Below are 44831 nucleotides of genomic sequence, written 5' to 3' on the forward strand. Positions count from 1 at the left end.
GGTAATCGCCGCCCGGTCGCGCCCAAGCTGCCCGAGGCGGCCTGGATCAACCAGCCATCACCGGAGGCCCTCATACAGACCGCGTAACGAGACGTGTCTCAGACTGCTTGACATCTTCCGGCGGCGGTGCGCCGCGCCACCTGGTCGGATTCGAGCAGCGCGTGGTAGAGCAGTCGGCGGTGCTCGCGGGCGGCGCGGGTCTCGAGGCGGCCCGTCGCGAGGTCGGCCAGGACCTCGTCGATCCCGACGACGACGTCGCGGGCGTACGCGCGCAGCAGGGTGACGTTGTGCCCCCGCCCCGAGACGGCGAGGACGACGAGCGCGACGGTCACCGCGAGCACGGTGTCGAGGCCGCGCTCGACGACGAGCGAGCCCGGGTCGGAGCGGGCGGCGGCGTGCGACCCGATCGTCAGCGCGAGGGGCGTGATGGCGACGACCGCGAAGCCGTAGTTGCGGACGATGAGCAGCTCGACCACGAACTGGAGCCCGGCGACCACGAGGACGAGCGCCCACCCCTGCGGGTCGAGCGCCGTGAGCGCCGCGAAGAGCAGGAGACCGACCGCCGTCCCGGCGAGCCGCTGCAGGGCGCGCACGATCTGGGATTCCCGGGTGCCGCCCTGGTGCAGGACGAGGGTGGCGAACGCGGCGGCCCAGTAGACGTGCGATCCGCCGAGGGCCAGCGCGATCGCGCCCGCCACCAGCGAGGCGAGGGCCACCCGCGCGGCGACGAGCAGGATCTCGGACGGCCAGCGCGCGGCGCGGCGCAGCAGGGCGGCGGCGCCGGGGCGTCCGAGCGAGGTGTCGCGGATCTGCTCGACGTCGATCCGCCGCGCGCGCTCGCCCCGGTCGGCCCCGCTCCCCGGGGCGCCCGCCCCGGGCGCCGAAGTGCCGGTGGGCTCACCGGGCAGCCCCGGCGCGTCGATCTCCGCCGGTGCCTCGACCCCCGCCGGCTCCCGGCGCTCGGGGCCCTCGTCGCCCGCGGGCCCCCACGGCGCCGGGTCGATGCCGAGGATGCCGCCCGTGATCCGCGCCGTGGCCGCGACGTACCGGTCCTGCACCGACCACAGGCGGGTCGTCCACTCCGGCTGCGAACCGGCGTCGGTGACGACGGTCCACGCGTGGTGCAGCGCGGTGGACGTCGCATGCCGGACCGCCTCGAGCGCCCCGCGCCGGTCCTCCGCCTCGAACCGGCCCATCGCGGACTCCGCGGCCTCGACGGCGAGCCGCTGGGGCCGGGACGGGTCGCGGACGAGGTCGCTCAGCCCGACGGCGAACGCGACGGCGGCCCCGACGATCGTCGCCGCGACCACGTGGGCGACCGGTGGGCCGTGCAACGCGGCGAGGCCGCCGACCCCGTTGACGAGCACGAAGAAGAACGCCCCGGGCGGACCGACCCGCAGCGTGAGGCAGGCGAAGGAGGCGAGGGTGGCCGTCGCCGCGAGCGCGAGCACCCCGAGGACCGGCATGGGGGCGGCGAGGGCGCCGAGACCGGCCGCGGCGACGAGCCCCGTGGCCACCCCCAGCATCAGCCGTCGCCGGTAGCGAGCGGCCGTCGTCGGACCGTAGAGGACGGTGAAGGCGCCGAGACTCGCGAGCATGCCCAGCCGCAGGTCGCCCACGACCTGGGCGGTGCCGAGCACGACGAGCATCGTCGCCGCGGCCTTGAGGGCCACCGGCCAGCGCGGCGGCGACGGGTTGAGCACGAACGCGGCCCGCGCGTGGCGACGCCACGGGCTCAGGGGATTCGAGGGCACCGTCCCGATTGTCCCCGACGCGCCCGGGTCCTCCCGGCGCCGGCCGGCCCGTGGGTCGAGACGGCGGTGGGCGGCCGAGGGATCCGCGTCAGCGGCGCTCGCCGTGGTGCTCGGGGCCGGTGTCGCCGGGGACGGCGTCCTGCGCGTCGTCCTCGCTGATCGTCACCCCGGACAGGAGGTCGCCCGAGTCGGTGCCGGTCACGCGGCCGCCGATGACGCCGTCGGCCCCCTCGCCCGCGGTCGGCGCGTCGGACATGACGGCCCCGCCCTCGGCGGAACGGGTGCCGGTCTGGCTGGCCGTGTCCTCCGCGGTCTGCGATTCGGGGTTGTCGCGGGGGTCGACCTCGGGGGTCTGGTCGTCGGTGCTCACGGGGAGTCCTTCCGTCGGGGTGGTGGGGCGATCGTCAGCCTGTCACGCCCGCGACGGCGCCCGCGCGGGCGGGCGGGCGACGACCGAGCCGGGGGAGGACGGCCGCCGGTCAGCCGGTCGGGGCGAGGCGCAGGAGACGGCCCGACGAGCCGTCCTCGAGCAGCCAGATCGCGCCGTCGGGCCCCTGCTCGACCTCGCGGATGCGTTCGCCGAGGTCCCACCGGTCGGCCGCCGTCGCGGTGGTCCCGTCGAGGTCGAGGCGGATGAGGGCCTGCCCGGACAGGGCGCCCACGAACGCGTCGCCGCGCCAGGCCGGGAAGGCGGCGCCGGAGTAGATCATCAGGCTGCTCGGCGAGATCGACGGGTTCCACGAGGCCTTGGGGGCGACGAACCCGTCGCCCGCGGCGTGGTCGGGGATGTCGCGCCCGTCGTAGTGGCTGCCGTTCGAGGCGCGCGGCCAGCCGTAGTTGCCGCCCCGTTCGACGAGGTTGACCTCGTCGCCGCCCTGCGGGCCCATCTCCGAGGACCACAGGCGGCCGTCGCCGTCGAAGGCCAGCCCGAGGGGGTTGCGATGGCCGAGGCTCCACACCCGCGCCGCGGCCCCGCCCCGGCTCGCGAACGGGTTGTCGGCGGGAGGCTGCCCCGACAGGTCGAGCCGCAGGATCTTGCCGAGGTCGGTGCCGAGGTCCTGCGCGGGCTCCATCTTCTGCCGCTCACCGGAACTGATGAACAGGTGGCGCCCGTCCGGGGCGATCGCCATCCGGTGCGAGTAGTGCGCGTTCCCGCTGCTGGGGTCCTGCCGCCAGAGGGGCGTGAGGCCCTCGAGCCGGGGCTGCCCGTCCGCCGGCAGCGTGGCCCGGGCGACGACGGCCCGGGTGCCGCCGTCGGCCTCCTCGGCCCAGCTCAGGTAGATCCGCCGATCGGTGGCGAACGTCGGGCCGACGATGACGTCGCCGAGCCCGCCCTGCCCCGCGTCGGCGACCCCGGGCACCCCGGCGACCTCCTGCGTGGCCCCCGAAGCCGGGTCGACGAGCAGGAGGGTCCCGCCCTTGAGCGTGACGAGGGCGCGGCCGTCCGGGAGGAACGCCATGGCCCAGGGCGCGTCCAGCGTCGCCACCTCGGCCACCGTGAAGGGGGCGCCGTCGGGGCCCGGTGTCCCGGCCGGGAACGCGGCGCCGGCCGACTCCGGGGCCTTCGAGGCAGTGGAGCCCGTGGAACCCGTGGCGCCCGTGGCAGCCGACCGGGGCGAATCCGACTGCGGCCCCGTCGAGCCCGGTGACGTACACCCCGTGCTGAACACGATCGCGGCGAGCGTGGCGGACGCGAGGACCAGCTTCCGGGGCGCCATGGAGCGACCTTACGCGGCGAGGCGGCGCCAGGGTCCGGCGGCGAGCCCCGAGGGCGGGTGCGCCGCGCGGGGGTGCCCTAGGGTCGGGGCATGACCGAACTCGTCCTCGTGGCCGAATCGGGCGACGGCACTGTCTCCGCCCTGAACCTGCAGACCGACGGCACGGCGCACCTGAACCGGCTCGCGACCTCGCCCGTCGGCGACGGGTGCGGGACGTTCGCGGTCGACGCCCGCCGCGACCTCGTGTACGCGGCGGCCAAGGGGGAGCCGGCCCAGCTCGTCACGCTGCGGCTCGACCGCGCGTCCGGCGAGCTCACCGAGACCTCGCGCCGGGCCGTCGACGACTCCCTCACCTACCTCGAGCTCACCCACGACGGGAGCGTCCTCCTCGGCGCCTCCTTCGGCGGGGGTTTCGCCGCGTCGTGGCAGGTCGGCGACGACGGGACGGTCGGGGAGCCCCGCAGCCGGGTCGAGTTCGCCAACGCCCACTGCGTCGTCGCGGCCGGGCCGTACGCGTACGTCGTCTCGCTCGGCGAGGACCTCGTGGCCCAGTTCTCGGTCGCGCCCGGCGGCGCCCTCACCCCGCTCGACCCGCCCACCGTCGCCTGCCCGGAGGGGAGCGGGCCGCGCCACCTCGTCCTCGCGGGGAGCAACGCCTACCTCGTCACGGAGTACTCGGCGGAGGCGATCCGCTTCGACGTCGCGGACGACGGCACGCTCACCGCGGCGGAGTCGGTACGCATCGACGATCCGGCCGCGAACCTGGCCCACAGCCGCATGGGGGCCGACCCGCTCGAGGAGCACCTGCGCTGGGGCGCCGACCTGCACGTCGCCCGGGGGTTCCTGCTGTGCTCGGAGCGGACCGCGTCGACGATCGCCTCGGTCGCGCTCGACGCCGACGGCCGTCTCGGGCAGGTCGTATCCATCTCCGGGACCGAGACCCAGCCGCGCGGGTTCGTCGTCACCCCCGACGAGCGGTTGGCGATCGCCGCCGGCGAGCGCTCCACCCACCTTCGCCTGCACCGCGTCGAGGACGACGGCCGCCTCGTGCCCGTCGAGCGGGTGGCGATCGGCGCAAAGGCGAACTGGGTCCGCGTCGTCTGAGAAGGTGAGGCGCAGGCCGTCGATCCGCGGGCGAGCCGGTTCCGCAGTCTCCTCGGTCGAGGGCCGTCCGGGCCGGACCCGGCGCGGGGGGTGAGCGGCTTCCCGCATCGGCCGGTCCCGCCGACCTAGGCTGACCCCCGCGGCCCGATCCGAGCCGCTCGGAGCAGCGGGAGGGTGGCCATGGCCCAGGGCACACCCTCCCGGCGCGAGGTGCTCGTCCCGTCCGCCGCGCTGCTGTGGGGGCTGCAGGCCGCCCTCCTCAACCCGGTCATCGGGATCCTCCTCGTCTCGCTGTACGACGCGTCGCCCGGCGACGTCGGCTGGGTGCTCTCCGTGTACAACGTGGCGGGATTCGTCGCGTCTCTCGTGCTGCCCGTCCGGGCGGACCGCACCGGCGAGTACCTGCGCCCCATGCTCGCGTGCTCGGTCCTGACGATCCTGTGCGCGGCCGTCATGGGGGTCACGACGTCGCTGCCGGTGGCCCTCGTCGCCCTCGTCGCGTTCGGCGGCCCGGCCGGGGTGGGGGCGGCGCTGCTCTTCGCGCACCTCAAGCACCGCGGCGCCGGCCTGGCCGACATCGTCGGCACGCGGGCGGTGCTGGCCTTCGCCTGGGTCGCCGGGCCGCCGATCGCGACCTTCGTCATGGGCCTGTTCGGCGACCGCTCCGTCCTCGCGCTCATCGCCGCCGTCGGCGCGGGCGCCGCGGTCACGACCGTCGCCATGCGGCTCTCCGACGTCCGTCGCGGGATGTCGGGGACGGCGGCCCCCGCCGTCGACGACCGCCGCGAGCGCGCCCCGCGGCTGCCCCTCGCCGCGGCCGCCGTCGCCGTCGTGCTGCTCCAGGCGGCGAACTACGGCGCGGTCGTCGTGACGACGCTCTTCGTCACCCGCTCGCTGGGACTCGACGTCATGTGGGCGGGGGTCGCACTCGGGGTCTGCGCGGCCCTCGAGGTGCCCGCCCTCGTCTTCGCCGGGTGGCTCGGCGCGCGGTTCGCCGCGCCGCTGCTCATGGTCGCGGGCGCCCTCGCCGGCGTCGCCTACAACGGCCTCGTCGTGCTCGCGGCGGCGCCGGCCGCCCTCCTGGGCCTGCAGGTCCTCAACGCGTTCTTCATCGCGATCGTCTCGGGCATCGGCCTCGCGTGGTTCCAGGCGGTCATCCCGGGCCCGGGGCTCGCGTCGGGGTTGTTCATGAACACCCGGAAGATCGGCGCGATCCTGTCGGGGCCGGTCGTCGGTCTCGCCGGGGTGAGCTCGCTCGGGTACGGCGCGGTGTTCCTCGGCTTCGCCGGGCTGTGCGCCCTCGCGCTGGTCTTCCTCCTCGGGGCGTCCCGCCACCCGGCGATGCGCACGATCGGCTGAGCGGCCGCGCGTCGCAGGCGGTGCCGCCGGCCCCGGCGTCGTCCCGTTCCGTCGCCCCTGTTCACGACGTTCGCGGCCACGGCCGCGTCGAGGATCGACGGGTCACGAGGGGGTCACACCCCGGTCACGGTCCGGCCGCGAGGCCCGGAACCGTCCCCCGTGTTCGATAGGTTGCGGTGACGCCCATCGCTGCGCCGGTCGTTCCCTCCCGTGCCAGGAGCCCCCATGTCCCGCACCGCCCCGCAGAGCGAGCCCGCTGCCGACCGGCCCGTCGACCCCGAGGTCGCCGTCGACCCCGACTACGCGTTCTCCCCCGTGCCCCGAACGGCCCGCCGCGGGTTCTGGTCGGTCGGGTTCGTCCTGCTCGGGTTCACCTTCTTCTCGGCGAGCATGAGCGTCGGCGCCAAGCTCGGCACGGGACTCGACCTCTCGGGGTTCCTCACCGCGGTCCTCCTCGGCGGGCTCTTCCTCGCCGTGTACACCGGCGCGCTCGCCTACGTGGGCGCGCGCACGGGCCTCGGCATGGACCTCATCGCCCGGCGCGCGTTCGGCACGACGGGCAGCTACCTGCCGTCCGCGCTCATCTCGCTCACGCAGATGGGGTGGTTCGGGGTGGGCGTCGCGATGTTCGCCATCCCCACCTCCGAGATCATCGGGACGAGCCCGTGGATCGTCGTGCTCCTCGGGGGCGCGGCCATGACCGCGTCGGCGTACTTCGGCATCAAGGCCATCGAGATCGTCAGCTTCGTGTCGGTGCCGCTCATCGCCCTGCTCGGCACGTGGTCGATGGTCACCGCGACGAACGACGCGGGCGGGCTCGCGCAGGTGTTCGGCGCCTCCGGGGGGATGCCGCTGCTCACGGGCATCGCCCTCGTCATCGGCTCGTTCATCTCGGGCGGCACGGCCACTCCGAACTTCACCCGGTTCGCCTCCACGCCGGGCAGCGCCGTCGTCACGACGGTCGTCGCGTTCCTCCTCGGGAACGCCCTCATGTTCGGCTTCGGCGCGGTCGGCGGGGCGTTCACCGGCAAGGACGACATCTTCTACGTGATGATCGCGCAGGGTCTGGCCCTGCCGGCGATCATCGTGCTCGGGGCCAACATCTGGACGACGAACAACAACGCCCTCTACTCCTCGGGCCTCGGGTTCGCGAACATCACGAACGCGCCCCGGCGCCCGCTCGTCCTCGTCGCCGGGTTCGTCGGGACCCTCCTCGCCATGTGGCTGTACGACAACTTCGTGGGCTGGCTCACCTTCCTCTCGGCCGCCCTGCCGCCCGTCGGCGCGATCTTCATCGCCGACTTCGTCCGCCACCGCGAGCACTACCTGGCCGCGGACGGCGTCGCGCGTCCCCTGCACGGGGTCCACGTCGGCGCCGTCGTCGGCGTGGTCGCCGGGGGCCTCGTCGGCATCCTCGTGCCCGCCGGCGTCCCCTCGATCAACGCGATGGTCGTCGCGCTCGTGTGCTGGTTCGTCGGCGATCTCGTGCAGGGTGGGCGACCGGCCGGCGCGACGACCCGGGCGGGTGTCTGATGCTGCTGCGCGACGTCCGCCTGCCCGAGGGGACCGGCCCGGTCGACCTGCGCATGGTCGACGGCGTGTTCGCCGAGATCGGACCGGGCCTGGCGCCGGCCGGGTCCGAGAAGGTCGTGCAGGGGCACGGCCGGCTCGTGCTGCCGCCGTTCGTCGAGTCCCACATCCACCTCGACTCGGTGCTCACGGCGGGCCAACCCGAGCCCAATCACTCCGGCACGCTCTTCGAGGGCATCGAGCGGTGGGCGCAGCGCAAGACGACGCTGACCCGCGAGGACGTCAAGGAGCGCGTCAACCGGGTCGTGCGCCAGCAGGCGGGGTTCGGGGTGCAGTTCGTGCGCACCCACGTCGACGTCACCGACCCGCAGCTCACCGCCCTGCACGCGCTGCTCGAGCTGCGCGAGGAGCTCGCGGAGTGGGTGACGATCCAGATCGTCGCGTTCCCGCAGGAGGGCATCTGCTCCTTCCCGGACGGTCGCGCGCTGATGACGCGGGCGGCCGACCTCGGCGTCGACGTGCTCGGCGCCATCCCGCACTTCGAGTTCACCCGCGAGTACGCGGTCGAGTCGCTGAACTTCGTGTGCGAGCTGGCCGCGGAGCGCGGGCTCCTCGTCGACGTCCACTGCGACGAGATCGACGACGAGGCGTCCCGCGGGCTCGAGACGCTCGCGACCCGCGCCTACGAGCTGGGCCTCGGTGACCGCGTCACGGCGTCGCACACGACGGCGATGCACAGCTACAACAACGCCTACTTCACCCGACTGTTGCGGCTGCTCTCGCTCAGCGGCATCAACTTCGTCTCGAACCCCGTCGTCAACACGCACCTGCAGGGCCGGATCGACAGCTACCCCAAGCGGCGGGGCGTCACCCGCGTCAAGGAGCTCACCGAGGCCGGCCTCAACGTGTCGTTCGGGCAGGACGACATCTGCGACCCGTGGAACCCGCTCGGCACCGGCAACCTGCGCGACGTCGTCTTCACCGGCCTCTACGTCACCCAGATGATGGGCCACGACCAGATCGTCGACTCCTACCGCTTCGTCACGACGAACGCCGCCCGCACCCTGCACCTCGGCGACGGGTACGGCATCGAGGTCGGTCGGCCCGCCCACCTCGTGGTGCTCGACGCGCAGAGTTGGTACGACGCCCTCAACTGGAACGCGCCCGTGCTGGCCTCCTACCGGGCCGGACGGGTCATCGCCCGGACCGAGCCCGTCCGGCGCGAGGTGCTCTTCTGAGCCGGCCGGCGCCGCGGGCGCCCTGATTCAACCGGGCCGCCACTCCGGCGGCGGGTCCTCGCCGACCCGCCCGTCGAGGGCCTCACGGAGGAGGTCGGCGTGGCCGGTGTGGCGGCCGTACTCCTCGACGAGGTCGCAGACGTGGCGGCGGACACTCGGCCGGACGCCCTCGAACTCCAGGTGGCCGGGGGCGTCGAGCCGGCCCTCCTCGACGATCGCGGCGAGGCGGGCCCGGGAGCGGGCGACGGCGGCGTCGTAGAACGCGTAGACGTCGGCCGCCGGGCCGTCGGGACCCTCGAACTGCCACGAGCGCACGTCGTGCCCCGCGGGCGCCGCTTCGAACGACTCGGGCCGCCGGCCGGCGATGCGCCAGGCGAACACGTCGTCCTCGCAGACGGCGAGGTGGCGCAGGAGGACGCCGAGGGTCAGCGCCGAGGAGGGCAGGGCGAACCGCAACCCCGCGTCGTCGAGCCCGTCGGCCTTCCAGCGGAAGGTCCAGCGCAGCCGGTCGAGCATGCCCACCAGGTGCTCGGCCTCGGTGCCCGCGAGCGGCGGCTCCCAGGGAGGCGGTGGGGTCGGTGCGGGTGGCGCGTCGGGGCTCACGGGGTCTCCTCGGATCGGCGATGCCGGGACGCTACGCACCAATGAGGACGGACCCTGTCCGCTGGTCACGAGGTCGCGGCGCCGCCCGCGGCGGGGGCGTCGCGGCCCCGCCGGCGCATGAGCACGACGATCACGACGGCCTGCACGAGCAGGAGCGCGGCCCCGCCGACGATCTCGCCCCACCCCATGACGAAGCCCGCCTGCAGGGTGCCGATCGTCGAGGCGACCGGGTAGAACAGCGGCCAGAGGATCGCGAGGTTGCGGGTCAGCGCGAAGATCGCCGCGATCACCAGGCCGAAGACGCCGAAGCTCAGGGCCTGCGCCGGCGGCACCGACCCGAGGTGCTGCAGGGCGAAGCCGGCGCCGGCGAGAACCACGGCGGCGACGATCCCGAACGCCTTCTCCCAGCGCAGGTAGAGCCAGCCGAAGACGAAGAACGGTTCCCACAGGACGACCGCGTTGGCGAGGAACTGGGTGAGCACGTCGACCCCCGACCCGCCGGCCAGACCCAGCGCCCTCGCAGACTCGCCCCGCCGAGCACGAGCGCGGCGACGAGGGAGACCACGAGCCGACGCCGCGTGAGGCCGAGGTCGGCCCACCGGGCGCCGCTGCGGGAGATGGCCCAGGCCGGTAACGCCGTCCCGAACACGAGGATCCCGGCGTAGAGCACCCACGAGATCCCCCGGCCGGCCCCGAGGAAATAACACCCCCAGAGGCCGACCAGGGTGAGCGCGGCGATCGCCGTGTCCGCGCCGGGCCGCCCGCCGAACCACCGACGGACGTGCGCAGGAAGGCCCGACCGATCGGTCGGGAGTCGTCGTCGGGCCGTCGGAGGAATCGGATCGGGTCCCATGCGCCCGAGAGTAGGGTGGGCCCGCCGCGGCCCCGGGGCCGTTCATCGAGACGGCACGCACCCTTCACCGGCCGGTCACCGGCGTGAGCGATGCGCCGGGTCGCGCTCGCCCGGGGCGGCGGACCCGCCTCCGTTCGCCGACGGCCTTCTCTCGGAGCGGGCCGCGAGCGGCACCTCGGGAGCACGAGCTGCCCTGGACCGCAACGTGATTCGGGCGTAGACCTGCGAGCGGGACCGGATCCGGCCCCGGGGACGGGGCGGCACCTCGCCGCCCCTCGAGGGCAAGGGGGCTCTCATGTCACATCTCATTCGTCGGTGGACGACCCGCGCGGTGGCCTGTGCGGTCATCGCGGGCGGGTCCGGAGTCGTCGGGGCCGGCGCCGCGCCGGCCGCGAGCGGCGGGTCGGCAGGGGTCACGGCCGGCACGGCCACGTCGGCGGGCCGCGCGGCCGCCGCGTGTCACACCCCGTGGGGGACGGGGGAGAAGGGTCGGGCGCCGGTGACGATGGGGCGCGGGCCCATCAGTGACGTCCGCGCCGGGCGGCACGCGTGCTTCGACCGACTCGTCATCGACATCCGCGGGGCCGTCCCGCGCGGCGCGGTGAACGTCGAGTACGTGCCGGTCGTGTACCAGGACGGCACCGGTGATCCCGTGCCGTTGCGCGGCCGGGCGAAGCTCAACGTCAGCCTCGGCCACGTCGTGTACGACTCCCGGGGCCGGATCGTCTACGCCCCGAAGAAGTCGTCCGAGCTCGTCCGCACCGGTGGATTCACCTCGCTGCGGCAGGTGGCGCTCGCGGGCTCGTTCGAGGGCGTGAGCACGATCGGCATCGGCGTCACCCGCCGCGTGCCGTTCCGGGTCGTCGTCCTGCCCGGGACGCGGACGAGCCGTGTCGTCATCGACGTGGCCCACCGCCCGTAGGGCGGTCGCCGTTCCCCGCACCATTCAGACCGATCGGTCAGGATTCTGACCGATCGGTCTGGCACGTCTCTGGAGCGCTGCGCCGTGTCGTCAGTCCCGGAGGGAGCGCGGGGGAGGCGGGGCATCCACGGCCCGCCTCCGAGGCGCCGGCTGACATGCTGGGGGTGCGGCGTCGGAGCGACGCACGAGTGGACGAGGTCGAGGTGGCGCGATGCGGCAGGACATGGAGTTCTCGATCCCGGGCCGCCCGAAGCAGGTGCTCGAACGCTGCCGCGACCCCGAGGTCGCCCGGGCCCGCGCCGCGTCCGACCCGACCCTCGCGGCGGAGGTCACGGAGCTGGGCGGGCCTGTCGACGGTGGCGCGTTCCTCGTCTACGCGGTGACCGGCCGGCTGCCCGAGAGCTGGATCCCCGCCCGGGTCGCGGCCGCGATGCCGGCGCAGGTGCAGGTGAGTCGGCGCGAGGCGTGGTTCCTCGCTGACGACGGCGGGGCGCACGCGCAGGTCGACATCGACCTGGGGGCGATCCCGGCCACGCGCATCCGGGCGGCGGCGCGGCTGGCGCCCCGCGGCCCGCAGGACAGCGCGCTCATCTACCGTCTCGACCTCGACGTCTCCGTCCCGCTGCTCGGGTCGGCCATCGAGCGGGCGGTGCTGGGCCGTCTCGCGGCGGCGCTCGAGCGGGAGGCGGAGGTCATCCGGGGGGCCTGACGCCTCGGCTCGTCGGCGTCCCGCAATCCGGGCCGTACCCACGTCCGCGAGAACGGCGCCCAGGCTGCACGCCCGCGCCGGCCCACTTCCTCTCGCTGATGTCGGGTTTCCTTGACACTACATGTCAAGCGTGCTTGACTAATAATGTCAAGGAAACCTGACGGAATCGGAGTCCTCATGACCGTCACCGCCGTGGTGGGGGTGCGCGAGCGCCGCCGCGAGCACCGGACGACCCAGGCCGAGCTGGCCGCGGCCGTCGGCGTCTCGCGGCAGACGATCATCTCGATCGAGCGCGGCGAGCACGCCCCGAGCGTGTACCTCGCCCTGCGGATCGGCCGCGCGCTCGACGCGCGGGTGGAGGACCTGTTCCCGCTACCGGAGGGAGAGAACTGAGATGGCCACACGCGAACACCGCAGGGGTGCGAATCTCGACGCCGTCGCCGACCGGGTGTTGGACCTGGACTCACCGGTCTACGGAGACGAGCGGGAGCGCCGCGTCGTACTCGAGGCGTGCAGCTTCGGGTTCACCCTCGCGCTCTACGCCGCCCTCGCCGCGGCGGTCCTCGCCGGCGCGGCGGGCAGCGTCGGCGCCTCGCTCGGCTTCCTCCTCGTCGCGGTGGCGCCCTCGGCGGCTGCTGCCTGGTACGCCCGCCGCCGGAACGTCGACTTCGACCTGCTCGCCACCCGGGACCGCCGGGCCTACGTGCGGGGGCAGGTCGTCGCGCTCGTCGCCGTCCTCGCCTGGTGCGGCACCCTCGCCTTCCTGGGCCTCACCGGCCGCCCCCTCCTCCCCGTGGGGGACGCGCTCGCCGCCGGCGCGAGCATGGGGGGCGCGCTGCAGGGCATGGCGGTGGGTGGCGTGGTCGGCGCCGTCATCGGCGGCGCCTGGCACGTCGCCTCCACCCGCCGCAAGGCGGCCCGGGCGTCGCGGACGGCCGACGAACCGGACGACGACTTCTGAGCCTCCGACACGACGTGGACGGCGCGCCCCGAGAAGGGTGCGCCGTCCACGCCGCGTCCGGCCGCTCGTCCGACTCAGCCGCCGCGCAGGATCGAAGTCATCTTCTTGCCCCGGGCGAGCTCGTCCACGAGCTTGTCGAGGTAGCGAATCCGCTGCATGAGCGGGTCCTCGATGTCCTCGACGCGGTGGCCGCAGATGCTCCCCGTGATGAGGGAGGCGTCGGGGTTCATCGCGGGGGCCCGCGCGAAGAACGTCTCGAGATCGACGCCCTCCTCCAGGGTGCGGCGGACACCCTGCCCGTCGTAGCCGGTCAGCCACGTGATGACGGTCGTGAGCTCCTCCTCGCTGCGGCCCTTGCGTTCGACCTTGGTCACGTAGTGGGGGTAGATGCTCGCGAAGCTCGTCGTGAAGATGCGGTGACCGGCCACGGGCCGTCCTCCTCGGGTCGGGCCGGCGTCAGGAGCGACGGTGGCGGGGGTGCCGGACGACCGCGACGGGGCACGCCGCGGAGAACAGCGCCGCCCGGCTCACCGAGCCCAGCAGCATGCCCGCGAATCCGCCGCGTCCGTGCGAGCCGACGACGAGCAGGTGCGCGGTGTCGGCCTGTCGGGCCAGGGCCGGGCCGGGGGGCTCGTCGGCGATGACGATGTCCACTTGCAGGTCGAGGTAGTCCTCGCGGAGCCCGGCGAGGGCCTCGTGCGTCTCGGCCTCGGCGCGCTCCTTGAGCTCGCGGTAGTACTCGCCAGGCAGGGGGATCTGCGTCGCGATCTCGGGCGGTGGCTCGGGCACCGCGCAGACGGCCGTGAGCGGGGCGCCGACCGCGTCGGCGTATCGGGCGGCGAACGCGACGGCCTCCTTCGACGTCTCGGACCCGTCGACGCCGACCACGACGGGGCCGTGCTCGTCCTGCGCGGGTGGGTTCCGGATGACGACGACGGGCCCTTGGCCGTGGGACGTCACCGCGACGCCGGTGGAGCCAGTGAGGGTCGAGACGAAGCGTGAGCGGCCGCGGCTGCCGAGCACGAGCAGCTCGGCCTCCGCCGACTGGCCGACGAGCGCGGTGACGGGGTGGCCGTCGAGGCACTCCGCCTCGATCGTCAGCCCGGGGGCGGTCTGCGCCGCGAGCTCACGGGCCGGCGCGAGGATCTCCTCCTCCTGCGCGGCCGTGAGCTTCTGGGGCAGGACCATCATCGGCTCGGCCCCGTAGACCATGTCCGCGAGGTTGGAGACGAAGACGATGCGCAGCGGGCGGTGGAGGCGGTGCGCGGTGCGGGCGGCCCAGACGACGGCGTCGCGCGCGCCGTCCGAACCGTCCCAGCCGACCACGAGGGGGCGGGTGGCGGACATGGACGAACTCCTCTCGCGCCTCCCCGGCCGGCCCGGGTGACCGCTGGGGCGACACCTCCATTCTCCTCCGCGAATGCCGCCGAGGGGGGACGTTCGTCACCCCCGCCCGCAGGGGAGTCGGGAGAAGGATGGAGGCGGGCCCGGACGCACGAGGCGCCGGCCGGATCGGAAGGACACGTCATGCGTGCGGCGCGCTACTACGGCAACGGCGACATCCGGATCGAGGAGATCCCCGAGCCGACGGTCGGCCCGGGCGAGGTCGGCATCGACGTCGCCTGGTGCGGCATCTGCGGCACCGACCTGCACGAGTACAAGGACGGCCCGATCTTCTGCCCGAGCCCCGGACATCCCCACCCGATCTCGGGCGAGGACGCCCCGATCACGCTCGGTCACGAGTTCTCGGGTGTCGTCTACGAGGTGGGCGACGGCGTCGACGATCTCGAGGTGGGGCAGCACGTCGTCGTCGAGCCGTACATCATCTCGGACGACGTCGACACCTCCGAGGCGAACATGGCCTACCACCTCAGCCCGGACATGAACTTCATCGGCCTGGCCGGCCGCGGCGGGGGCCTGGGCGAGAAGGTGAGCGTCCGGCGCCGCTGGGTGCATCCGATCGGTGAGTCGATCCCGCTCGACCAGGCCGCGCTCATCGAGCCGTTGTCGGTCGGCTACCACGCCTACCAGCGCTCCGGCGCGACGTCCGGCGACCTCGCCGTCATCGCCGGCGCCGGCCCCATCGGCCTGCTCCTCGCCGCGGTCCTCAAGGCCGAGGGCATCACCGTCGTCATGAGCGAGATCAGCGAACTCCGCCGCCGCAAGGCGCTCGACTCCGGCGTCGCCGACCACGCCTTCAGCCCGGCCGAGGTCGACGTCGCCGAGCAGGTTCGCGAGCTCTCCTCCGACGGCCGCGGCGCGGACGTCGCGTTCGAGTGCACGAGTGTGCAGCCCGCGATGGACACCCTCGTCGACGCGCTGCGCCCCACCGGCGTGCTCGTCGTCGTGTCGATCTGGGGCGGGCGCGGCTCGTTCGACATGCAGCAGATCGTGCTCAAGGAGCTCGACGTCCGCGGCACGATCGCCTACGTCAACTCCCACCCGGAGACCATCCGGCTCGTCGAGCAGGGCCGGATCGATCCCGGCCCGTTCGTCACCGGCAAGATCGGCCTCGATGGGCTCCTCGACGACGGGTTCGACACCCTCATCCACCGGAACGAGACGGCGGTGAAGATCCTCGTCTCACCCAGCGGCCGCGGCCTCTGACGCGGTGGCGAGGGTCGTGGCGGCGTCGATGAGGGCGAGGTGGGAGAACGCCTGGGGCGTGTTTCCCACGAAGCGCCCCGCCCGCGGGTCGTACTCCTCGGAGAGCAGGCCGACGTCGTTGCGCAGCGACACGAGGTGGCCCATGAGGTGGCGGGCGTCGTCGATCCGGCCGGTGAGCGCGTAGGCGGACACGAGCCAGAACGAGCAGGCGAGGAAGGGATTCTCGTCGCCGGTCAGGCCGTCGACGCCCGACGACGTGCGATAGCGCAGCACGAGGCCGTCGCGGAGGAGGTCGCGCTCGACCTTCGCGACCGTCGCGACGTAGCGGGGGTCGTCGGCGGCCACGAGCCCGACGGGCGCGAGCAGGAGCAGCGACGCGTCGACCTCGTCGGTCTCGTCGTGCTGCCGGAAGTGCCCGGCGTCGGCGACGCCGCGGGTCAGGACGTCGTCGCGCACCCGGTCCCGCACCTGGCGCCACCGGTCGGCGGGCCCGTCCAGGCCGTGCTGCTCGACGCCCCGGACGGCCCGGTCGAGCGCGACCCAGACCATGGCCCGCGAATGGGTGAACCGGCGCGCGGGCCCACGGATCTCCCACAGGCCCTGATCGCGGCGGTCCCAGTTCTCGCAGAGGTGGTCGACGAGCGCGACCTGCAGCGCCCACGAGTCGGCCGACTCGGTCAGTCCGCGGGACCGGGCGAGCTCGAGGGCGTTCATCACCTCGCCCAGCACGTCGAGCTGCTGCTGGTCCACCGCCGCGTTGCCGAGCAGGACCGGGCGGGAGTCGGCGTAACCGGGGAGATGGCCGAGCTCGCGCTCGGTGAGGTCCCGCCGTCCGTCGACCCCGTACATGATCTGCATGCTCGCCGGGTCGCCCGCGACGGCGCGCAGGAGCCACCGGCGCCACGTGCGCGGTTCCTTGCGGTAGCCGCACTCGAGGAACGCGGTGAGGGTCAGGGAGGCGTCCCGCAGCCAGCAGTAGCGGTAGTCCCAGTTGCGCGCGCCGCCGAACTGCTCGGGCAGCCCCATCGTCGCGGCGGCGACGATCCCCCCGGTGTCGCGGTCGGTGAGCCCGCGCAGCACGGCCAGCGACGTGCGCACCGCGTCCGCGTGCTCGCCGTGGTAGTGGGCGTGCCGGGTCCAACCCCGATAGTGGGCGAGGGTGGCGGCGCGGGCCCGGGCGACGTCGAACGGCGGCGGCGGCTCCTCGTGCGACGGCCACCACGACATGACGAACGTCAGCGTCTCGCCCTCTCGCACCTCGAACTCGTCGGTGTGCGTGGTGCCGTGCGGGCGCGGCAGGCGGGGGCCCCGCAGCAGGACCGAGCTCGGCCCCGAGGTCGCCACGAGCATCTCGTCGCAGCCGAGGTCGCTGTGGTCGGGCACGCGGTGGATCCACGGGCGGTGCTCGCCGTAGCCGAACCTCAGCACCCACTCGTGCCGCACGAGGACCCGGCCACGCAGGCCGCTGATCCGTCGCACCACGTGCGTCGCGTCCTCGCTCGTGGGCATGAAGTCCTCGACGCGGACGACCCCGGCGTCCGTCTCGTGCTCCGCGACGAGGGCCAGCGTGCCCGCCTCGTACGAGCGCGTCGTCCGCGCCGGCTCGACGGTCCCCAGCAGCCAGCGACCGTTCCCGGGGGACCCGAGGAGCGCGGCGAAGCAGGCCTCGGAGTCGAACCGCGGCAGGCACAGCCAGTCGATCGACCCCGCGGAGCTCACGAGGGCCGCGGTCCGCATGTCGCTGAGGACGGCGTAGTCCTCGATCGGGGGCTGCGAGGGTGCCCCCGACCGGTCGGCGTCCGGGCGTCCGCGGGATGGGTCGTCGTGGCTCATGACTCGAAACTAGGCCCGGCGGTGCCCCGGCGGCGACGTCCGGGCGCGCGGGTCGGCTCCGGCGCGCGTGACGGTCGCCCGGATCGGCGTCCGGCGCGCGGCATACGGTCGGACGAGGCACCCCCACCGAGGGCGGCGCCGGAAGGGATGAGATCCATGAAGGTCCGCACGCTCGGCCCGTTCACCGTCTCGGCCGTGGGCCTGGGGGCCATGCCGGTGTCGATGAACAACGACAAGGTCGTCCCCGACGAGGCCGACGCGATCGCGATGGTCCACGCCGCCCTCGACGCGGGGGTGACGCTCATCGACACCGCCGACTGCTACGCCCCGAGGTGGGATGAGATGGGCCACAACGAGCGTCTCGTCGGCAAGGCTGTCGCCTCCTGGGGCGGCGACCGCGACGGGATCGTGCTCGCGACGAAGGGCGGCATCACCCGCGGCGAGGGCGAGGCGTGGGGCCGCGACGGCAGCCCGGCGTACCTGCGCGGGCAGGTCGAGGCGTCGCTGCGCAACCTCGGCGTCGACGTCCTCGACGTGTACCAGTACCACCGGCCCGACCGCAGCCGCACCTACGGCGAGGTCATGGAGACCCTCGCCGGCCTGCAGCGGGAGGGCAAGGTGCGCGCGTCGGCATCTCCAACGCGAGCGTCGAGGAGTCGAGATCGCCGAGGAGGTCCTCGGCGAGGGCAGCCTCGCGAGCGTGCAGAATGAATTCTCGCCGAAACACCCGTGCAGCTACGACGAGCTGCGCCACTGCGACGAGCGCGGCATCGCGTTCCTGCCGTGGAGTCCCCTCGGCGGCACCGGCGGCGGCGCGACGTCGGTCGGGGAGCGCTTCTCGGTCTTCGCGCAGGTCGGGCAGGCCCACGGGGTCGGCCCGCAGCAGGCCGTCCTCGCGTGGGAGTTGTCGCTGGGCGAGCACGTCGTCGTCATCCCCGGCGCCCGGCGCGCCGCCTCGATCGTCGACTCGGCGCGGGCCGCAGACCTGGAGCTGACCGCCGACGAACTCGCCGCCTGCTCCGCGGCCGTCGGGCACGAGATCGGCTGATGCGCGCGCCGGACCCGCCGGTGACGACGGGGCCGGCGGGCCGCCAGAGGCCGCGGAGGCGACATCTGCGCAGGTCACGTTGTGGTCTCGACGAGAACGGCGTGAGACCCCGGTGTGAGGTTCGGCTGTTCTCATGGTGAGAGTCAGCACCGACGGGTCGGGAACCGCCGGGCTCGGGGGCGGACACGACGCAGAAGGGCGCCGACGATGCGCACACACTCGCCACGCACCTGACGACGTGGAAGGCCTGGTACGCGATCCTCGCCGCGCCCGCCCTCCTCCTCGGCTCGACGGTCTCGGGGTTGACGGCGTTCCTCCCGGGCTTGTCCGAGTCGGCCGGCCGCACCCTCAGCGGCCTGTTGGTGCCGCTGCAGTTCATCGTGTTCGCCGGGCCCGCATCGTCACGCTCGGTGGCGAGTGCTCGGTGAGCGTCGCCCCGTTCGCGTTCCTCGCCGAGCGATACGGCACCGACCTCGCGGTCGTCTGGGTCGACGCGCATCCCGACCTCGGCACCCCGAGCAGCGCGTACGACGGCTACCACGCGATGGCCGTCTCGGTGCTCACCGGGCGCGGTGACCCCGCCTTCGTCGATCAGCTCCCCGCCGCGGTCGACGCGTCGCGGGTCGCGCTGGCGGGGCTGCACGCGTGGACCGACGACGACATGCCGCACGCCGCGGAGTGGGGGATCGACACCTTCTCTCCGGCCGACCTATGCGACTCCAGCGCGCCGCTGCTGGCCTGGCTGCGGGGCACGGGGTGCACCAAGGTGGCGATCCACCTCGACGTCGACGTCGTCGACAGCACCGAGGTGGTGCTCGGCCTCGGCGCCGAACCGAGCGGGCTCACCACCGGCCAGGTCCGCCGCCTGATCGCCGATCTGGACGGCGCCGCCGACGTCGTCGGGATCACCGTCGCCGAGTACGTCCCGAGGCAGGTGCTCGCCGTGGGCGAGCTGCTCGAGGGCCTCCCCCTGCTCTGATCCGGCCGGCGCGCGAGCGACGTGGTCGCGATCGGACCACCGCCGCTCACCCTGCGGCGCTGTCGAACCCTGTCTCCTTGAGGGCGCGGGCGGGGACGCCGCCGACGATCGTGTCGGGTGGCACGTCGGAGGTGACGACCGCGCCGGCGGCGACGATCGCGCCGTCCCCGATCGTCACGCCCGGCACGACCGTGACGCGCGCCCCCAGCCACACGTTGCGCCCGATGACGACCGGCGCCGGGATCATGTCCCCGCGCCGTGCGGGGTCGACGCCGTGGTTCAGGGTCGTCAGGACGGAGCCGTGGCCGATGAGCGAGCCGTCGCCGATGGTGATGCCGCCGGTGTCCTGGAACATGCAGCCCATATTGACGAACACGTTCTCGCCGAACCGCAGGTTCTTCCCGAACTCGCAGTGGAAGGGCGGGAACAGCGCGACCGACGCCGGCACGGGCGCCCCCGTGAGGCGCTCGAGGAGCTCGTGCACCTCCTCCGGCGTGCGGTAGCCGCCGTTGAGTTCGGCCGTCACCTCGAGCGCCTCCTGCGAGGACCGGTGCATGAAGGCGTGCGCCTCCGAACCGGCCTCGATCGTGCCGCCGCTGTTCACCTGGGCCAGGAACTCCGTCTCGTCCATGCCGTGATCCTCCCAGTCGGTGGGCGGTCACGGCCCCGGACGGGCTCGCCGGGTGGGCGTCCGAGGCACAGGGGTTGACTTCTACCCTCGCTGATCTACTGTATTAATCACCTAATACAGCGAGACAGGAGGTGGGTGGTGACGATCGACTTCGACCCGTCCCGACCGATCTGGCACCAGCTCGTCCACGAGTTCCGCCGCCGCATCGTCGTCGGGACGTGGGAGCCCGGCGGACGCATCGGGGGCGTCCGCGACCTCGCCGGTGAGCTGGGGGTCAACCCCAACACCGTGCAGCGGGCCCTCTCCGAGCTCGAGCGCGACGGTCTGTGCCGCGTCGAGCGGGCCTCGGGTCGCTACGTCACCGACGACGGCGAGCGCATCCGCGGCCTGCGGGCCGAGATGGCGGCCGACGCCGCCGACGACTACATCCGGCGGGCCCGGGGGTTCGGGATCCCGCTCGACCACGCGACCTCCCTCATCGCCGAAAGGTGGACCACCGATGACCACGACCGTCCCGATCCGACCGACGCAACCACCCGACCCGCAGACGCGAAGGCCTGACGCCATGACCGACCACGCGATCGAGATCACCGGGCTGACGAAGTCCTACGGCCGCACCCGCGCCCTCGACGGCGTCGACCTGCGCCTGAGCCCCGGCCGCATCGTCGGGCTCCTCGGCGAGAACGGCTGCGGCAAGACGACCCTGCTGAAGATCCTCGCCGGGGTCATGCAGGACTACACCGGCGACGTCCGCATCGCCGGGCACCGCCCGGGACCCCGGTCCAAGGCCACGGTGAGCTTCCTGCCCGACGTGAGCTTCCTGCCCGAACGGGCCCGCATCGAGGAGTGCCTGCGCCTGTACCGCGACTTCTTTGCCGACTTCGACGAGGCCAAGGCGCGCCGACTCGTCGACTCCTTCGGCCTCGAGACGTCGCTGCGCCTCAAGGAGGCGTCGAGGGGGATGCGCGAGAAGGTGCAGATCGCGTTGGCGATGTCGCGCGAGGCCTCCGTCTTCCTGCTCGACGAACCGATCTCGGGGGTCGACCCGCTCGCGCGGGACACCCTGCTGTCGACCATCGTCGGCGACCTGCCCGAGCACAGCCTCGTGCTCATCTCCACCCACCTCGTCCACGACCTCGAGCCCGTCCTCGACTCGGTCGTCATGATGCGCCACGGCCGGGTGCTCGTCGCCGGCGACGTCGACGACCTCCGCTCCGAGCACGGCACGAGCCTGGACTCGCTCTTCAAGGAGACGTACCGATGACGACCACCCTCCTGCTCCACGAGTTCCGGCGGACCCGCGGGACGGTGAGCGCGGTTCTCGGCGGGGCGGCCCTCGTCGTGGTCGCCGGGTCGCTGCTCGCGCTGACCCGCTGGCCCCTGCTCGCGACGCTCGGTGCCGTGGCGGCGTTCGCCGCGGTCGCCGCTCTGCTGCCCGTGCTCTGCCTGGCCCTGGGCGTCCAGTACTGGCGGTCGGCCTACGGGCGCGGCGGATATCTCACGCATTCGCTGCCGGTGCGCGGGTCCACGATCTACGCGGTGCGGCTGCTGCACGGCCTGATCGTCAGCGTCGTCAGCGTCGCCGTCGGGGCGGCGCTCCTGCTGCTCCCGGCGGCGGCCGCCCTCGCCCACGAGGCTCCCGCGGGGACCGGCGCCGCCGGGTACGTGCTCGAGACGGCACGCCGGGGGCTGGAGGTCGCGAACCCGCTCGTCGTCGCGGCGATCGCGGTCTCGATCGTCCTCGCCACCTGGGGCGGGCTCGTGTGCTTCTATTTCGCGGCGTCGCTCGGCAGCGGTCCTCGGCTCGCGCGCCTCGGGCCCGCCGGCCCGATCGTCGTGTACCTGGTGCTCTACGTCGTCCTGCAGGTCCTGTTCTTCCTCGGCATCGTCGCCCTCCCGTACGGCGCCCACCTCGACGGCGGGGCGCTGCGGATCGTGCCGATGGACCTGTGGCACGCCGGGCGCACCAGCGGAGTCTCCGACCCCATGCCCCTCGGGTTCCTGCCCGTGGCTGCGCTGGCCGGAATCGTCCTCGTCGGGTGGACGGCGCGGGCCTGGAACCGCGGGGTGAGCCTGCGCTGACGTGATCGGCCGTGCGCGGCCGCACCGAACCGGGCCGGACGGGCCCGCGCCTGCGGAGGGGGGCGCGGGCCCGTCGTGGCGTGCGCTCAGGCCTGCGGGGCCGACCCGTCGCCGGCGTCGGTGGTGCCCTCGTACAGCCCGATGGTGTTGCCGTCGGGATCGGTGAAGATCGCCCACCAGCTCGTGTCGCTGATGGGCGACCTGCCCATGACGACGGTGCCGCCGCTCTGCTCGACCAGGGCGAGCGTGTCGTCGATGGAGTCGACCTCGACGTAGGAGCGGGGCTGGGTGAAGCCGCCCTCGCGCGGCGCCAGGCCACCCCCGCTGATCTTGTTCGGGGCCTGCCACATGGGGTAGCCCTCGAAGCCGGGGATCTCGGCGATGTTCCAGCCGAAGAGCCGGGAGTAGAAGTCCTGCGCCCGCCCCGTGTCGCTGACCGGGATGTCGATGTGCGTGATGTCGCCGTGGGCCATGGGGTCCTCCTCGTGCGTCGGTGTGCGTTCGACGCTAGCGACGCCGGGGCGCGGGCGCGCGAGAACGACGGGGGACGGCGGGCTCGCCGCGGGGCCGGGGCGTCGCGCGCCCGTAGGGTGCGGGCATGAGTCGCCACGTGGACGCCTTCAAGACCGCCTCGCAGGGCGCCGACATCCCGGCGCTCATGACCAACGCTCAGCCCCGCTGACCGACCGGTCCACGCCGGGTCGACGTCAGCGAAGCGCGTGGCGTGAGTAGAGGATCCGGTCGGCGAACGTCGCGGCTTCGAGCAGGCGCGGGGTGACGGCGAGGCCGTCGGGGAGGAGGCGCCGCCCGGCGCCCTGCACGACCGGGTAGGTGAACAATCGCAGCTCGTCGACGACGCCCGCCGCCAGGAGGGTGTGGCAGAGGGTGACGCTGCCGGTGACGACGATGTCGCCGCCGTCGGACTCCTTCAGGCGCGCGGCCTCGTCGACCGGGTCGCCCGAGAGGATCGTCGAGTTCTGCCAGCCCGGGTCGGTGAGCGTGCGTGAGACGACGTACTTGTGCACGGTGTCGAGGTAGGTCGAGATGCCGGTCTCGTCGTCGCCCTGCGCCGGCCAGAACCCGCGGAAGTCCGTGAACGTCTGCCGGCCGAGGAGGACGGCGTCGCAGGCCTCGTCCTGGCGCCGCATCTCCTCGGCCATCCGGGGGTCGTCCATCTGCTCCTGGGGGTCGAACCAGTCGCCGAGCATGTCGATCGCGCCGTCGAGCGTGATGTTCTGGGTGATCGCAAGGGTGCGCACGAGGCCTCCTGAGGGGTGGGCGGGGACGTCCACGGCCCAGCCTCCTCCGAACCGCGGCGACCGTCAGCCGGTTGCGCGCGCCGACCGGGCGTCGGGCTCCGGCGCCGGGATGCGCCAGACTCGAGTCATGGCCCAACCGCTGAAGATCGCCGTTATCGTCGCCTCCACCCGGCCCGAGCGGGTCGGTCCCGCCGTGGCCGAGTGGGTCATGGCGGGCACCGCCGACCGCGAGGGAGCCAGCTACACCCTCGTCGACCTCGCCGACCAGGGCCTGCCCCTCCTCGACGAGCCCGAGCCCGCGTCCTCCGGGAACTACACCCGCGAGCACACGAAGAGGTGGTCGGCGCTCGTCGACGGGTTCGACGGGTTCGTCTTCGTCACGCCCGAGTACAACCGCGGCATCCCCGGGGCGCTCAAGAACGCCCTCGACTTCCTCTACGCCGAGTGGAACGACAAGGCCGCGGCGATCTGCTGCTACGGCAGCTCGGGCGGACTGCGCGCGGCCGAGCAGCTCAAGCTCGTGCTCGGCGAGCTGCAGATCGCGACCGTCCGCAGCCAGGTGTCGATCTCGATCTACGACGACATGACCGACTTCACGACGATGTCGCCCCGCGACTACCAGGAGCGCAACCGCGCCTCGGCGTTCGACCAGCTCGAGCGGTGGGCCGGAGCCCTGGCCACCCTCCGCTCCGCGGGCTGACGGCCGGGGGCTCCGTGACCGCTCGGTCCGGCTCCAGAACGCCGCCGGCGGGCGGGTCGCCACCGCCGACGACGATGCGGGCGTGGACGCCGTGACGAACGGACCCGACCGACCGGCCGACGGTGTCGTCGACCGGGGGCCGGACGTGCTCGAACCTGCCCCCGAGGGCGCGGACGACGAGGTGGCGGGACGGGTGTGGACCATCGGGCACTGGACGTGCCCACCGGACCTGGTGCTCGACACCCTCGCCTCGGTCGGGGTGGACCTGGTCGTCGACGTGCGCAGGATGCCGGGCTCGCGCCGCAGCCCCCAATTCGACGCCGAGAACATGACGCAGTGGCTCGCCGACGGCGGGGTCGACTACCTCCACCTGCCGGCGCTCGCCGGCCGCCGCCCCCGGCAGCCCGACGTCGACCCGACCCGCAACGCGGGGTGGCAGAACGTGAGTTTCAAGAACTACGCCGACTACACCCTGACGCCGCCGTTCGAGGACGGCCTGCGGGAGCTCACCGACCTGGCCGACACCCGGCACGTCGCAGTGCTGTGCGGCGAGCCGATGCCCTGGCGCTGCCACCGCCTGCTCATCGCGAACACGCTCGTCGCCCGCGGCCGCGCGGTCGAGCACCTCATGACGAACGCGGCGCCGCGCCCGCACCGGCTCGGGCAGTGGGGCGCCGACCCCGTCGTGAGCCCCGACGGCATCGTCACCTACCCCGCGCCCACCGACCCGAGCTCGTAGGCGTCCGGGAACGCCCCGCCCTGAGGCGCGGGACGTGGTGAGGCCGGCGCCGCGCCGTCTCGGCCTCTTCGGTCCGCGGCTCGAGCTACCGGACCTGGCCGGACTCACCCGGCGCCGCGGGGCGGGTCTCGGCGGGGAGGTGGCGGCCCCCGAAGGGTCCGATGCCGAGGGCCGCGGCGGCGGGCAGCGCGGCGAGGAACAGCCACGCGAGGCTCGCGAGCGGGCCGGGCGAGGCGGCGTCGTCGAGGAGCCGGCCCGCGACCGTGCTCCCGAGCAGCACCGCGAGGCCACCGGCGGAGGCGAGGAAGCCCAGGTAGGTGCCGAGGCTGTGACCCGCGGACAGGTCGGCGACGACGGCGCGGGCCGCCGGCAGGACGAGGATGCCGCCGACGTGCAGCAACGTGACGAACACCGCGAGCGGGCCGTAGGCCCAGGCGCCGGGCGCGGGCGGGAGAGGCGCGGCGACGGCGACCGCGAGGAACCCGCCGGCGATGAGCGCGTACCCGCACCGCAGCGCCGCGACGCGACCGAATCGCAGCGCGACCCGCGTCACCGGCACCTGAGCGGCGACGACGAGCAGCGCCGCCGCAACGAATACCCAGCTGATGCCCGCGGCCGGCCCTCCCACCCGGTCGAGCTCGACGGGGGCGGCGAGGTAGAGCTGGTTGTACGACAGCAGGTACGTCGAGTGCAGCGCCGCGAAGGCCAGGAACGGGCGGTTCGCGAGCACGAGCCGGAACGACGCGGCGACCGGGCGCGGCTCCCCGATGCGCGATCCCGGCGGGAGCCACGCGACCTGGGCGAGCAGGATGACCGCGAAGAGGGCCGCGGCCACGAGACAGCTCACCCGGAAGGGGACGACCACGAGCGCCGCTCCGAGGACGGGCCCCACGACCGAGCCGAGCTTGCTGCAGACCGCCTCCGCCGCGACGATCTCCCGCAACGTCGGGCCGCCGCCGCGTTCGACCTCCCCGCCCCACGCGACGATCGCCGCCTCCGTGGCGGGGGAGAACAGGGCGGCGGCGAGGCCGATGAGCACGACCCCGGTGACCACGCCCGGCAGCGACGCGGACAGGCCCAGCGTGACGAACCCGGCGATCCGGATGCCACAGCCGACGACGATGCTCGCGCGGATGCCGAACCGGTCCGCGAGCGCGCCACCCACGACGAACAGCCCCTGCTGGCTGAACGTGCGCACCCCGAGTACCGCGCCGACCACCCACCCCGCGAGCTGCAGGGTGTGCCCGAGGTAGGCCGCGAGAAAGGGGACGACGAGGTAGAAGCCGACGTTGAAGGCGAACTGGGTGAACAACAGCAGCGCTAGGGGCGCCGGGAGGCGCGCGACGAGCCGCATCCCGCCCCCCTTCGTCCTGAATCGTCCGGCGCCCCGCCGCCGCGATGCCAGGATGATCGGGCGCGATTGGCACCGGGAGCTTAGGCGAGGCTAGCCTCGGGCGTTGTGGCGGGTCGGTCGCCACCTTCTCAGGAGGACTCATGTCACGTCGGCCGTCCGTGCCCATCGCCCTCGGCCTCGTCGCCACCCTCGGCCTCGGCGCGTGCGGCGCCTCCGAGCCGGTGCCGGCCGCGGGCGGCCCGACCGGATCGTCGAGCCCGTCGGCGGGCGGGGGGACGTCGGCGAGCGGGGGGACCCGGTACCCGATCACGCTCGACAACTGCGGCACGCAGGTGACGCTCGACAGGGCGCCGAGCAAGGTCGTCTCGCTCGACCAGGACGCGACGGAGATCATGCTCTCGCTCGGTCTCGCCGACCGCCTCGTCGGCACGGCCTCGTGGACCGACCCGGTCCTGCCCTCGCTCGCCGACGCCAACGCGAAGGTGACGCGCCTCGCGGACAACGCCCCCACCTACGAGGTCGTCATGGGCACGGATCCCGACTTCGTCGCCGCGTCGTTCGGGCGCCACTTCGCGCAGGGCGGCGTCGCGCCCCGCGCCCGGTTCGCCGAGACCGGGATCGACACCTACCTGTCGCCGACGGACTGCGACAACGGCCGGAGCATCAACGGCGGCGGCAAGCGCACCAAGCCCCTCACCGTCGACGCGCTCCACCAGGAGATCCGCGAGCTCGCCCGCGTCTTCGACGTCGCCCCGCGCGGCGAGCAACTCATCGCGAGCCTGACGGAGCGCGAGGCCAAGGCCCTGGAGGGGGTCGACGCCGAGGGAAAGACGATCGCCTACTGGTTCGCCGACACCAAGACCCCGTACGTCGCCAGCGATCTCGGCGCGCCGGGCTTCCTCACCCGGAAGATCAAGGCGAAGAACGTCTTCACGGACGTGCCGGACGACTGGACGGCCAGCACGTGGGAGACGGTCGTGGAGAAGAACCCCGACGTCCTCGTCCTCGGCGACCTGCAGCGCGACCGCTTCCCGGGCGACCGGCTCGACGACAAGGTGACGTTCCTGAAGACCGACCCGCTGACGAAGACGATGCCGGCCGTACAGAACCAGCGCTTCGTCAGCCTGCACGGCTCCGAGCTCAACCCCTCGATCCGCTACGTCGACGGCCTCGAGAAGCTCGGCGACTGGTGGCGCAAGAACGGCGCGAATGTCGACTGAGGCCCGCACCGACGCCCGGGTCGTCGCGGCGGTGGGCGCGCAGCCGTCCCGGCGGGGTCGCCTGCGGCTCGCCGTGGCGCTGCTCGGCGCGGCGGCGTTCGTCGTCCTCTCGATCGCCGTCGCCATCACGCTCGGGCCCGCCGACGTCTCGCTCGTCAACGTCCGCGACATCCTGCTCAACCACGCCGGCCTCGCCCAGATCCCGGTCCGGGCGTCCGAGGACGCGATCGTCTGGCAGGAGCGGCTGCCGCGCGCCATCGTCGCCGCGGCGACCGGGGCCGGGCTCGGCATCTGCGGGATGATCATGCAGTCGCTGCTGCGCAACCCCCTGGCCGACCCGTTCGTCCTCGGGATCTCATCGGGCGCCTCGACCGGCGCCGTCGTCATCGGCATCCTCGGGATCGGCGGGGCCGGCCTCGGCCTCTCGGGCGGCGCCTTCATCGGGGCGCTCGTCGCCTTCGCGCTCGTGCTCGTGCTCACCCGCCTGACCGGGGGCGGCACCGACAAGGTGGTCCTCGCGGGCGTGGCGAGCACCCAGCTCTTCTCGGCCCTCACCTCCCTCGTCGTCTTCGCGTTCGCCGACTCCGACGAGACCCGCGGGGTCATGTTCTGGCTGCTCGGCTCGCTGGAGGGCGTGCGCTGGCCCGACGCCGTGCTGTGCACGGCCACCGTCGTCGTCGGCGCGGCGCTCACCTGGCGGACGGCCCGCGTGCTCGACGCGTTCCCCTTCGGCGACGACGTCGCGGCCTCGCTCGGCATCGACACGGCCAAGGTCCGGACGGCGCTGCTGCTGCTCACGGCCCTCATCACGGCGGTGCTCGTCAGCGTGACCGGCGCGGTCGGGTTCGTCGGGCTCGTGCTGCCCCACGCCGCGCGGCTCATCAGCGGGCACCGGCACAGCCGCCTGCTGCCGACGACCGCCCTGCTCGGCGCCGCCTTCATGGTGTGGGTCGACGCCGGTGCGCGCACCGTCTTCGCGCCGACACCGCTGCCGGTCGGGGTCGGCACCGCCCTCGTCGGTGTTCCCGTCTTCATCGTCCTGCTCGCGCGGCGGCGGGAGCTGCGATGACCCTGCACGCGGACGCCGTCTCGTGGGACCGCGGCGGCAACCTCGTCGTCGACGGCGTCACCCTGCGCACGGAGCCGGGGGAGACTGTCGGCCTGCTCGGCCCGAACGGGTCGGGCAAGTCGTCCCTGCTCAGGCTCATGCACGGCGCGGCCCGCCCCTCCCGCGGACGGGTGCTGCTCGGCGACGCCGACCTGACGGGACTGGGCCGCCGCGAGGTCGCCCGGTCGATCGCCGTCGTCCAGCAGCACGCGCACTCCGACGTCGACCTCGCCGTCCGCGACGTCGTCCGGCTCGGGCGGATCCCGTACCGGTCCCTGTGGGGCGGCGACCAGCGCGGCGACGACGAGGCCGTCGAGCGGGCGCTGGTCGCGACGGGGATGGACGACCGCGCCGGTCGGGCGTGGCACACCCTCTCCGGCGGCGAGCGCCAGCGGGTGCACATCGCCCGGGCCCTCGCGCAGGAGCCGAAGGAGCTGCTCATGGACGAGCCGACGAACCACCTCGACATCCGCCACCAGCTCGAGATCCTCACCCTCGTCACCCGGCTGCCCGTGACGACCGTCGTGGCCCTGCACGACCTCGGCCTCGCCGCGATGTTCTGCGACCGGGTCATGGTGCTGTGCGCCGGGCGGGCCGTGGCGGCCGGTCGCCCGGCCGACGTCCTCACGCAGGCGCTCATCGCCGACGTCTACGGCGTCCGCGCCGACGTCTCGGTCGACGGCGACGGCCTCCTGCGGGTGCACTACTGTCCGGGGGCGCCCGCTGACGTGGCCCCCGCGGCGGGCCCGGGCCGCGGCGACGCGTGACGACGGAGTGCGTCGCCGCCGGGCGGGCGCCTCGCACCCGCCCGGCGGCGACCGGCGGTGGGCTGCGGCGGGGCGGTGGCGCGGGCCGGAGAGGCCGGCAGCGGCGACGAGGGGCCACGGCGGGAGCTCCGCGCGACGGGCGTCAGGGGCGGGCGGGTCCGAGTTTTCACGACAACTGCACTGCCTTTGGTGGCGACGTTTCCATCGCCGCAGGTCAGAGGGTCGGCCTCGGCGCCGATACGCCATTGGCAGTGCAGTTGTCGCGAAAACTCGGAGGGTCGGCCCGATACGGCGCCGGTGACCGACACGGGTGCGCCGACGTGCCGGCCGGAGGCGACGTGCCGACGGCAACGTGGGACCGCGGGCGACCAGCCGCGGCAACGCCACTCGACCGATACCCGGTGCCCTCCGGCCCGGCCCCGCGAACGTGAGATGCCCGGCAGCGGGTCCGGCGCGCACCGGTAGAGTCCCGGCGAACGCAGGCCCGCCGCCGCCCGACCCGGCGCCGCGGCGGCCGTCGGCCCGCACCGCTCCGGCAAGGGGGACACCCGTTGATCGTCATCGTCGGCTTCATGGGCGCGGGCAAGACCACCGTCGGCCGGATGCTCGCGGAGCGGCTCGGGCTGCCCTTCGTCGACTCCGACCTCGTCGTCGAGCACGAGCGGCGCCGCACGATCAAGGAGATCTTCGCGGAGCACGGCGAGACCGCCTTCCGGGACATCGAGGAGGAGACGATCGCGCGCCTGCTCGACGGGCCGGCGTGCGTCCTGTCGCTCGGCGGCGGCGCGTGCGGACGGGAGGGAACGCGGGCGCGGCTCGCGGACCACACCGTCGTCTACCTGCACGTCGAACTCGACGACGCGATCCTGCGGGTCGGCCGCGACGAGTACCGGCCGCTGCTGCACGACCCGGGTCTGCCCGACCTCTACGCGGGCCGGCTGGCGGTGTACGCGGGCGTCGCCGACGTCGTCGCGCACACGACGGGGCGCCGCGTGGAGGACATCGCCTGGGAGGTCATCGACCAGGTCACCGGGCGCGACGAGGACGACGGCACCAAGGGCGTGCTCGTCGCGCCGCCCGGTGGCTCCTACCGCGTCCACGTCGGGGTCGGCGTCCTCGACCAGCTCGCGGGGCTCGTCCCGATGCCGCAGGACGCGGAACAGGTCGTCGTCGTCGCGGGCGCCGGCGAACGGGGCGCCGCCGAGCTCGTCGCGCGGCACCTGGCCCGGCAGCCGGTGCCGGTCCGCCACGTGAGCCTCGCGTCCGGTGTCCCCGACAACGACCTGGCCCAGCTCGGTCACGTCAGCGCGGAGCTGTCGCGGCTCGCCGTCCACCGGGGCGACCTCCTCGTCGGGGTCGGCGGTGAGGCCACGTGCGAGATCGTCGGTTTCCTCGCCGGCACGTACAACCGGGGGGTGGCCCACGCCCTCGTGCCCACCACCCTCGAGGCCCAGGCGGATTCGGCGGTCGGGGGCAAGGGCGCGGTGGCGCTGCCCGGTGCGAGCGTGCTCGGCGTCGTCCACCAGCCCGTCGCCGTCGTGTGCGACGTCGCGCTCGCCGTCGCCCCGGAGCGGCCGGACGTTGAGGCGGGGTTGGCCGAGATCGCCAAGCACGGGCTCGTCGCCGATCCCACCCTGCTCGACGAGCTCGTCGCCGCCGGGCCGGCCGTCGCCGCCCGCGACACCGCGGCGCTGCTGCGGCTCGTGCGGCGCAGCGCCGAGATCAAGGCCGACGTCGTCACCAACGACGAGCGCGAGGAGGGCGGCCGGCTCCACCTCAACTACGGGCACACGTTCTCCCGGGCGTTCGCCGCCGCCGACCCGGCGCTCAGTGGGGGAGCCGCCCTGTCGCTCGGGCTCATGGCGGCCGCGCACCTGAGCCGCCGGCTCGGGCGCCTCGACGAGGCCGGGGTCGAGGCGCACCGGCGCACCCTCACCGTTCTCGGGCTGCCGGTCACGGCCCGGTTCGCCCTCGACGACGTGGCCGACGCCCTGCGCCGCGACCGCAAGTATCGCAACGGGTGGCGCTTCGTGATCCTGTCCGCCCTCGGGTCGCCCGAGGCGGGCGTGTCACCGTCGGAGACCGACGTCGCGGCGGCCCTCGCCGACCTCGCTGCCGGCTGACCGCCGCCCGCCGCGCACCGGGTGAGGGGCAGCGACGTCCCGCCCCGGTCCGCGGCCGACTCGACACCGCCGGCCGCGGACGGCGCCGGGGTCACTAGTGAGGTCTCGGGTGCTGCCGCCGTCGATCGGGGCCGGCCGGCTGCGGTCGGCTGGTGGCGGGGCGGCGTCCACGGGTTGCCGAAACGGCAAGGTCCGGAGTGAGGACACGTCCACGTCGGTTGCCGGTCGAGGACATCCGACGAAGGAGAGCGACATGAGGGTTTCGACAGGAGATCTCGGGCGAGCGGCGGTGGTGGGGGTCGGCGCGACCGCGCTGCTCGACCTCGTGGGCGAGGGCATCAGGCGGGCGACCGGCGTCCCGCCGCTGGACAACGCCCTCATCGGTCGGTGGATCGGGCACATGCCGGCGGGCCGGTTCCGACACGACGACATCCGGCGGGCCACGCCGGTGCCGAGCGAACGGGAGCTCGGCCTGGCGACGCACTACGCCATCGGCGTCACCTTCGCCGTGGCGCTCGCGGCGGCCCGCCCGGCGTGGCTCGAGCGACCCACCCTCGCGCCGGCCCTCGGCCTGGGGCTGGTCACGGTCGCCGCGCCCTGGTTCCTCATGCAACCGGCCTTCGGCCTCGGCGTCGCGGCGTCGAGGACGCCCGATCCGACGAGCGCCCGACTGCGGAGTCTGCGCACCCACGCCGTGTACGGGCTCGGCCTCTACCTGTCAGCGCAGGCGCTCCGGTGCCTCGGGGGCCGGTGACCTCGCGGTGGCGGGCGCGGCGAGGTGGACCCGCTCGCCCTGCAGTCCCAGCAGGCTGATGGCCTCGACCGTGCCGGACCCGGTGCTGCCGAACCAGTGCGGGGTGCGGGTGTCGAACTCGGCCGCCTCGCCGCTCGTCATCGTCACGTCCCGGTCGCCGAGGACGAGCCGCAGGGCCCCCGAGAGGACGTAGAGCCATTCGAAACCGTCGTGGCGGCAGAGGTCAGGGGTGGCCCGGGTGGCCGGGATGACCATCTTGAACGCCTGCTGCGGCCCAGGCAGGGCGGTGAGCGGAATGACGATCATGCCGTTGCGGCGCGTCGGGCGGGCGTGGATCCGCGGGTCTCCCACCGCGGGGGCCGCGACGAGGTCGTCGAGGGGGAGCCGGTAGTGCCGAGCCAGCGGCAGCAATAGTTCGAGGGTCGCCCGCCGCCCGCCCGATTCGAGGCGCGAGAGCGTCGAGACCGAGATGCCCGTCGCCGCCGACACCGCGGCGAGGGTCTGCCGCCGACCCGCCCTGATCTCTCGCAGCCGTGGACCGACCGCTGCGACGACGTCGTCATCCATCGCGACTCCCGGCTCTGCAGGTTTGCTGTCCCGGCAAGACTACTCGCCGATCTGGCACGGTTTGCGGAGCGTCGAGGTATGGACGCAACCGAGCGCCGTTGGGTCCGACCCACGTCGAGCAGGCCCCCGGACGAGAAGCCTTTCTCCGGGCGGATGGAGGCGCGGCTGTGCGAGCAGGTGCTCGGCAACCGCCGCCACGGCCTGCCGATACCGGCGGCGCCCCCACCGGCCGATCCGGATCCTCGCGGGTTGCCGCGCGGGGTCTATCTCCTCGGGTTCTGCCTCTTCGCCATGGGCAGCGCCGAGTTCCTGCTCGCCGGGATGCTTCCGCTGGTCGCCGACGACCTTCACGTCCCGCTCGCCACCGCCGGCCTGCTCATCACGCCTTCGCGCTCGGCGTCGTCGTCGGCGGACCGCCGTTCGCCGTGCTCATCCTGCGCCGGCCGCGCCGCACCGCGCTCGCGGTGACCCAGGCGGTCTTCGCCGTCAGCATCGCCGTGGGGCTGCTCGGCCCCTACGAGGTACTGCTCGCGTCGCGCGCGGTGGCCGGTGTCGCCTACGCGGGCTTCTTCGCCGTCGCCTCGGTCACGGCGATCGGCCTCGTCACGCCGGAGCGGAACGCCCGAGCCGCGGGGGTCGTCGTCAGCGGCCTCAGCGTCGCCATGGTCGCGGGCGGGCCGGCGGGGACGCTCCTCGGTCACCTCACGCAGTGGCGTGGGGGATTCTGGGTCGTCGTCGCCCTCACCCTGGCGGGGATGGTCGGCTGCCTCCTCGGCCTCCCCCCTGCGTCGCCGGGCGAACCGCGGACCGCACCGCGTGTGGGCGGTGAGCTCGCCGCCCTGCGCGATCGTCGGTTGTGGGGGATCTGGGCGGTCACGATCCTCACGACCGCCGCCTACATGATGACTTTCCACTACCTCGCCGCGATGCTGACGGACGTCACCGGGCTGACCCCGGTCTGGGTGCCCGCGGTCCTGTCGCTCTTCGGGGTCGGGGCGTTCGTCGGGCTCTCCGTCGGCGGGAGGATCTCCGACGCGCGGCCCCATGTCGCGCTCCTCACCGGTGCCTCGACCATCGCGGCACTCTCGGTCGCGATGGTCGTCGCCGCGCACCACGCGTGGCTGGTCACGCCGGTGGTGATCCTGCTCGGGGTGGCGGGCTTCGTGCTCAACCCGGCGCTGTACGGCCGCGTGTTCGCCCTCGCCGCCGGTGCGCCGACCCTCGCCGGCGCGATGACCGTCTCCGCCTTCCAGCTCGGCATCAGCGTCACGCCGATCCTCGCCGGGGCGGCGCTCACCCGCGGACTCGGGCTCACCTCCGTGTCCCTCATCGGGGCGGTCCTCGCTCTCGCCGCCCTGCCCCTCGTGCTCGCCGATCGGCGAAGCCTCGCGAGGTGAGGCCTGGCCCGGCCAGGCGGACCGCCGCATGGAGCGTGGCGTGACGGCCTGCGCCGACCCGGGGCGTGCGCCGTGGCGCCGCGCTGCCGGGGCGTGCGCCGCTACTGTGCCGGCGTGGACTACACGTGGGATGACCTCGCGGGGCTCGCGCTGGCTCGGCAGTTCCCGCAGGTCGACGGACACGAGTCGCAGTCCGTCGACGGGCTGCTGCGGCGGATCGGGCCGATCCAGTCCCAGACCGCGCGCTCGCCCTACCTGGCGCTCGCGGCCCGCCTGCCCGGCGTCGACCTCGAGACCATCGGCGCGGCCTACGAGTGCCACGCCATCGTCCGCGGCAGCACCATCCGCGGCACGGTGCACACGTCGACACCGCAGGACCATGCTCTGCTCGAGGCGCTCACCCGTCTCGGCCAACGGACCCTGTGGGCGCGCACGATGCGCCTCGTCGACCGTTCGCTGGAGGAGCTGTGGGCCGGCATCGAGGACTTCGCCGCGCCCGCCTGGCGCACGCCGGCCGAGCTGGCCGAGCACCTCCGGTCGTGGATCGCGGCGCACGACCCTTCTGCGATCCCGAACCTCGAGAACGACGCGGGGCGCTACTTCGCGTTCGGTCACGGCGGGCTGCTGCGCCGACCGCTGTCCGGCGGATGGCAGGCCCAGGGTGCGCCCGGCTATCGCACCGCCGCGGTCGTGCTCGGCGACGCCGACGAGCGCGGGGCGCTGCTCGCCGACCGCGCCGCCGCCCTCGACCGGGCGGTCCGCCGGCACCTGAGCGCGCACGGTCCGGCGAGCCGCCACGACCTCGCCTGGTGGTCGGGCGTGGGGCTGCGGCCGGTCGACGCCGCGCTGGCCAGGCTCGCCCCCGACCTTCGCGAGGGCACGGGCCCCGACGGCCGGGTCTACCACGACCTGGTCGCCGGGCAGCCGGCGCCGGTGGACCTGCCCGGCGTCCGGCTCCTGCCCGAGTTCGACGCCCTGCTGTGCGCCTACGACCCGCCGGCCCGGGAGCGGTTCGTCGACGCCGCCCACTACCGGCGGCTGTGGACGCAGGCGAACGGCATGATCCTCGCGCCGCTGCTCGTCGACGGGCGGATGACCGGGTGGTGGCGCCTGCCCGGTTCGGGCTCGCGGCGGCTCCTGGAGGTCTCGTGGTTCGCCCGCACCCGGCGCCCCCGCAAGGCCGAGTTCGACGCTCCCACCGCGCATCTCGAGGCGGCCTACGGGGTCACCGTGACCGACCTGACCCTGACGCGGGAGTAATCGCGGCCCCGGTCGATGCCGGCGAGCGTGGACTCGAAGCACGACGGTGGTCGATGCGGGTGTCCGAGACGCAGGCCGCGCCCGAGCAGCTCATGACGGCCGGGGTCGTCTCGCGGTGAGATCCCACCGGACGCAGAATTGTTAGTCACTAACGTCACGCGTACGGTGGGGAAGGTGACCACGCGAACGGAACGGACGCGGCTGCGCATCCTCGAGATCGCGCTGCGGCTTTTCGCGGCGGAGGGATACGACGCGGTCCCCGTGACCCGGATCGCCGACGAGGCGGGCGTCTCGCACATGACGTTCTTCCGGCACTTCCCCTCCAAGAGCGATGTCGTCGTGACCGACCCGTACGACCCCCTCATCGCCGAGTTCGTGCGGGCGCAGCCCGCGGGCCTGTCCCCGCTCGAGCGGGGACGACGAGGCATTCTCGAGGCGTGGAGCCGGATCGCGGACCAGTCCGACGTCGCCGACGACAGCGTGCGACTCCGGCTGGGCATCGTCGCGACCCACCCCGGTCTGCGCGCCCGCATGTGGGAGTCGCAGCAGGTCACGCAGCAGGCCATCGCGGCGGCCCTGGCCGACGGCGGGACCGACGTCCTCGAGGCCGAGGCGGTCGCCGGGGCGCTCATCGGGGCCCTGACCTCGGCCCTGTTCCTCGTCGGCGCCCACCCCACGCTCGGCATGGGCGACGCCGTGGCCGGGGCCATGCGGGCGCTGGATCCCGGACCGCAGTCATGACCCCGTCCCTCGTCCTCGACGGCATCGGCGTCGACCTCCGGGGCGGCGGGCGCCGCGAGAGCGTCCGAGTCCTCGACGACGTCGACCTCGTCCTGCACGCGGGGAGGGTCCGGGCCCTCGTCGGCCTCAACGGCGCCGGCAAGACGACCCTCATGCGCGTCGCGCTCGGGATGCTCCGTCCCGACCGCGGGACCGTCACGCTCCTCGGTCGCCCGGTCCGCGAGGCCGGGGCCGAGGTGTGGCGCCGTTGCGGGCACCTCGTCGAGACACCGTTCTGCTACCCGGAGCTGACCGCTCGCGAGAACCTCCACGCGGCGGCGACGCTGCGCGGTCTGACCGGAAAGGAATCGCGCCGGCGGGCCGATGCCGTCGCGCAGCGCCTGGGGTTGGGGCGGTGGCTCGACCGGCGGGCCCGCACCCTGTCACTCGGGACGAGGCAGAAGGTCGCGATCGGCGCCGCCACCCTGCACGCACCCGACGTTCTCGTCCTCGATGAGCCGGCCAACGCGCTCGACCCGAGGGCCGTCCTCGGGTTGCGCGACCTCGTTCGGGACCTCGCGGCCGGTGGTGCCGCGATCCTCGTCTCGAGTCACCACCTCGACGAGGTGGCCCGGATGGCCGACGACGTCGACGTCCTCCACGCCGGCCGCGTCGTGGGCACCCTCGCTCCCGGCGGCGCCGACCTCGAACGCCGCTTCTTCGACCTCGTCCTCGCGGCGGAGGACGAGCGGGCGGAGGGCGACCGGCCGGAGGGCAACCGATCGCAGGGTGAGCGGGCGGAGGGCGACCGGCCGGAGGGCGACCGATCGCAGGGTGAGCGGGCGGAGGGCGAGTGGCCCCAGGGTCACCGGGCGGAGGCCATCGCCGCAAGGCACTCGGCCGCCGGTGACGAGGCGGCACGGCCGTGACCGGCTTCGGTGCGGCGCTACGCGTCGAGGCGCTCAAGCTGCGGCGCTCCCCGGTGGCGTGGGTCGCCGGTCTCGCGGTCGCGGCCCTCGTGCCGCTCGCCTCCCTCGGGTTCCTCGCGCTGGCGCGTGGTGCCGCGGGAGGCCCCGCCGCGGCCAAGGCCCGTGCGATGGTCCTCGGCGACGGGTGGGTGGCGCTGCTGGGGCTCGCGGCTCAGCTCGAGGCGGGTCTCGGTCTGCTCGCGTTCGGGGTGGTCGCGAGCTGGTGCGTGGGGCGCGAGTTCACGGACGGCACGATCGTCGGGCTCTTCGCCCAGCCCGTCTCCCGCGGCGCCGTCGCGGGCGCCAAGGCCGTCGTCGTGTCGGCGTGGGCGTCGCTGGTGAGCGTCGCGGTCACGTTCCTCCTGATCCTCGGGGGCACGCTCACCGGTCTGCCGGTGCCCGAGCTCGGTCACGTCGTGCGACTGCTCGGCCTGGGGCTCCTCACCGCAGCCACGGCGCTTCCCGCCGGCTGGGCGGCGACGTACACGCGCGGCTACCTCGGCGGAATCGTCGCGACCCTGGCCACCGTGATCGGCACCCAGTTCGCCGTGGCCCTCGGCGCCGTGGCGTGGGTCCCGTGGGCGGCGCCGGCGCTGTGGGCCGGCGCCGCCGGCCCCGACGTCGCGGCCGGGGTGGCGCCCCTGCAGCTCGCGCTTGCGCTCCTCGTCGGGGCACTGGGCGTGTGGGCCACGTGCCGAGCCTGGGCACGGCTCCAACTCGGCCGGTCGTGACCCCCCGGAGTGCGCCGGGCGCCGAAAACCCGTCGACACCCTGCCCGGCGGCACCGGAGAATCGGAGCTGCCCGGTGACGCGACCGGTGCCCGACGAGAGGTGGTGTGACATGTCGACGACTGTCCGCGGCGTGCCTTCGACCCGCCGACCCTCTCGCCCCTGGAGCACCGCACATGAGCACCGACCCTCAGCAGCACCCGTCTGACCCCACCCCCGCGCGCCTCGACCCGCGCTTCACCTTCGCGTTCCACGAGTACGACGACCTCGCCGACGACCAACGCTGGTCGACGTGGGCGAGCATCGAGCCCCTCCAGCGGGGCCCGGAGCCGCGCCCCGACTGGGTCGTCACGAGCCAGGGCGCGATCGACACCGAGCTCGGCATCCTCAAGACCGGCAAGGAGGCGGACGTCTTCCTCGTCGAGCGCGCCGACCCCCACGCCGATCCCCGCAGCCCCGACGCCGCCTGCGTCATGGCCGCGAAGCGGTACCGCAGCCCCGAACATCGCGCGTTCCACCGCAGCGCCGCCTACACCGAGGGTCGTGGCACCCGGCGATCCCGCGACCTGCGGGCCGTCGACGCGAAGAGCACCTACGGTCGGCAGGTGGCCGCCGGAGCGTGGGCGGCCGCCGAGTGGGAGATGCTGAACCGCTTCTGGTGCGAGGGGGTCCCCGTGCCGTACCCGGTGCAGATCGACGGCATGGAGATCCTCATGGAGTTCGTCGGCCACGGCCGGGAGGCGGCTCCCCGGCTCGCGCAGACCCGGCCCGATCGCGACCTGCTCGAGCACTACTACGCCCAGGTCACGGACGCGATGGCGGGCCTGTCCCGCGCCGGGATCGCCCACGGAGACCTGTCGGCGTACAACCTGCTCGCCGACGGTGAGCGCATCGTGCTCATCGACCTCCCGCAGGCGGTCGACATCATCGGCAACCAGGCCGGTACCGAGTTCCTGCTTCGCGACTGCACGAACGTGTGCGCGTGGTTCCGCTCGCGCGGCCTCGACGTCGACGAACAGGAGCTCTTCGCCACGCTGCTCGCCCAGGCGTGGTGACGCGCGCGTGACGATCCGCCCCGCCGGAACGGGCGAGCGGAGGGGCCGTCCGACCCGTCTCCGCCGTCGCGGCCGGCAGGGAAGAACCATTTCGGCCTGGTCGACGGCCCCCGCCCGGGCGGCCTTCGGACATCACTGCAGGTCAGCGTCCCGGGCCGCCGAGGCGCGGCGCACCGACCCGGCCGAAATGGTTCTTCGATCCTGGCTACGTGCCCCCGGGGCAGTCCACCCGGGCGCGCGAGTCTCGCGACGTCACCACGACCGAGGCGTCCGTCGCCGACCCGACGCCGGCCCGGGCGTCACGCGCCGGTATCGGGTGGGCGGCCCCGGTCGACGCCGTCGTCGTCACGTCGGGCCCAGGGAGCGCGTCAGGTCGGCCCCGTCGGGGCGGGCGCGGTGTGGTCGCGATCGGGCGGTCGCAGTCGGCCGAGGCGCGGGCGCCTGCCGCGTCAGTGGGGGAGGAGCTCGTCCGGCCGGTACGAACGAAGATCACGGAAGCGCGTGAAGTCTGTGTCGTACGTGACGACCGACCCGCGATGTTCGAGCGCCAGTGTCGCGAGGTGAGCGTCGTTGACCAGGTTGCCGCCCGCGCCCACGTGCGACAGCAGTTCCCTGAGGCGCGACCCGTGCGTCGCGGTCGGCTGGGCCACCACGGCGCCGGGGCATCGTGCCAATCATTCAGGACACCCGTGGCCTCGTCGACGGAAAGGGGGCGCGCGAAGAGACCCGGCCGAGTCGCCAGTCGCAGGAAGGCCAAGGAGGCGACCCACGCGAAGCCGACGCGATCGGCTCCGGACGGCGCGTGGTCCAGCCGGCGGTGTGAGGCCTCGTGGTGCGGGAGGTCCTCATCGACCGCGTAGAGCAGGACGTACCGCGACCGGGACGGCCTGGCCTGGGACGACGCTCGCCTCCGGGCCGTCGATCGCGTCGACGATCCTCATGAGCCGGCGTTCAGGCGGCGAAGCAGTTCCTCGTCCTCGAGATCTGCGAAAGGTGCCGGGCCTGATCGAGGTCGACACGCGACGGGCCCATGGAGAACGTCCTCATCCGAAACGGTGTGGGCCCGACCTGTGCGGAGGCGCCGTCGCGGATCGCCTCGGTGAGGGCCTGCGTGACGGATTGCTGCCGCTCGGCCATGCGCCGACGCACGATCTGCTCGGTATCGGCGTCGAGCGTGACGGTGGTCCGCATGGCCGACAGCATGGCATCGAGGCGATCGGAGGCCTCGCCGTCAGAGCGTCTCGCCCGCGCCTTGCCTGCGTCTCGCGGAGACCGCGCTTGCCGCGGCACGTCCAGGGGCGGACGCTGAGACGCATGGCGATCCGAGTCGTTCGGCTGGGCAGTCCGCGCGCGCCCGACGAGGGGGTGCGGATCGGGACGGTCCGTCGGCCGCCGCGCGGGGTGCGCAAGGAGGAGTTCGGCACCCGCGACTACTACGACACGTGGCTGCCGGAGCTGTCGCCCTCGCCCGATCTCGTGACGCGGGCCCAGGCGGCCGAGACCGACCGGGACCGGGCCGCGTTCGCCCGCGCCTACCGCGCCGAGATGAAGGTGCCCGCGGCGCAGCACCTGCTCGGCCTCCTCGCGACGCTGTCGCGGCACACCGACCTCTCCGTCGGGTGCTACTGCGAGGACGAGACCCGTTGCCACCGTTCGGCCCTACGCGGTCTCCTCGCCGAGGCCGGCGCCGAGCTGACGACCTGAGGAGGTGCCCGCATGGCCCTGTCGCCCTCGCAGGCGCGCGCCCGCCTGGACCGCGCCCGCAGGTCGGCGTCGCTGCCTGACGTGCTCGCCCTCTTCGACGCGCTGCCGGTCGCGCCGGTGGAGGCGATGCTCGGGTCGTGGGCCGGGGAAGGGCTGGCGACGGGGAACCCCCTCGACGGGTTGCTCGAGGCGTCGGGGTGGCACGGGAAGCGCTTCGACTCCGCCGACGACGTGCACCCACTCGTCATGGCGGACCGGTGGGGGCGGTTCGCGATCGACCCGGCGCTGCTCCCGCTCGGGGCCGTGACGCGCGGCCCCGGGTTCGTGCGGCGACCGGTCCTCGTCCGAGCCGGGCGGCCCGGGCTGCGGGCGCTGCGCACGAGGCGACCTGCGGCGCGCCTGCGGATGATGGAGTACCGCGGCGCCGCCACCGCGACGATGGTCTACGACCGGCTCCCGATCCACGACCACGTCCGGCTCGTTGACGACGGAGTCGCCCTCGGGCTCATGGACCTGCGCGGCCTCGACGCGCCGTTCGCGTTCGTCCTGTCGCGGGAGGGTCGACCTACGCCGACCACGGGCTGACCGGCTCGGCGAAGCGGGGCATCGCGAACGCGACACCGGCCCGCTCCGCCCGCCGCTGGAGCCACGCCAGCGAGCGAGGGACGTCGTCGAACGGGCGGGGCAGCGGGCGCATCGGTCGGTGCAGACCCCGCGTGAAGTCGTCCCAGTGGATCGGGACGACGCGGCGGGCGCCGACCGCCTCGACGACCTCGCGCCAGTAGTCCTCCCGGAAGCGGTCACTCTGGGTGCCCAGCGTCCCGATGCCCAGGTAGACGGTCTCGGCCCGGTGGCCGTCGAGCGCACCGGGGACGGCGTCGGCGCTCGCGTGCACGAGCACGGTCCGGTCGCGGTGGGTGACGAACAGGGAGTAGCACTCCCCGGTGCGGAACTCGCCCGTCCGGGCCGGCATCTCGAGCGGCGCGTCGACGACACCGGGTGCGACGTCGCCGGGGCTGTGCCCGAGCCTCGACCGCGGTGAGCGTGAAGGCGCCGAAGCGGACCGGCCCCCCGGCCACGACGCGCAGGAACCGCTCCTGCGGGAATCGTTGCCCGCGGGAGATCTGGCACGTCGAGTCCGAGCCGAGCAGCCAGGCGCCGGTCCGGTGGGCGACCGCCGCCGAGTCGAGCGCGTGATCGATGTGGGAGTGCACGACGAACACTGCGTCGAGGCGATCGACCTCCGCCAGTCTCAGGCCGGCGGCGATCCGGCGGGGGTTCGGGCGGACCCGCCCGATCGCCGTGCGGACGACGTTCGGCCGCGAGAAGAAGCCGTCGGTGAGGATCGCCGTGTCCCGGTCGCGCAGCAGCACGGTCGAGACCCCGAGGAAGGTCGCGGTGGGCCCGTCGCCCGGGCCCGCGTCGATCCGGGGCTGGGTGAACGGCTTCCACGCGCTGATGTCGGGCGTGCTCACCCCCTCCTCGAGCAGGGCGCGAAGGCGGACGGTTCCTCCCGGAGGCCCCGTGAACCACCGGCTCACAGCGCCCGCACCAGGGAGCGACCGACGGTGCGGCCCGTGAAGAGGCACCCGCCGAGGAAGGTGCCCTCGAGCGCGTTGTAGCCGTGGGCGCCGCCACCGCCGAAACCCGCGGCCTCGCCCGCCGCGTACAGGCCGGGGATCGGCTGCGCGTCCGCGCCGAGGGCCCGGCCCTCGAGGTCGGTCTGGATGCCGCCCAGCGTCTTACGGGTGACGATCCGCAGCCGCACCGCGATGAGCGGGCCGTGGGCGGGGTCGAGGACGCGATGGGGTTTCGCCGTCCGGAACAGCCGATCACCGCGGAACCGGCGGCTGTTGTGGATGCCCATCACCTGGACGTCCTTGGAGTAGGGGTTGTCGACCTCGTTGTCCCGCTTCACGATCTGCTGCTCGATCTCGGCCGCGTCGAGGAGGCCGTCACCGCTGAGGTCGTTCATGCCGGCGACGAGCTCCTCGACGGTGTCCGCGACGACGAAGTCGGCCCCGTGCTCCTTGAACGCCTCGACCGGACCCTGGGCCGTGCGACCGAGCCGACTGCGCAGCAGCAGGGCCAGGTCGCGGTTCGTGATGTCGGGGTTCTGCTCCGAGCCCGAGAGGGAGAACTCCTTCTTGAGGATCGTCTGGTCGAGGACGAACCACGAGTAGTCGTAGTCGGCGATGTCCGGGGTGGTGCGCAACAGCTCGAGCGTGCCGAGGGTGTCGTAGCCGGGGAGCCCGGGGGCGGGCAGGCGCCGTCCCCGTGCGTCGAGCCAGATCGAGGAGGGGCCGGGCAGGATGCGGATGGCGTGGTCGGGCCAGATCGGGTTCCAGTTCTGCAGGCCCTCGGTGTAGTGCCACATGCGGTCGCGGTTGACGAGGCGCACGCCCTGATCGGCGGCGATGTCGAGCATCCGGCCGTCGACGTGCTCCGGCACGCCGGTGATCATCCGGCGCGGGGGCGTGCCGAGCCGCTCGGGCCACCATCTGCGCACCTGCTCGTGGTTGCCGCCGATGCCGCCGCTGGCGATGACGACCGCGTCGGCGCGCAGCTCGAAGTCGCCGACCGCCGCGCGGCTCGAGGGCGCGCCCCGGCGGGCCGTGTCGGGGGCGAGGACCGTGCCGCGCACGCCGACGACCCGCGGCCCGTCGAAGACGAGCCCGTCGACGCGGTGGCGGAAGTGGAACGTCACGAGTCCGGCGTCCGCGCCGGCCCGCACCTTGTCGGCGAAGGGCTCGCTGATCCCGGTGCCGGTGCCCCACGGCACGTGGAAGCGGGGGACGGAGTTGCCGTGCCCGCCGGCGCTCAGCGATCCGCGCTCGGCCCAGCCGACGATCGGCGCTCTTGGTCACATAATGGCTGTTCGTCACCGTGGTTTACAAAACCTGCCACATGGGCGTACGATGCATGGTTCAATGATGCGTGCATTCGTCACGACTTTGGTTACCGAAACTATGGGCCCCGATCCTACCTGCGACTGGCGCCGACAGAAACCTACCGTGAAAAGATCGACGATCTTTTCTACCGGGATATGAGCCATAAGAACGCATCCGTGCCTAGCGCCAATCGCCCCGCACTTTCGGTAGCGGCGCTGACTTTCTTTAAGATGGTGCGGTGGTATGGCGCTAGCGCATTCTGAGTGGAGGCTTGCATGAGTCCTTATCGTAAGAAGGTTGCGGTCGTGGCCGTGGTTGCGTCTGTGTTTCTGGGGCCAGTGGCCCTTGCAGGGTGCTACGACTGGGACGGGGGCAAGCCGTGCCTCGACGGGGAATACCTGGTTCGGGTGATTGATGGACCGGGGGACAGGTGCATACCCGACGGATCACAGCCCCCATCAGGATATGAGACGTACCCGCCCGGTCAGACACCCACTGCCGCCAGGGATATAGGGAAATCGCAGAGCGCGTCGTAGTCGTCGTCACCGGTGTCGTCGTTGGGTGCCGGTGACGGCCACAGCGGACACCCAGGGCCGGCGGCCGTGTTGCCGGCCGGCGGTCCTGCGCCACCGACAATGGCCACTCCCCTGGTGAACAGGCCCCGGCTGCCTGGGCAGCAGGGGGGTGCCCGCGGCGGTGGCGGCGGATGGATGGGGGGCCCGCCCCGGCGTCGCGTATCGGCCGGGGAGGACATGGCGTTGAGGCTACGCCGAGCGGTGCGGGTCAGGCGGTGGCGAGGGCGAGCGTGTAGAGGTCGTCGGCCGCGGCGGCCAGGTCGTCGACGAACTTCCAGTCCGGACCCGGACCCGGGCCCCGGCTCCGGCTCCGGGGTGGGTGTGGGTGGGGTGGCGGTGGTGAGGTAGCCGGCCAGGCACGCCCGGTCTGCGGGGGTGAGGTGGTCGGCCAGGCGGGCCAGGACGGCGAGGAGGTCGACCTCGAGGTCGTCGGTGGGCGCGGTCATGGGGTCAGCCTGCCCGGTCGGGCGCCGCCGCGGGCGCCGTCGGCGGGCGGCTGTGGACAAGCCCCGGTCTACGCCTTTCAGGTATTCGTACGTGAGTGCGGCACTGTCGGGTATGGCTGGGGGTATGAGTCGCGGGCTGGGTGGGCCGATCGGGGCGCGTGACGTGGTCACGGACCCCGCCCCGAACACCAGGGGCGCGACCTCGGCGGGGCCGGCGGGTGAGGCGGGGGTGGAGGCGGAGCCGGTGCCGCCGCAGGGGCCGGGGTTCGTCTTCCTCGACGTCGCCGGGGTCTGCGCGCCCGGGGTGATCGTCGAGCAGCGCCGCACCGGGCGGGGATGGCGGGTGCTCGTCGCGGTCGTCGAGAGCGAACCGGACCGGACCCGGTCGGTGTCGGTGCGCTGGGTCGACGCCGACCGGGTCCACCCCGCCCACCCGTCCTGACCCCGTTACCTTCTTCGCACCCCGATGATGTGGGGTGCTGGTCACCAGGTCCGGCATGACTGAGTGCCCCTGTTGTTCGGATGATCCGGGGGGTGTTGTCACCGGGCCTGGTGGCGTCGGCG

48 protein-coding genes and 3 pseudogenes are annotated in these 44831 nt (G+C 73.8%); 33 read left to right on the forward strand and 18 right to left on the reverse strand.

Annotated features, from left to right (window positions below):
• Window positions 1-98 precede the first annotated feature (98 nt).
• From ICW24_RS17905 to ICW24_RS17915, 3 genes are all read right to left on the reverse strand, one after another.
• Window positions 99-1754 carry an FUSC family protein gene (locus ICW24_RS17905; RefSeq protein ID WP_226347093.1) on the reverse strand — a complete coding sequence of 552 codons (1656 nt, stop codon included), beginning with the start codon at window positions 1752-1754 and terminating at the stop codon, window positions 99-101.
• Between the two features lie 88 nt (window positions 1755-1842).
• Window positions 1843-2124 carry a hypothetical protein gene (locus ICW24_RS17910; RefSeq protein WP_226347094.1) on the reverse strand — a complete coding sequence of 94 codons (282 nt, stop codon included), beginning with the start codon at window positions 2122-2124 and terminating at the stop codon, window positions 1843-1845.
• 109 nt (window positions 2125-2233) lie between these two features.
• The gene (locus tag ICW24_RS17915) at window positions 2234-3472 is read right to left on the reverse strand and encodes a PQQ-dependent sugar dehydrogenase (RefSeq protein ID WP_226347095.1); all 1239 of its coding nucleotides are present in this window, start codon (window positions 3470-3472) and stop codon (window positions 2234-2236) included.
• A gap of 90 nt (window positions 3473-3562) precedes the next feature.
• Between ICW24_RS17915 and ICW24_RS17920 the strand changes: the two genes are divergently transcribed.
• From ICW24_RS17920 to codA, 4 genes are all read left to right on the forward strand, one after another.
• Entirely contained in the window at window positions 3563-4576 is a 1014-nt protein-coding gene (locus tag ICW24_RS17920; RefSeq protein ID WP_226347096.1) for a lactonase family protein, read from the forward strand.
• A gap of 180 nt (window positions 4577-4756) precedes the next feature.
• The gene (locus ICW24_RS17925) at window positions 4757-5935 is read left to right on the forward strand and encodes an MFS transporter (protein ID WP_226347097.1); all 1179 of its coding nucleotides are present in this window, start codon (window positions 4757-4759) and stop codon (window positions 5933-5935) included.
• Between the two features lie 225 nt (window positions 5936-6160).
• Complete coding sequence (gene codB / locus ICW24_RS17930) at window positions 6161-7468, forward strand: cytosine permease (protein ID WP_226347098.1); 1308 nt, start codon at window positions 6161-6163, stop codon at window positions 7466-7468.
• Window positions 7468-8703: a cytosine deaminase gene (codA, locus tag ICW24_RS17935; protein ID WP_226347099.1), complete on the forward strand. Its 1236-nt coding sequence runs from the start codon at window positions 7468-7470 to the stop codon at window positions 8701-8703. Before codB ends, codA begins: the two co-directional genes overlap by 1 nt.
• A 27-nt stretch (window positions 8704-8730) precedes the next feature.
• On the opposite strand, the gene ICW24_RS17940 is transcribed toward codA, so the two are convergent.
• Both ICW24_RS17940 and ICW24_RS17945 read right to left on the reverse strand, forming a co-directional pair.
• Complete coding sequence (locus ICW24_RS17940) at window positions 8731-9306, reverse strand: mycothiol transferase (protein ID WP_226347100.1); 576 nt, start codon at window positions 9304-9306, stop codon at window positions 8731-8733.
• A 65-nt stretch (window positions 9307-9371) separates the two neighbouring features.
• On the reverse strand, window positions 9372-9788 hold the full coding sequence (locus ICW24_RS17945) for a CPBP family glutamic-type intramembrane protease (protein WP_226347101.1): 417 nt from the start codon (window positions 9786-9788) through the stop codon (window positions 9372-9374).
• 666 nt (window positions 9789-10454) lie between these two features.
• Here ICW24_RS17945 and ICW24_RS17950 point away from each other — a divergent pair.
• The 4 genes from ICW24_RS17950 to ICW24_RS17965 all read left to right on the forward strand — a co-directional run bounded on the left by ICW24_RS17950 (window position 10455) and on the right by ICW24_RS17965 (window position 12751).
• Window positions 10455-11081: an AMIN-like domain-containing (lipo)protein gene (locus tag ICW24_RS17950; protein WP_226347102.1), complete on the forward strand. Its 627-nt coding sequence runs from the start codon at window positions 10455-10457 to the stop codon at window positions 11079-11081.
• A 211-nt stretch (window positions 11082-11292) separates the two neighbouring features.
• Window positions 11293-11790 (forward strand): DUF2505 domain-containing protein, encoded by a 498-nt coding sequence (locus ICW24_RS17955; protein ID WP_226347103.1) that lies wholly within the window; start codon window positions 11293-11295, stop codon window positions 11788-11790.
• 177 nt (window positions 11791-11967) lie between these two features.
• Window positions 11968-12183 carry a helix-turn-helix transcriptional regulator gene (locus ICW24_RS17960; RefSeq protein WP_226347104.1) on the forward strand — a complete coding sequence of 72 codons (216 nt, stop codon included), beginning with the start codon at window positions 11968-11970 and terminating at the stop codon, window positions 12181-12183.
• Between the two features lies 1 nt (window position 12184).
• Entirely contained in the window at window positions 12185-12751 is a 567-nt protein-coding gene (locus tag ICW24_RS17965) for a hypothetical protein (RefSeq protein ID WP_226347105.1), read from the forward strand.
• A 74-nt stretch (window positions 12752-12825) separates the two neighbouring features.
• Here the strand turns inward: ICW24_RS17965 and ICW24_RS17970 are convergent, their stop codons facing one another.
• Window positions 12826-13179, reverse strand: a complete 354-nt coding sequence (locus ICW24_RS17970; RefSeq protein WP_226347106.1) for a DUF2200 domain-containing protein — start codon at window positions 13177-13179, stop codon at window positions 12826-12828.
• 28 nt (window positions 13180-13207) lie between these two features.
• Window positions 13208-14098: a universal stress protein gene (locus ICW24_RS17975; protein WP_226347107.1), complete on the reverse strand. Its 891-nt coding sequence runs from the start codon at window positions 14096-14098 to the stop codon at window positions 13208-13210.
• Window positions 14099-14278: 180 nt separating this feature from the next.
• Between ICW24_RS17975 and ICW24_RS17980 the strand changes: the two genes are divergently transcribed.
• On the forward strand, window positions 14279-15358 hold the full coding sequence (locus ICW24_RS17980) for a 2,3-butanediol dehydrogenase (protein WP_226347108.1): 1080 nt from the start codon (window positions 14279-14281) through the stop codon (window positions 15356-15358).
• On the opposite strand, the gene ICW24_RS17985 is transcribed toward ICW24_RS17980, so the two are convergent.
• Entirely contained in the window at window positions 15335-17191 is a 1857-nt protein-coding gene (locus tag ICW24_RS17985; protein ID WP_226347109.1) for a glycoside hydrolase family 15 protein, read from the reverse strand. The genes ICW24_RS17980 and ICW24_RS17985 overlap by 24 nt on opposite strands.
• Before the next feature lie 156 nt (window positions 17192-17347).
• Here ICW24_RS17985 and ICW24_RS17990 point away from each other — a divergent pair.
• A pseudogene (locus tag ICW24_RS17990) lies at window positions 17348-18239 on the forward strand (aldo/keto reductase).
• A gap of 133 nt (window positions 18240-18372) precedes the next feature.
• On the forward strand, window positions 18373-19218 hold the full coding sequence (locus tag ICW24_RS17995; protein ID WP_226347110.1) for an arginase family protein: 846 nt from the start codon (window positions 18373-18375) through the stop codon (window positions 19216-19218).
• A gap of 46 nt (window positions 19219-19264) precedes the next feature.
• On the opposite strand, the gene ICW24_RS18000 is transcribed toward ICW24_RS17995, so the two are convergent.
• Window positions 19265-19849: a DapH/DapD/GlmU-related protein gene (locus tag ICW24_RS18000; protein WP_226347111.1), complete on the reverse strand. Its 585-nt coding sequence runs from the start codon at window positions 19847-19849 to the stop codon at window positions 19265-19267.
• Between the two features lie 138 nt (window positions 19850-19987).
• Here ICW24_RS18000 and ICW24_RS18005 point away from each other — a divergent pair, with 138 nt between their 5' ends.
• Genes ICW24_RS18005 through ICW24_RS18015 form a run of 3 tightly spaced genes read left to right on the forward strand, consistent with a single transcriptional unit; the run spans window position 19988 to window position 21931 of the window.
• On the forward strand, window positions 19988-20410 hold the full coding sequence (locus tag ICW24_RS18005; RefSeq protein WP_226347112.1) for a GntR family transcriptional regulator: 423 nt from the start codon (window positions 19988-19990) through the stop codon (window positions 20408-20410).
• 4 nt (window positions 20411-20414) lie between these two features.
• On the forward strand, window positions 20415-21113 hold the full coding sequence (locus ICW24_RS18010) for an ABC transporter ATP-binding protein (RefSeq protein ID WP_226347113.1): 699 nt from the start codon (window positions 20415-20417) through the stop codon (window positions 21111-21113).
• Entirely contained in the window at window positions 21110-21931 is an 822-nt protein-coding gene (locus ICW24_RS18015) for a hypothetical protein (RefSeq protein ID WP_226347114.1), read from the forward strand. The genes ICW24_RS18010 and ICW24_RS18015 overlap by 4 nt, the downstream gene beginning before the upstream one ends.
• 86 nt (window positions 21932-22017) lie before the next feature.
• Here the strand turns inward: ICW24_RS18015 and ICW24_RS18020 are convergent, their stop codons facing one another.
• Window positions 22018-22404 carry a VOC family protein gene (locus ICW24_RS18020; protein WP_226347115.1) on the reverse strand — a complete coding sequence of 129 codons (387 nt, stop codon included), beginning with the start codon at window positions 22402-22404 and terminating at the stop codon, window positions 22018-22020.
• Window positions 22405-22638: 234 nt separating this feature from the next.
• Complete coding sequence (locus ICW24_RS18025; RefSeq protein ID WP_226347116.1) at window positions 22639-23190, reverse strand: dihydrofolate reductase family protein; 552 nt, start codon at window positions 23188-23190, stop codon at window positions 22639-22641.
• Window positions 23191-23317: 127 nt separating this feature from the next.
• On the opposite strand from ICW24_RS18025, the gene ICW24_RS18030 reads away from it, so the two are divergent.
• Window positions 23318-23890 carry an NADPH-dependent FMN reductase gene (locus ICW24_RS18030; RefSeq protein WP_226347117.1) on the forward strand — a complete coding sequence of 191 codons (573 nt, stop codon included), beginning with the start codon at window positions 23318-23320 and terminating at the stop codon, window positions 23888-23890.
• A gap of 82 nt (window positions 23891-23972) precedes the next feature.
• A complete protein-coding gene (locus ICW24_RS18035; protein ID WP_226347118.1) occupies window positions 23973-24629 on the forward strand; it encodes a DUF488 domain-containing protein in 657 nt (218 codons plus the stop codon).
• Between the two features lie 85 nt (window positions 24630-24714).
• On the opposite strand, the gene ICW24_RS18040 is transcribed toward ICW24_RS18035, so the two are convergent.
• Window positions 24715-25983 (reverse strand): MFS transporter, encoded by a 1269-nt coding sequence (locus tag ICW24_RS18040; RefSeq protein ID WP_226347119.1) that lies wholly within the window; start codon window positions 25981-25983, stop codon window positions 24715-24717.
• 140 nt (window positions 25984-26123) lie between these two features.
• Here ICW24_RS18040 and ICW24_RS18045 point away from each other — a divergent pair, with 140 nt between their 5' ends.
• The 5 genes from ICW24_RS18045 to ICW24_RS18065 all read left to right on the forward strand — a co-directional run bounded on the left by ICW24_RS18045 (window position 26124) and on the right by ICW24_RS18065 (window position 31955).
• A complete protein-coding gene (locus ICW24_RS18045; RefSeq protein WP_226347120.1) occupies window positions 26124-27203 on the forward strand; it encodes an ABC transporter substrate-binding protein in 1080 nt (359 codons plus the stop codon).
• The gene (locus tag ICW24_RS18050; RefSeq protein ID WP_226347121.1) at window positions 27193-28272 is read left to right on the forward strand and encodes a FecCD family ABC transporter permease; all 1080 of its coding nucleotides are present in this window, start codon (window positions 27193-27195) and stop codon (window positions 28270-28272) included. Before ICW24_RS18045 ends, ICW24_RS18050 begins: the two co-directional genes overlap by 11 nt.
• Window positions 28269-29078 (forward strand): ABC transporter ATP-binding protein, encoded by an 810-nt coding sequence (locus ICW24_RS18055; RefSeq protein ID WP_226347122.1) that lies wholly within the window; start codon window positions 28269-28271, stop codon window positions 29076-29078. The genes ICW24_RS18050 and ICW24_RS18055 overlap by 4 nt, the downstream gene beginning before the upstream one ends.
• Window positions 29079-29629: 551 nt before the next feature.
• On the forward strand, window positions 29630-31201 hold the full coding sequence (locus ICW24_RS18060; RefSeq protein ID WP_226347123.1) for a bifunctional shikimate kinase/3-dehydroquinate synthase: 1572 nt from the start codon (window positions 29630-29632) through the stop codon (window positions 31199-31201).
• Window positions 31202-31454: 253 nt separating this feature from the next.
• On the forward strand, window positions 31455-31955 hold the full coding sequence (locus ICW24_RS18065) for a DUF2938 domain-containing protein (RefSeq protein WP_226347124.1): 501 nt from the start codon (window positions 31455-31457) through the stop codon (window positions 31953-31955).
• Here ICW24_RS18065 and ICW24_RS18070 read toward each other — a convergent pair.
• On the reverse strand, window positions 31920-32522 hold the full coding sequence (locus ICW24_RS18070; RefSeq protein WP_226347125.1) for a helix-turn-helix domain-containing protein: 603 nt from the start codon (window positions 32520-32522) through the stop codon (window positions 31920-31922). The two genes, ICW24_RS18065 and ICW24_RS18070, sit on opposite strands and share 36 nt — an antisense overlap.
• Before the next feature lie 78 nt (window positions 32523-32600).
• Here ICW24_RS18070 and ICW24_RS18075 point away from each other — a divergent pair, with 78 nt between their 5' ends.
• The 7 genes from ICW24_RS18075 to ICW24_RS18105 all read left to right on the forward strand — a co-directional run bounded on the left by ICW24_RS18075 (window position 32601) and on the right by ICW24_RS18105 (window position 38651).
• Window positions 32601-32990 (forward strand): hypothetical protein, encoded by a 390-nt coding sequence (locus tag ICW24_RS18075; RefSeq protein WP_226347126.1) that lies wholly within the window; start codon window positions 32601-32603, stop codon window positions 32988-32990.
• Window positions 32948-33919, forward strand: coding sequence for an MFS transporter (locus ICW24_RS18080; RefSeq protein WP_226347127.1), 972 nt, complete (start codon window positions 32948-32950; stop codon window positions 33917-33919). The genes ICW24_RS18075 and ICW24_RS18080 overlap by 43 nt, the downstream gene beginning before the upstream one ends.
• Before the next feature lie 114 nt (window positions 33920-34033).
• Window positions 34034-35179, forward strand: a complete 1146-nt coding sequence (locus ICW24_RS18085; RefSeq protein WP_226347128.1) for a winged helix DNA-binding domain-containing protein — start codon at window positions 34034-34036, stop codon at window positions 35177-35179.
• Window positions 35180-35353: 174 nt separating this feature from the next.
• Window positions 35354-35920, forward strand: coding sequence for a TetR/AcrR family transcriptional regulator (locus ICW24_RS18090; protein ID WP_226347129.1), 567 nt, complete (start codon window positions 35354-35356; stop codon window positions 35918-35920).
• Window positions 35917-36828 carry an ABC transporter ATP-binding protein gene (locus ICW24_RS18095; protein ID WP_226347130.1) on the forward strand — a complete coding sequence of 304 codons (912 nt, stop codon included), beginning with the start codon at window positions 35917-35919 and terminating at the stop codon, window positions 36826-36828. The genes ICW24_RS18090 and ICW24_RS18095 overlap by 4 nt, the downstream gene beginning before the upstream one ends.
• Complete coding sequence (locus ICW24_RS18100) at window positions 36825-37598, forward strand: ABC transporter permease (RefSeq protein ID WP_226347131.1); 774 nt, start codon at window positions 36825-36827, stop codon at window positions 37596-37598. Before ICW24_RS18095 ends, ICW24_RS18100 begins: the two co-directional genes overlap by 4 nt.
• Before the next feature lie 174 nt (window positions 37599-37772).
• A complete protein-coding gene (locus tag ICW24_RS18105; RefSeq protein WP_226347132.1) occupies window positions 37773-38651 on the forward strand; it encodes a serine protein kinase RIO in 879 nt (292 codons plus the stop codon).
• 449 nt (window positions 38652-39100) lie between these two features.
• Here the strand turns inward: ICW24_RS18105 and ICW24_RS18110 are convergent, their stop codons facing one another.
• Window positions 39101-39301: a PIN domain-containing protein gene (locus ICW24_RS18110; protein ID WP_226347133.1), complete on the reverse strand. Its 201-nt coding sequence runs from the start codon at window positions 39299-39301 to the stop codon at window positions 39101-39103.
• 301 nt (window positions 39302-39602) lie between these two features.
• On the reverse strand, window positions 39603-39842 hold the full coding sequence (locus tag ICW24_RS18115; RefSeq protein WP_226347134.1) for a hypothetical protein: 240 nt from the start codon (window positions 39840-39842) through the stop codon (window positions 39603-39605).
• A gap of 123 nt (window positions 39843-39965) precedes the next feature.
• Between ICW24_RS18115 and ICW24_RS18120 the strand changes: the two genes are divergently transcribed.
• Both ICW24_RS18120 and ICW24_RS18125 read left to right on the forward strand, forming a co-directional pair.
• The gene (locus ICW24_RS18120) at window positions 39966-40355 is read left to right on the forward strand and encodes a DUF488 domain-containing protein (RefSeq protein ID WP_226347135.1); all 390 of its coding nucleotides are present in this window, start codon (window positions 39966-39968) and stop codon (window positions 40353-40355) included.
• Window positions 40356-40367: 12 nt separating this feature from the next.
• Window positions 40368-40940 carry a DUF4334 domain-containing protein gene (locus ICW24_RS18125; RefSeq protein WP_226347136.1) on the forward strand — a complete coding sequence of 191 codons (573 nt, stop codon included), beginning with the start codon at window positions 40368-40370 and terminating at the stop codon, window positions 40938-40940.
• Here the strand turns inward: ICW24_RS18125 and ICW24_RS18130 are convergent.
• From ICW24_RS18130 to ICW24_RS18140, 3 genes and pseudogenes are all read right to left on the reverse strand, one after another.
• Entirely contained in the window at window positions 40921-41328 is a 408-nt protein-coding gene (locus tag ICW24_RS18130; protein ID WP_226347139.1) for a hypothetical protein, read from the reverse strand. The genes ICW24_RS18125 and ICW24_RS18130 overlap by 20 nt on opposite strands.
• A gap of 40 nt (window positions 41329-41368) precedes the next feature.
• Window positions 41369-41944, reverse strand: a pseudogene (locus ICW24_RS19980) (MBL fold metallo-hydrolase); the annotation flags it as partial.
• Window positions 41893-43209: pseudogene (locus tag ICW24_RS18140) on the reverse strand (FAD-binding dehydrogenase); the annotation flags it as partial. The pseudogenes ICW24_RS19980 and ICW24_RS18140, both read right to left, overlap by 52 nt.
• On the opposite strand from ICW24_RS18140, the gene ICW24_RS19985 reads away from it, so the two are divergent.
• From ICW24_RS19985 to ICW24_RS18150, 3 genes are all read left to right on the forward strand, one after another.
• Window positions 43162-43509: a phospholipase A2 gene (locus ICW24_RS19985; RefSeq protein ID WP_226347137.1), complete on the forward strand. Its 348-nt coding sequence runs from the start codon at window positions 43162-43164 to the stop codon at window positions 43507-43509. The pseudogene ICW24_RS18140 and the gene ICW24_RS19985 sit on opposite strands and share 48 nt — an antisense overlap.
• Window positions 43510-43521: 12 nt before the next feature.
• Window positions 43522-43782, forward strand: a complete 261-nt coding sequence (locus ICW24_RS20015; RefSeq protein WP_504739327.1) for a hypothetical protein — start codon at window positions 43522-43524, stop codon at window positions 43780-43782.
• Between the two features lie 609 nt (window positions 43783-44391).
• Window positions 44392-44709 carry a hypothetical protein gene (locus tag ICW24_RS18150; RefSeq protein ID WP_226347138.1) on the forward strand — a complete coding sequence of 106 codons (318 nt, stop codon included), beginning with the start codon at window positions 44392-44394 and terminating at the stop codon, window positions 44707-44709.
• Window positions 44710-44831: the final 122 nt, after the last annotated feature.

The organism is Agilicoccus flavus (assembly GCF_014857905.1).
GTDB classification, from domain to species: Bacteria; Actinomycetota; Actinomycetes; order Actinomycetales; family Dermatophilaceae; genus Agilicoccus; species Agilicoccus flavus.

Coding starts and splice junctions, on each gene's coding strand:
- ICW24_RS17965 (WP_226347105.1), top strand. CDS start 12,185: ATGGCCACACGCGAACACCGCAGGGGTGCGAATCTCGACGCCGTCGCC.
- ICW24_RS17985 (WP_226347109.1), bottom strand. CDS start 17,191: ATGAGCCACGACGACCCATCCCGCGGACGCCCGGACGCCGACCGGTCG.
- ICW24_RS18150 (WP_226347138.1), top strand. CDS start 44,392: ATGAGTCGCGGGCTGGGTGGGCCGATCGGGGCGCGTGACGTGGTCACG.
- ICW24_RS20015 (WP_504739327.1), top strand. CDS start 43,522: ATGAGTCCTTATCGTAAGAAGGTTGCGGTCGTGGCCGTGGTTGCGTCT.
- ICW24_RS18105 (WP_226347132.1), top strand. CDS start 37,773: ATGAGCACCGACCCTCAGCAGCACCCGTCTGACCCCACCCCCGCGCGC.
- ICW24_RS17950 (WP_226347102.1), top strand. CDS start 10,455: ATGTCACATCTCATTCGTCGGTGGACGACCCGCGCGGTGGCCTGTGCG.
- ICW24_RS18010 (WP_226347113.1), top strand. CDS start 20,415: ATGACCGACCACGCGATCGAGATCACCGGGCTGACGAAGTCCTACGGC.
- ICW24_RS18075 (WP_226347126.1), top strand. CDS start 32,601: ATGGACGCAACCGAGCGCCGTTGGGTCCGACCCACGTCGAGCAGGCCC.
- ICW24_RS18000 (WP_226347111.1), bottom strand. CDS start 19,849: ATGGACGAGACGGAGTTCCTGGCCCAGGTGAACAGCGGCGGCACGATC.
- ICW24_RS18015 (WP_226347114.1), top strand. CDS start 21,110: ATGACGACCACCCTCCTGCTCCACGAGTTCCGGCGGACCCGCGGGACG.
- ICW24_RS17995 (WP_226347110.1), top strand. CDS start 18,373: ATGGTGAGAGTCAGCACCGACGGGTCGGGAACCGCCGGGCTCGGGGGC.
- codB (WP_226347098.1), top strand. CDS start 6,161: ATGTCCCGCACCGCCCCGCAGAGCGAGCCCGCTGCCGACCGGCCCGTC.
- ICW24_RS18115 (WP_226347134.1), bottom strand. CDS start 39,842: ATGCGGACCACCGTCACGCTCGACGCCGATACCGAGCAGATCGTGCGT.
- codA (WP_226347099.1), top strand. CDS start 7,468: ATGCTGCTGCGCGACGTCCGCCTGCCCGAGGGGACCGGCCCGGTCGAC.
- ICW24_RS18095 (WP_226347130.1), top strand. CDS start 35,917: ATGACCCCGTCCCTCGTCCTCGACGGCATCGGCGTCGACCTCCGGGGC.
- ICW24_RS17920 (WP_226347096.1), top strand. CDS start 3,563: ATGACCGAACTCGTCCTCGTGGCCGAATCGGGCGACGGCACTGTCTCC.
- ICW24_RS18065 (WP_226347124.1), top strand. CDS start 31,455: ATGAGGGTTTCGACAGGAGATCTCGGGCGAGCGGCGGTGGTGGGGGTC.
- ICW24_RS17925 (WP_226347097.1), top strand. CDS start 4,757: ATGGCCCAGGGCACACCCTCCCGGCGCGAGGTGCTCGTCCCGTCCGCC.
- ICW24_RS18070 (WP_226347125.1), bottom strand. CDS start 32,522: ATGGATGACGACGTCGTCGCAGCGGTCGGTCCACGGCTGCGAGAGATC.
- ICW24_RS18120 (WP_226347135.1), top strand. CDS start 39,966: ATGGCGATCCGAGTCGTTCGGCTGGGCAGTCCGCGCGCGCCCGACGAG.
- ICW24_RS17975 (WP_226347107.1), bottom strand. CDS start 14,098: ATGTCCGCCACCCGCCCCCTCGTGGTCGGCTGGGACGGTTCGGACGGC.
- ICW24_RS17915 (WP_226347095.1), bottom strand. CDS start 3,472: ATGGCGCCCCGGAAGCTGGTCCTCGCGTCCGCCACGCTCGCCGCGATC.
- ICW24_RS18050 (WP_226347121.1), top strand. CDS start 27,193: ATGTCGACTGAGGCCCGCACCGACGCCCGGGTCGTCGCGGCGGTGGGC.
- ICW24_RS18045 (WP_226347120.1), top strand. CDS start 26,124: ATGTCACGTCGGCCGTCCGTGCCCATCGCCCTCGGCCTCGTCGCCACC.
- ICW24_RS18130 (WP_226347139.1), bottom strand. CDS start 41,328: ATGCCGGCCCGGACGGGCGAGTTCCGCACCGGGGAGTGCTACTCCCTG.
- ICW24_RS18040 (WP_226347119.1), bottom strand. CDS start 25,983: ATGCGGCTCGTCGCGCGCCTCCCGGCGCCCCTAGCGCTGCTGTTGTTC.
- ICW24_RS18030 (WP_226347117.1), top strand. CDS start 23,318: ATGGCCCAACCGCTGAAGATCGCCGTTATCGTCGCCTCCACCCGGCCC.
- ICW24_RS18020 (WP_226347115.1), bottom strand. CDS start 22,404: ATGGCCCACGGCGACATCACGCACATCGACATCCCGGTCAGCGACACG.
- ICW24_RS18125 (WP_226347136.1), top strand. CDS start 40,368: ATGGCCCTGTCGCCCTCGCAGGCGCGCGCCCGCCTGGACCGCGCCCGC.
- ICW24_RS17960 (WP_226347104.1), top strand. CDS start 11,968: ATGACCGTCACCGCCGTGGTGGGGGTGCGCGAGCGCCGCCGCGAGCAC.
- ICW24_RS17955 (WP_226347103.1), top strand. CDS start 11,293: ATGCGGCAGGACATGGAGTTCTCGATCCCGGGCCGCCCGAAGCAGGTG.
- ICW24_RS18055 (WP_226347122.1), top strand. CDS start 28,269: ATGACCCTGCACGCGGACGCCGTCTCGTGGGACCGCGGCGGCAACCTC.
- ICW24_RS17980 (WP_226347108.1), top strand. CDS start 14,279: ATGCGTGCGGCGCGCTACTACGGCAACGGCGACATCCGGATCGAGGAG.